This is a genomic window from Streptomyces luteolus (assembly GCF_029968015.1).
In the GTDB taxonomy this organism is placed as follows: Bacteria; Actinomycetota; Actinomycetes; order Streptomycetales; family Streptomycetaceae; genus Streptomyces; species Streptomyces luteolus.
This window is the reverse complement of record NZ_JASCIS010000055.1, coordinates 1-49,381: the sequence shown is the minus strand read 5'-3', so window position 1 is coordinate 49,381 and position 49,381 is coordinate 1. Positions and strand designations below refer to the sequence as shown.

Below are 49,381 nucleotides of genomic sequence, written 5' to 3'. Positions count from 1 at the left end.
GCGGGGCCGCCCGGCCTCCGGCCTTGAACCGCCGCGCCGCGCTCAGCCGAGTCTCGCGAGGAACTCCAGCGTGCGCCGCGTGAGCAGCCGCGCGGCGTCCTCGTCGTACTCCGGCAGGCTGCTGTCCGCGAACAGGTGACCGCCGCCCGCGTACAGGAAAAACTCGGCGTCCGGCGCCGACGCGGCCAGGGCGCGGGCCGCCTCGATGTCACCCTCGCCCACGAACACCGGGTCGGCGTCCATGCCGTGGATCTGCACCGGCACCGCCGGAGGCCACATCCCGAACTCGCCCTCGGGGACGCAGGAGTGGAACAAAAGCGCGCCCCTGGCGCCCGCCCGGGTCTGGGCGAGTCGCTGCGCGGGCAGCACACCCAGGGAGAACCCGGCGAGGACCAAGCCGACGGGCAGACCCTCCGCGGCCGCCGCGCCCCGCTCCAGGATCGTGCCGAAACCCACCTCCTGGGCATGCGCGATGCCCTCTTCGAGCGTGCCGAACACCCGCCCCTCGTACAGGTCGGGCACATGTGTCGTGTGACCGGCCCGCCGCAGCTCGTCGGCGAAGCCCTGGACGCCCTTCGTCAGGCCTTGCGCGTGGTGGAACAGCAGCACCTCGGACATGCCGAACTCCCTTCGAGACGAGCCGGATCGGCCCCCGTGTCGACCAGTATGGCCACCCCCACTGACAACGGCCCGCGCCCGCACCGGCCCGCTCCCCGACCCCGGCGCCACGTTCCGCGGCGACCGGCTGGAGTCGGTCCTCTCCCGCAAGAAATTCCGGCCGCGCTGTCACATCTCCTCCCGTCGCCGGGTCAGGGAAGTGACAACGCACCGGGTGGCCCGGTCCCGCGCCGTACATCCGCGGGGCCGAGGCGGCGCCGGTGTCCGGCTGATGAGGAGATCGAAAGATGTCTGTCGCATTCGTGGTCGTCACCGTGATCGCCGCCCTGATGGCGGGCTTCTCCGGCTTCGCCCTGCTCACCCGCGCCGACTGGGTGGTCCAGGCCCTGGTCGCGTACGGCGTGCCCCGCACCTGGTGGAACCTCCTCGGCACCGCCAAGGCCGCGGGTGCCGCGGGGCTGCTCGCCGGCCTGTTCGTGCCGGTCGTGGGGGTGGTCGCCGGGGTCTGCCTGGTCCTGTACTTCACCGGCGCCGTCGTGACCGTGCTCAGGGCCCGCTCGTACTCCCATGTGCCGTTCCCGCTGGTCTACGCGGCGCCGGTGGTCGCGGCCCTGGCGCTCGGCGCCGCCGGGTGAGGCTGCCGGGGGCCGCGACCAGGCGGCCGGGTGTGGCGACGGCACACAGGCGGGTGTCTCCGTATGGGGCATGTCAGAGCCTCATCTGATGTTGAGGGCATGGCACTTGACGCGAGGAGGTGCCGGGCGGGCACTGAAGCGCCCATCCTCTCGCGCCTCACCGCGACCGGACCCGACGCGGGTCGACGGGTGTGAGCACCCCGAGCCGGTCCTCGATCGCCTGGGCCGCGTCCAGGCACAGGTCCTCGCGGAAGGCGCGGCCCACCACCTGGACGCCCGCGGGCACCCCGTCGACGAGCCCGGTCGGGACCGCCACACCCGGCACGCCGACGAAGCTGGTCGCCGTGCACAGGCGCATCCCCCGGGCGACCCGGTCCCGGCCCTCCGCGTCCCGCGACTCCAGGCCCGGCTCGACGGGCGGTTCGGTGAAGACGGGGCCGAGCAGCAGCGGGTACGTGTCCAGGAACTCGGCCCAACTGCGCCGGATGTTCATCCACGTACCCATCAGCTTCATGAACTCCGGCACGCTCGCGGGTGCCGCCCGGTCCATCGCCAGCTGGATGTACCGGTCGCCGCCGTCGCCGAGCAGCGTGCGCACCACCGGCCAGGCGGCGGAGAACTCGGTGAGCGTGATCCGCCCGTACGCCTCGAGGGCCTCGTCGAGCCGCGGCACGTCCTCGACCTCCCGGACGTCGTACCCCGCGTCGCGCAGCGCGCCCGCCGCGTGCTCCACGGCCGCACGGATCGCCGGGTGCACCCCCTGCCCGCCGGGGTCGGCGACGACCGCGACCTTCACGGGTCCGGGGAGCGGCGGGCCGTACGCGGGGACCGGCACCGCCCTGGGGTCGCGCGGGTCGGTCCCGGCGAGCACCTCGTACGCGGCGCGCAGATCCCGCACGCTGCAGGCCAGGGGGCCGTCGACGACGAGGTTCTGCGAGGCCGGGCCGGGGTCGTCGGGGCCGACCATGCGGTGGTCGGCGGGGAAGCGCCCCGTGGTCGGCTTCAGTCCTGCGACCCCGCAGAACTGGGCCGGGATGCGGATCGAGCCGCCGGAGTCGTTGCCGAGGCCGAGCGCCGCCATGCCGGTCGCGACGGCCACGCCGTCCCCGCCGCTGGTGCCGCCCGGCGTGACCTCGGGGTCCCACGGGCTGAGGGTCTCGCCGAAGAGTTCGCTGCGCGGGTGCATGCCCGCGAGGATCAGCGTCGGCATGTTGCTGTGCCCGATCGGAATGGCCCCGGCCGCGCGCAGGCGGGCCACCGGGGGAGCGTCCGCCGGTGCGACCAGGTCGCGGAAGCGCGGCGACCCGTACGTCGTGGGGACGCCCTCGATCGCCGTCGTCTCCTTGACCGTGAACGGCACACCGGCCAGCGGCCCGAGCTCCACGCCCGCCGCGCGGCTCCGGTCGACCTCCGCGGCCGCAGCGCGCGCCTGCTGCCCGAGGAGCTGGGTCACGGCGTTCACCCGCGGGTCCGCCGCGGCGATGCGCTCCAGGTGGCTGTCGACGAGTTCGACCGCGGAGATGCGCCCGTCCCGTACGGCCGCGGCTTGTTCGGTGGCGGTCAGGCGCCACGGAGACGGTGGTGCGGAGGTCGGGTTCTCGGAGGTGTTCACGGCGGGCCTTCCGGCAGGGCAGGTCTTTTTCCGATGCGCTTGCATCGGAACCGTACCCGATGAACCGATGCGATTGCATCGAATAAACTCGCCGCAGCGGGACAGCGCCCGGCACCAGAGACAAGTCGAAACAGGCACCAACAAGCCGAAACAGGCACCAAAGAGAGAGGCGCCCATGCCCAAGCAGGTGGACCACGAAGGCCGCCGCCGCCAGATCGCCGAGGCCGTCTGCCTGCTCGCCGACGAACGCGGCCTGGAAGGCGTCACGTTGCGGGATGTCGCCGAGCGCGCACAGGTCTCCATGGGGGCCGTGCAGCGCTGCTTCCGCACGAAGGACGAGATGCTCAACTTCACGCTCGGGCACGTCGGCGAGCGCGTCACCGAACGCGTGCGGGCCCGGCTGCTCAGCAGCCCCGCCCAGTCGGCGGGCAGCGCGCTCGGGTACGCGGCCACCGAGGTCGCCCTGCTGCGCGCGGAGCACCGCACCGAGGCGCGCGTATGGCTCGCGTTCGTCGCGCAGGCCGCCGTCAGCGAGACGCTCGCGGCGACGCTGCGCGCCAACTACGCCGCCCTGCAAGGCCTGTTCGCCGACCTCATCGCGGAGGCGTCCGGCCGTCGGTCGGTCGACGGCGTTCAGCCCCCGGACGCCCAGCGTGCCGCCCGCGCCCTGCTCGCCCTGACGGACGGCCTCACCGCGCACGTCCTCATTGGCCACCTCACGCCGAGCGAGGCCCATGGTGTCCTGCACGCCCACCTCGACGCGCTCTGGAAGCAGCCGGGCGGGGCGGAGGACCGTGCGTAGCGCTCCACGCCCCACCCGCTGCGTACGCCTGCGTCGGCTTCGACTTCGCGGCGGGGGAGGAGTGCGCCCGCGGGTCAGCCCAGGGCCCGTACCGCCGCCAGCGCCCGGTCCGCGTGGGCGCTCATGCGGAACTCGCTGCGGACCACCTCGACGACGCGGCGCCCGGCGCCGATGACGAACGTCGCCCGCTTCGTCGGCAGCACGGCCAAGCCGCGGGCCACCCCGAAGCGGCCCCGTACGACACCCTCCGGGTCCGAGAGCAGCGGGAAGCCGAGCGAGTGCTTCTCGGCGAACTCCTGCTGCCGCGCCACCTCGTCCGAGCTGATGCCGACCGGCCGTGCGCCCGCCGCCGCGAACTCGGCGGCCAGGTCACGGAAGTGGCAGGCCTCGGCGGTACAGCCCGGGGTGAGGGCGGCCGGGTAGAAGAACAGGACCACCGGGCCCTCGGAGAGCAGGCCCGAGAGCGACGTGGGCTGCCCCTGCTCGTCGGGCAGCGAGAAGTCCTCGACCACGGAGCCGACTTCGACCCGCCGGCCACGTCGCTGTCCACTCATACGGCACCCTCCGAGGACCGGGCCACGCTGCGGGCCCACAGGATCAGCGGCGCCTGCAGCGGCACGCGCGCGTACGCGGCGTTCCGCAGCGGCGCCGGGCGGTTGCGCCAGTCCACCGCCATCTGCACGTTGGCGGGCAGCACCCCGACGAAGAACCCGGCCGCGGCCTTCGCGGCGACCGCGCGCGTACGCGGCACCGCGACGCCGGCGGCCAGGGCCAGCTCCACCGCACCGCTCGCGTACGTCCAGGCCCGCGGCGAACCGGGAAGGACCCTCGGCACGAGCGCGTCGAACACCTTCGGCGCGACGAAGTGCGCGGCCCCCGCACCGGCGAGCAGACCGGCCAGGAACAAGGGAGAGCGGGACGTCCGGGACATCCGGGACGTCCGGGACGCTCGGGGTGTCCCGGGGGCGGAAGTTCGGGGCGTACGCACAGAGGCCTCCGAGGCAGGGGGGAACGGCACCGGCGGAGTCGCGCCGCCGCGCCGCGACGTTACCGGAGAGTATCGGTGCGGTCGAGGGCGCGGCTCCCGGGGCCTGCGCTCCACACCCGCGCCCCCGCGCCCCCGCGCAGATCCCGCGCAGCAGGTCCCCGCCCGAGCTGTGGCCGACGGCGAGGAGGGCGTCGAGGCGGGGAGCGAGGTCGGCGCGGGTGGCCGCGCCGTGCGGGAGGTCGGCGGTGTGGGCGACGCAGTGGCCGGCGGCCGCGTGCCGGAGGAGCGAGGCGGAGACCAGCGAGGTGTACGCATCGGCGCACATGGCCAGAGCCGTCAACCGGGCCGTCCAGAGCGGCGGTTGAGGGGCCGTGCGGCTCGCGAGGAGCAGGCCGCAGAGGAAGTCGTCACCGGACGGGGTGAGTCCGGGCCCGAGGCCGAGTGGTCCGGTCGCCGCCTCGCGTACGACGTGCGCCGGAGCGTGGGACAGCGCCCGTACGGTGCGCCTGGCCGCCGGTCGGACCTCCGGCGGGAGCGGGCGGGGCGGTTCCGGGCGGGCGAGGAGATCCCCGCGAAAGCCCCCGCCGCCGCCCCCGCTCCCCGGCGGCAGTGCCCTCGGTCCGGTCCACGCCTGACTGTCGCGCCGCCCGGCCTTCCCGGTCGCCCTGGACGGCGGTACGGAACGGGTGCCCGGGCAGTCCCGCCGCGACGTCACAGCGCGGCCCAGCCCCCGTCCACCGGAAGCACCGCGCCGTTGATGAACGAGGCCTCCTCGGAGGCGAGGAAGACGATCGCGGCTGCCTGCTGCTCGGGTGTGGAGACCCCGTTGACGAGTCCGAGCACCGGGGCGATGGCGGCCGCGCCGGGGGAGTCCGGGGCCACGTCGACCTGAATGCCCGTCATGGTCGGCCCCGGGCCGACGGCGTTGGCGCGGATGCCCTGGTCGCGGTACATCGCCGCGACGCTCTTCACCAGGCCGACCACCGCATGCTTGCTCGCGGTGTACGCGGCGCCGGCCGCGCCTCCGCGCAGCGCCGCCTCCGACGCGGTGAACACGATCGAGCCCCGCCCCGCCGCCACCATGTGCGGCAGCACGGCCCGCGTCAGCAGGAACGGCGCGGTCAGGTTGATCCGTACGACCCGCTCCCACTCGGTGTCGTCGGTCTCGCCCAGCCGGGACATCCGGTCCATGACGCCCGCGTTGTTCGCGAGCACGTCGATCGCGCCCAACTCCTCGACGGCGTTGGCCGCGACGCGGTCCACGACCGCCTGCTCGCTGAGGTCACCGACGACCACGCAGGCGCTGCCGCCGGCCGTCCGTATCTCCTCGACGACCGCACCGGCATCTCCTCGACGACCGCACCGGCCTGCTCCTCCCGCAGATCAGCGACGAGCACCTTGGCGCCCCGGCGCGCGAAGTCGAGCGCGGCGGCCCGGCCGATGCCGGACGCGCCTCCGGTGACGACGACGCCGCGGCCTGCGAAATTCCGGTTGCTCACGCTGCTCCTTGGGGCTTCACGGGCGCGGCCAGGGGCGGCCGCCGATCCGCTCGATGTCGGTGTTGAAGCGCTTCAGATGCGCGGCGAACGCGGCCACGTCCTCCTCCGCCCAGTCGGCCATGATCGCCTCCAGGCTCTCGACGATGCCTTCGCGCTCCGCGTCGAGCCGCTGCTCTCCCTCGGCCGTGATGCGGAACTTGCGCGCCATGCCGCCCTCGGGGTCAGGGATGCGCTCGACCAGACCTGACCGCATGGCCGCAGCCGTCTGCCGGTTGAGGGTGGACGCGTCGAGCCCGAAGGCGTCGCAGAGCTGCCCGATGGACATCGGCCCCTGCATCCGGATCCGGCTCAACAGGATGTACGCGCTGCGGTCGAGGGTGCTGCCCTTGCTGCGGCCCTTCGACCTGTGCAGGTGCAGATAGCGGCCGAGCAGCATCTGCTCGTACTCCACCTGGCGGGTGGCGTCGGCGTTGTCCATGAGGCGGTCTCCTTGCTGCGGTCCGGGAGGCGTGACGGTGGCTCCCGAGCGCATGTCTACCACGGTCGTGCATCATGCATATGACATGGATCGGACATGTAATATGCATGATGCACACGCCCGGAAGTACGTCCCGGAGGGCCGGGCCCGCGCGGTCTCACACGCTGTACCCGCCGTCCACGGCCAGGGTCTGCCCGGTGATGAACCCCGCCCGGTCAGAGGCCAGGAACGCCACCGCCTCGGCGATGTCCTGCGCGCGGCCGAAGCGGCGCAACGGGATGTTGCGCCGCGTCACCGCGAGGGCCTCCTCGTCCAGCTCGCCGCTGTCGATGAGGCGGGCCGCGATGCCGTCGGTGAGCATCCCCGGGCCGACGCAGTTGACCCGCACGCCGTAACGCCCCTCCTCCGCCGCGAGCGCCCGCGCGACCGCCTCCACCGCGCCCTTGGTCCCGGTGGAGAGCCCGTCGCGTACGGGGAACCGGCTGGTGGCCGCCGTCGTGACCGCGACGAGACTGCCGCCGCTCGCGCGCAGGGCGGGCAGCGCGGGGTGGACCAGCTGGTAGAACGCCGCGGCGTCCGCGTGCAGTTGCTCCCGGTAGCGGGCCGGTGGGACCTGGCTGAGGTGCACCATCGGCACGTGCGGACCGGCCGCGTACACCACCGTGTGCAGACCGTCGTGCCCGCCGGCCGCCTCGTCGACCGCCCTCGCGGCCGCTGCCTCGTCCGCCAAGTCCGCCCGAAGCGCGCGCACGTGGAGCCCTTCGGCGGCGAGTTCGGAGACCAGCCGGTGCGCGGTGACCTCGCTGCTGCGGTACGTGAACACCACCTCGCTGCCGCGCCGCGCCAACGTACGCACGATCGCCGCCCCGATCCCGCCGGTGCCGCCCGCGACCAGGGCGGCGCCCTTGCGGCCGGAGAAATCCTCGACGCTCATCGGACACTCATCGGCGGTGCCGCCTTCCCTTCGGGGTCCACCAGAATGCGGGAAGGTGGTCTGGACCACAAGAGTGAGTTCCCGTCAGAAACCGCTGCTAGCAGGCGAGTTGCCCCAGTGTGCCGCCGGGGCCGTCCTCAGGCCTCCGCCGTCTGAAACTCCCGGATGATCTCGACCGGCGCCGGAGCGTCCACCGCCCGAGCCGCCTCGGGCACCAGGTCCGCCAGGCACACACCGGGCGCAGACACGGCACATGGGTCAGGGCGAGCGCGCATACGACGAGGTCCACAAGTCGTCGGGCAGCGGCAGCGCGTGCAGGTCGCCCTCTGTGAACTCCGCGAACTCCGCGTCGGGCACACGCGCGCGGGTTGCCGCGAGCATCTCGGGCGAACCGTCCACGCCCACGACCCGGTGCCCGCGCCCCGCCAACAGCTCCGATACGCGACCGGTGCCGCAGGCCGCGTCCAGGGCGACCGGCCGTCAGCTCGTCCAGGGCAGCGGCGAAGACGGGCGCGTCGATCGCGAACGCCGAGTTGGGGCCGTCGTACGTCCGTGACCAGATCCGGTAGCCGTCCACCGAGCCGACGCGGGCCACGTCCACGCTCGCACCGGCGAGTCCCTCGATGCCGAGATGTCGAGGAGACAGACCAGGGGGTGTTCGTACGTGGAGTCGGCCGGTGCGGGAACAGGGGCTGAGGTCTCATCCGCCACGCCGGGCAAGGTTGTGACCGTCCCGCCGTGCGATCCACCGCATTATCCCGGCACCGGACCGGACCGGCCACCGCTCGCCCCCCCTCGACCAGGCCCGTTCCGTACGGCGTTGCGTCTGTGGCCGGGGCGAGCGAGGGTCGAGGAGGAGCAACGAGCCGAGCCGGAACGCGAGCAGGAGGAACCTCATGCCCATCGCCACCGTCAACCCCGCCACGGGCGAGACGCATCGGACGTTCGAGGCGCTCACCCCCGAGGAGGTGGAGCGACGGCTCGCGGCGGCCGAGTCCGCGTACCGCGAGCACCGCCTCACCTCCTTCGCCGACCGGAAGGCGCTCCTGGAGCGCGCGGCGGACCTCCTGGAGGCGGACGCGGAGGACGTGGCCCGCACCATGACCCTGGAGATGGGCAAACCCCTCAAGGCGGCCCGCGCGGAGGCCGCGAAGTGCGTGAAGGCGATGTGCTGGTACGCGGCCAACGCCGAGTCGCTGCTCGCGGACGAGAAGCCCGAGACGCGGGACGTCGAGGACTCGGGCGCCGTCCGCGCCGTCGTCCGCTACCGGCCCATCGGCCCCGTCCTCGCCGTGATGCCGTGGAACTTCCCGCTGTGGCAGGTCGTACGGTTCGCCGCACCGGCCCTGATGGCGGGCAACGTCGGACTGCTCAAGCACGCGTCCAACGTCCCGCAGACCGCCCTCTACCTGGAGGAACTCTTCCGGCGAGCCGGATATCCCGAGGGCTGCTTCCAGACGCTCCTGGTCGGCTCCGGTGCCGTCGAGGACATCCTGCGCGACCCACGCGTGGCCGCCGCCACCCTGACCGGCAGCGAACCCGCGGGCCGTGCCGTCGCCTCGGTCGCCGGTGACGAGGTCAAGAAGACCGTCCTCGAACTGGGCGGCAGCGACCCGTACGTGGTGCTCCCCAGCGCGGATGTCGACAAGGCGGCGAAGACGGCGGTCACCGCGCGCGTGCAGAACAACGGCCAGTCCTGCATCGCCGCGAAGCGGTTCATCGTGCACGCCGATGTGCACGACGCCTTCCGGGACCGATTCGTCGCCGGAATGCGGGAGTTGACCGTCGGCGACCCGATGTCCGAGGACACCGACGTCGGCCCGCTCTCCTCCGAACAGGGCCGCAAGGACCTGGAGGAGCTCGTCGACGACGCGGTCGCCAAGGGCGCCACCGTGCTGTGCGGCGGCGGCCGCCCCGACCAGCCGGACCGCGGCTGGTTCTACACCCCCACCGTCCTCACCGGCATCACCGAGGAGATGCGCATCCACCGCGAGGAGGCCTTCGGCCCGGTCGCCACCCTCTACCGCGTGGAGAGCCTCGACGAGGCCGTCGCCCTCGCCAACGACACCCCGTTCGGCCTGAGCTCCAACGTCTGGACCCGCGACGAGGACGACATCGCCCGCTGCGTACGGGACATCCAGGCGGGCGGCGTCTTCCTCAACGGCATGACGGCCTCCCACCCCGGCCTCCCCTTCGGCGGCGCCAAACGCTCCGGATACGGCAGGGAGTTGGCGGGGGAGGGCATCCGCGAGTTCTGCAACGCGACGACGGTCTGGTACGGGGGGTAGGGCGCGGCCGAGTTGTTCCCCTACCTGCCGGAGGGGCTCAATTTTGAGCCCTCCGGCGATTGAGGAGCGGGGTCCGGGGCGGTACGCCCCCGAGCAGCGCGCGGCGCACATCCTCGGGCGGCGGGGCGTCGAGCACCTCGGCGGGCGGCGGGCCGGTCAGCGGGGCGTCGCCTCGCGCTCGTAGTCCTCGCGCAGCCATTCGCCGTACTGGAACGCGCAGACCGGCGGATACCGCCACGGCCGTACATCCCCCTGCACCACGACCGTCAGCTCGACCGGCCGGGCACGACCGCCCTCGGCCCCGTCCCCGGAGACCGGGAGCAGGGCCTCGACCAGGGCCCGCCGCACCCGCACCGGGGGCTGTTCGCGCACGACCACGAGCACGTCGACGTCACTGTGCGGCCGCAACCCGCCGAGGAGGGCGGAGCCGTGCGGATAGGCGCCGATGACGGTGCGCGGGCCGAGCAGCTCGGCGGCGAGGCGGACGACGGTGTCGGTCCGGTCCACGTGCGTCTCCTCAGGCTCCTCAGGCTCCTCAGGTCGTACGCACGTCTTCACGGGGAGCGCGGTCCGCGTCGGAGCGGGGCAGCAGCAGTGGCGTGGCCAGGAGGAGGAGTCCGGCCAGGGCGAGGGCGGTGCGGGTGCCGGTGAGCGCGGCGATCAGGCCCCAGAGTGCGGTGAGCGCGGCCGTCGTGACCTTGACGGAGATCGACCAGGCGGACAGGGTGCGCGCCACGCGGTCGTCGGGCGTGTGCTCCAGGCGGTGGGCGGCCTGGACCGGGGTGAACACGGCCGCGCAGGTGATCAGGCCCAGCTCGACGGCCAGGACGAGGACGAGCCCGCCGGTGCCGGGGCCCACAAAGGCCAGACCGATGGACCAGCAGGCGCGCAGCGTCCCCGCCGTACGCAGGACGCGGTGCCGGCCGCAGCGCGCGACCAGCGGCCGGGCGAGGCGCGAGCCGATGAGACCGCCGACGCAGGGCAGCGCGAAGGCGAGCGCGTACTGCCAGGGGGCGAAGCCGAGCGGGCCGAGCATGAGCACGGCGAGCGGCGGGTGCATGGCCATGATCAGACCGTTGACCAGGGCGGTGTTGAGGAAGAGCGGGCGCAGCGCCGGATTGCCGAGGATTGTCCGCCAGCCGTCGAGCAGGTCGCCGCGCCGCAGCCGTGCCGGGGCGCCGGAGCCCGCCGGGTGCGGCTCGTCGCCGCCGATGGCCCGGACCCCGACCGCCGAGAGGAGATGGCTGAGGGCGTTGGCGGCCACGGTCACCACGGGCCCGGCCATCCCGACGAGGGCGCCGCCGAGCGGTGGCGCGAGCACGGTCGCCGTCCAGGTGGTCGACTCGAACCGGCTGGTGGCCACCAGAAGCTGGTCCCGCTCCACCAGGGACTTCAGACAGGCACCCGCCGCCGCTGTGAAGGTGATGTCCGCAGCCGCGACCACCACCGACACGAGCAGCAACTGCCCGAAACCGAGCCCGCCGAGGGCATACGCGGCGGGGATGCTCAAGAGCGCCGCACACCGTACGAGATCCATGGCGATCATCACGGCACGCTTGCGCCGCAGATCCACCCACGGCCCGAGCGGCAACGCCACCACGGCCCCGACGAGCAGACCGGCGGAGGCGAGCAGCGACACCTGCGTCGGCCCCGCGCCGAGCACCGTCACGGCGATCAGCGGGAACGCGTCGAAGGCCAGCCAGGTCCCGAACGTACTGGCCGCGTACGCCGCCCACAGCCACCCGAAGCCCCGCCCCAGCCTGCCCCGCACGCACCGCACCCTTCAACACCGCTGACCTGGAAGCCAGGGATCGTACGGCATCACAGTGCGCCGGACGGGCCGGACGATCAGCCCGTCCGGCGGCACCTCCCAGCGATAGCTGGGGGAGCTTGAGGACGAGCCCGCAGGGCGATCGAGGGCGCGCCGGACGAGGCTGAACCACCACAGTGCGGGACGTGCTACGGAAGAACCAGCTCGCCGTCGCGGGCCACGACCCGGCCGCCGTGCACGACCAGGTCGCGCTGCGGCATGTCCACCACGATCTGCGGCGCGCCCTCGCCCTTGACGAGGACGAAGTCCGCGGGCGCACCGGGCTTCAGGTCGGCGCGGTCAAGCCTCATGACGTCCGAGCCGCCGTGCGCGGCCACGTCGTACACATGGTTCAGCTCGTCGTCCAGGCGGACATCGGTGACCCAGCCGAGGATGTGCGCGCGGTGCAGCATGTCGGCGTTGCCGAACGGGCTCCACGCGTCCCGCACCCCGTCCGAGCCGAGGCCGACGCGCACGCCGTGCTCCTGCAGCTTGCCGACGGGCAGTACGAGCGATTCGTTCGGGGCGACCGTCGTCAGGGAGATGTCCAGGTCGTTCAAGTCCTCGGCCATCGCGGAGAGTTCGGCGTCGGACAGGCCCGGCAGACAGAACACGTGGCTGACTGTCACCTTGCCGCGCAGGGACAGCGCCCGGGTCCGCTCGATGATCGCCCGCATCACCTCAAGACCCTTCTCGTCCCGGTCGTGCAGGTGGATGTCGACGCCCACGCCGTGCCGGTCCGCGAGACCGAAGACCAGGTCGAGCTGCTCGTCCATCGCGTGGTCGAAACTGATCGGGTCGATGCCGCCGACGAAGTCGATCTGCCCGCCGCGCGCCGCCTCCTCAAGCAGCTCCGCCGTACCGGGCGTACGCACCACACCGTGCTGCGGGAACGCCACGATCTGCACGTCGAGCGCGTGCTTCAGCTTCCTGCGCGCGTCGGCCACACCCTCCACACCGGCCAGGTCGTACGCGGGCGCCACGTCCACATGGGCGCGCATGGCGCGGGTGCCACGAGTCACGGCGTGCGCCATCAGGCCGTACGCACGCTCGCCCACCGGGCGCTTCTGGCTCTTGAACAGCTCGACGTCCTGCTCGCAGTACTCGGCGATGCTGCTCGCCGGCTCGCGCGAGACCCAGTCGCCGCCCCACGACGTCTTGTCCGGGTGGATGTGCGCGTCCACCAGGGACGGCAGGGCGACCCGACCGCCCCCGTCGACGACACGCGCGCCGCGCGGGGCCGGTCCTTCGACGATCCGGCCGTCGACGACGGTCAGGTCCACCGGCTTGCCCGCACCGAACGGGCGCACGTCGCGGAACACGACGGCCCGGCTCGGGCGGTCGTCGTGCCGCTCCCGGGGAGCGGCGGACGTGGAAGCGCCGGACGACAGCGCGGTGGCGGTACCGGCCATGGCGGCGGCGCCGACGATCATGCCGCGACGGGACAGGGGCGTCATGGGGTTCTCCTTCGGGATCGTGCGGGGACGGGGACGAGACGCAGGGCCGTACGGGCACAGCCCTGCGGGAGGAAAGCCGTACGGGCGTACAGCCCTGCGGGAGGAAGGGTCAGAGCGCGACGCCCGAACGGACCACGCGCTTCGGTGACTTGAGGACCGCCACGTCGGCCAGCGGGTCGCCGTCCACGAGCACCACGTCACCGGCGTGGCCACGCGCGAGGCGCCCGGCCTTGCCCTCCAGGCCGAGGAGCTTCGCGGCACCGGTGGAGGCGGTGCGGATCGCGTCGAGCGCGGGCAGCCCGGCCTCTCGCATCAGCTCCACCTCGCGGCCGATCGGGTCGACCTCGCCACCGGAGGAGTCGGTGCCCGCGGCGAGCGGCACACCCAGCTCGTGCGCGGCCAGCGCCCTCTTCTGGGCGGCCGCCAGGAACGTGCGGCCACGCTCGGCGAGGACCGGGTCGGGGGAGTCGACCATGCCGGCCATCGCGGTCAGCGTCGGCGTGAAGTACGTGCCCCGGCGCTTCATCTCGTGCAGGGTGCGCTCGCCGATGAACGCGCCGTGCTCGATGGACCGCACGCCTGCCATGACCGCGTCGTGGCAGCCCTTCTCGCTGTAGCTGTGGCACAGCACGCCCTTGCCGCCGCGCCGCGCGGCCGCGACCACGGCCGACAGCTGCTCGCGGTCGTACACCTGGGCCATCGGGTCCTGCTCCGGCAGCCCGGCGCGCTCGTTGACACGGGTCTTGATCACCTCGGCGCCGCGGGCCAGGTTGACCTCCACGACGCGGCGCAGCGCCTCGGGGGAGCGGACGCCGTCCTTCAGCCTGGCCAGCGCGGTGAGGTCGGGGTCGGCGAGGATCGTGTCGCCCAGGTCGGGCGTGACGAAGACACCGGCGGCCCGCAACCGCGGCGCCAGCTGCGGCACCTGCCGCGCCAACTCCCGTACGGCGACGTCCTGGTAGAAGTTGGTCGAACCGCTGCGCGCGCTGGTGGCGCCCTTGAGGACGGCCTCGCGCGCCTCCTTCGCGGTGTTCAGGTGGATGTGCGCCTCCACGAGCCCGGGCAGGATCCAGCGGCCGTGCGCGTGGAGCGTCTCGATCCCGTCGGGGACGTGCGTACGGCTCCGCGCACCGGCGGCCCGCACCACACCGTCGACGATGACGACCACCGCGTCCTCGGTGACCTCTCCGGTGGCCGGGTCGAGCAGCGTGCCGCCCTCGACGACCAGGTCACCCGTCGTGGCGCGACCGGTTCCCGGAGCGCGCCCCGGGCGGTCGGCGGCGGCAGCCGCGGCGGCGGGCCCGGCGGCGGCCAGCGCGGCCGTGGTGCCGGCGAGCGCGGCGGCACCCGCGAGGATGCCGCGCCGGGTCAGCCGGGACGGAGGGGGCGGGGTGTTCTCGACGCACATGGGTGGCTCCTGGACGGGTGAGCGGGCGGTCGTACGGACGTACCGGCGTACGACGGGAGCGGAGGGACCGCGTCCGCCATTTTGTATACCGAGCCCGGCTGCTCCGCAAGGACTCGTCCAGTGATTTGGCGTTGCTGTGCGTGGATTGTCAGAAAGATCCGAAAGAGTCAGGGGTCCTGGTATACCGAAGAGCTCAGGACTCGTCCTCGAACAGTGACCGCAGCGCCACGGCGCGGCTGTCCCGTACGTGCAGGAGCGTGCTCGCCGCCGCCGTCTCCTCGTCGCCCGCCGCGATGTGGCGGAAGATCAGATGGTGCTGGGCCCGCATGTGGTCCGGTTCGGCGCGCATCCCGAAGAGCAACTGCAGCTGCCAGCTCAGCTGTTCCATCATCCGCTCGAGCAGCGGATTGCCGGCCAGGGCGACGATCCCCTCGTGGAACGCGGTGTGCGCGGCCACCTCGCGCGCCCCGTCGTCGGACCGCGAGGCGGTGTCCGCGTGTTCGAGGGTGCTGCGCAGCCGCGCGAGACCGGCCGCCTCGTCGGGCGCGTGCTCGGCGACCCGCCGCGCCGCGAGCCGCGAGGCCTGTACGGCGAGGGGCTCCCACACCTCGTACAGGTGCTGGACGTCGCCGCGCTCCAGGCGCCGCACCCGCACTCCGCTGTGCGGCAGCAGTTCGAGCAGGCCCTCGGCGACGAGCGCGCGCAGCGCCTCGCGGACGGGTACGCGGGACATCTGCAGCTCTTCGGCGATCTCCCGCTCGACGAGCCGTGAACCCAGCGCGTACCGCCGGTCGACGATGCGGTCCCGGACCGCCTCGCGCGCCTGGGCGCTCAACGACATCCGCTCCGTACCACCCGCACTGCTCGTCACCGCATCGTCCCTACGTTCACCTGTCGGCACCGCAGGGGAGGATACGGCGCGGCCGACCGCACCCGGCCCTGCGTCACCCGGCGTCGGCGGCCGGAGCCGGAGCCGGGGCAGGCGAGGGGGCAGGCGCCGGGCGCAGTGCGGCCTCGGTGACGTCGGCGGCCAGCTCGACTACGTCCGGCCCGTACGCCTCGGGATTGACGACCTTCAGCATCAGGCAGAACGGATCGGTGCCGTACTTGCGGATCAGGCTCCCGTGGTTGCGGGCCAGATAGCGCACCGCCGCGTGGTTGGTGTTGGAGTGCTGCCCGGAGGCGAGGAAGACGGGGCGGGCGTCCGGGGCGGACCGGCCGCCGGTGAGCCGGGCCAGCAGGACGTACTCGCTGGCGCCGCGCTCCCAGCGGTAGGGCCGGCCGCCCACCCGTATCACCCCGCGGTCGGGGCCGCGGTCCGCCTCCGTGTCGACCTCGACGCCGGGGAGCAGAGTGCCCAGATGCGCGGCCATCCGCTGGTTGGAGACGGGGCCGCCGATGCAGAACTCCGTGTGCTCGCCGAAGCCCTGCCGCATCGCGTCGTGCGCGACGATCTGCGCCTTCGCCCCGCAGTCCTTGATCAGCGCGTACAGCTCGAGCAGCGCGAACACGTCCCGCCGCGCCACCGTCCAACCCCCGCTGCCCGCCGACTCGTTGACGACGAGGAGGCACTCGGAGTTCTCGGGCAGCCCGAAGAAGCGCTGCTTGCGCCGCAGTCTGCGGCGCCACAGGTACGTACGGGCGAACCAACCGAGGGCCGTGGCGACTCCGGTGGCGATCACTCCGAGGACGATGTTGCGCACGTCGTCGTTCATGCTTCGCGATCGTACGGGCCGCCACTGACAGCCCGTACCGCACAAGGGAGTTGCGGTCCCGGCACGGAGCGCGCCCGGCTCGCCCAGGTCTTTCGGCGAGGGCCGAAGGGTGTGGCGGGCGAGGCGCCCAGGTCCGTAACTTCCGGACATGACCGAAAACGCAACGGCAGACACAGCGAACGAGACCCGTACGGGCAACCCAGCGAACGAGAGGCGTACGAGCAACACAGCGAACGAGAGCCGTACGAGCAACACAGCGAACGAGAGCCGTACGAGCAACACAGCGAACGAGAGCCGGACGTGCGGGAACGGCCGCGGCGCGAGGCGCGGGCCGCGCAAGGGCGTCGCCGTCCTCTGCGCCGGTCTGGCCTTGGCGGCCGTCACGGGCAGCGGCGCGGCCGCGGCCACGGATTCGGGGCTGCAGGGGCGGATCGACCGGTACCTGTCGACCATGGACGTCCCGGCACGGCAGGTCGGCCACGACACGATCCGTACCGCGGACGGCTCGGCGACTGTGACGTTCGCGGCCCCCGGCGCGGCGCGGGACAGCAGTTGTAAGAGCGGTCGGCTGTGCCTGTGGGCGGGCGACAACTACGACCACGCGAAGCTCACGTTCTACACGTGCGCGTTCCGGAAGCTGAGCAAGTACGGCTTCCACAACCGGCTCACGTCCTTCAAGAACAACCAGACGGGCGGCACCAGGGCGAAGTTCTACGAGTGGCGGGGCCACTGGGCCCTTGTCTTCGGCAGTACCGCCCCGCACAACGTCCCGGACCTCCAGGGCACGGCCTACAACAACACCGTGGACGCGGTCCGCGTCTGCTGACCGCGCCGCGACGGGCCAGGCCGACGGCACCAGCCCGTGCGGCGACGCGCCTCAGCGGCCGAGCGCCGACTCGGCCGCCCGCAGCGCCCGTTCCGCGTACGACCGCCCGAACAGCACCGTATGCACCAGGAGCGGGAACAGCTGATGCAGCCCGATCCGCTCCCGCCATCCGTCGGCGAGCGGGGCCTCCTCCTCGTATCCGTCGAGGACACGGTCGAGGTGCGGGCAGCCGAAGAGGTGGAGCATCGCCAGGTCGGTCTCGCGATGGCCGCCGTGCGCGGCGGGGTCGATCAGCCAGGCCTCGCCGTCCGCGTCCCACAGGACGTTGCCGCTCCACAGGTCGCCGTGCAGCCGGGCCACCGGCTCGGCCGGGCCCGCGAGTTCGGGCAGTCGCGCACACACCTGTTCCACCAGGCGCGCCTCGTCGGCGCGCACCGTGCCGGAGTCGACGGCACTCCGCAGATACGGCAGCACGCGCTGCTCCGCGTACCAGCCGGGCCACTGGGCGGCCGTGACGTTCCGCATCGGCGCCAGTCCGATGGCCGCGTCCACGGGCCCGCCCGGCGGCGGCGCGCCGAACGCGTCCGCGCCCGCGGCGTGCAGCGCGGCCAAGGCGCGCCCGAACCGGAGCGCGCCCGCCTTGCTCGCCCGCCCCGACGGCACCCGGTCGAGCACCAGCCAGATCGCGTCGTGCCCGTGCACCTCCGGTACCCGCACGCTCCCGGGCTCGGCCAGCCACCGCAACCCCGCCGCCTCGGCCGCCGCCGCCCCCGGGTCCGAGGCCCGCTTCACGATCACCGACTGCCCGCCGTCCAGGGCGACTTCGGTCAGCGCCGACGACAACGGCCGCTCACCCGCCACGGAGCATCCGGTGAGCCGCGCGGCGACGGAGCCCGGCGACTCCCCGCCGGGACGGTGACTGCTGCGGTACGTGGGCATGCGGTAGTTGTACGCCAACGCCGCCCCGCCGTGCGCGAACCAGCACGCGCCTGCGGTGAGCGTTCCGTCCGGAACCCGTCGAGCCCCAACACACCCCTGCCCGCAGGCTCTTTCGGGCTCACCCGAAACACCTGGCGCACCGGCCGCCCCCGCCGGGACACTCGGGCCCGGCAAGAACAGTGCGACCTCAAGCAGCGTGCAGCAACATGATTCGGGGGACTCATGGCGAACGCGGCACACGCCCGAAGGGCGTCCCACCGCTCCGCTCCGGGCGCAAGGGGCAAGCCCGCCGGACGGGCGGCGAGAGGTGCGCACGACCGGTCGGGGGCCGGTGGCCGCCCCCGGCACGGCTGGGGGGCCGTGCCGGGCGGCGGCAGGCCGGAGGGGGGTGCGCGAGCCGTCGCATCCGGGCTCCGGGTGGGCGGGGGAGTGCGGTCCGTCGTATCCGGGGTCCGGGTGGGCGGGGGAGTGCGGTCCGTCGTATCCGGGGTCCGGGCGGATGGGGGAGTACGAGCCGTCGCATCCGGGGTCCGGGTGGACGGAGGTGCGCGAGTCGCCGTATCCGGGGTCCGGGCGGATGGGGGAGCACGAGCCGTCGCATCCGGGGTCCGGGCGGACGGGGGAGCACGAGCCGTCGCATCCGGGGTCCGGGCGGACGGGGGAGTGCGGTCCGCCGTATCCGGGGTCCGGGTGGCAGTGGCCTGAGCACCTCGTACGCCGGGTCAGTCGCGCAGCGCGGTGTCCAGGACGGTCCGTGCCGCCTGCCGGGCGTTCCGTGCGGCGTCCGTGTCGCCGGTGAAGGTGGCCACCGCCATCGCACCGTCGACCAGCACGGCCAACTGCGCGCCCACCGCGTCCGCGTTCCGCACGCCGGTGCCGGCCACGAGAGCGGTCACGAGCTCGCGCAGGCTCCGCTTGTGCGCCCGCACCGCGCTCACCACCACGGGGGCGGCGGCGCCCGACTCGCCGAACGCGCCCGCGAACACGCAGCCGTGGAAGCCGGGCTGGCGGAACCAGTCGTCCAGGAAGTCGAAGACGGCCAGCGCCCGCTCGACCGGGTCGTCGCACGTCTCAGCGCGCTCGGTGATGGCGCAGAGCGCGATCCGGTCGCGCCGCTCCAGACTCGCGGCGAGCAGCACATCCTTGGACGGGAACATGCCGTAGAGCTTCTTCAGCGGCACCCCTGCCTCGGACCGGATCCGCTGCATCGTCACCGCGTGCACGCCGTGCGTGAAGAAGAGGTCGTCGGCCACCGCCACGACATGGTCGCGCGGTCCACCATCCACCAGGCCGTCCATGAGCTGCCGAGCCCTTCCGGAACGCGGGTTGCACGCCCCGAAGCGGCGTGAGAACCATCATTCTCACCTGTCCGGAACTGCCCTGTCCATGGGGTGCGGGGAGGTCCGCGCCGGGCTGAGGGGAGACCGGCGCAGGGCGTGCGGGGCGTTTTCCGACGCGGCCCGAATGCGCCGGTACCGCCCCTCGCGCCCCGTTCAACACCTTGAGAACCGCGGTTCTCGTCACTACAGTCGCGAAAAGAGAACGGCCATTCTCCCGGTCGGCAGGACCGGGGCGGGGGAGGGCCGCTTGCGTACCTTCGGGGGACTTCGGGGGAAGTCGTGCTGCGAATGCACTTCAGCGCCGGTGACCTGGCGCGCACCAGGATCGCGGACGGGCCCGACCCATTGTGGGAGACCGTCCTGAGCATGCAACAGCTCCACGAGCCGCGGCCGGAACCGCTGCTCGACGCCTGGCGGCGCAGAGCCTGCCGCCGCGGCCGGTCCGCCCAGCGGATCCTGGCCCCGCTGATGCCGAAGCGGGGCTACTTCCCGGACTTCCTCACGCCCGCGGCGGCGGCCGGAGGCCTGGAGGCGGGCATCGACGCCGTACTGAGCACTCCGCGCCGTCAATTGCGCGCCGAGGTCGGGATGCTGGCGGACGCCAACGGCCTTCCGTCCTGGGCCCGTTCACTGGCCGACGGCGAGACCGACACGCTGCGGCGGCTCGGCGGCGCGCTGCGCCAGTACCACGCCTCCGTGCTCGGCCCCGCCTGGCCGGACATCACGGCCCGCGTGGAGCGCGACCGGCTGCACCGGTCGGGGACGCACAGCCGCGGCGACACGCACGCGATGCTGCGCACGTTCGCCCCGTTGCTGAGCTGGCAGCCGCCGGTGCTCTGCGCCGACTACCCGGTGGACCGCGACGTGTACCTGGAGGGCCGCGGACTCCTCCTCGTACCCTCGTACTTCTGCCGCCGCACCCCGGTCGCGCTGCTCAACGAGACGCTGCTGCCCGTACTCGTCTACCCGGCCAGGGTGCCGCGGCCGCGGCAGCAGCTCACGCCCTGCCGCCGGTTGGCCCCGCTGCTCGGCCACACCCGGGCGGCCGTCCTGCAGACCCTCCAGGAGCCGTGCACCACGAGTGAGTTGGCGCAGCACGCCGGAGTCTCGCTCTCGTCGGCCAGCGAACACGCCGCCGTGCTGCGCCGCGCGGGCCTGATCATCAGCACCAGAGAGCGCCACCGCGTACGCCACACGCTCACGCCCCTCGGCATGGACCTGCTCACCGGGCGAGCCTGAGCGAGCCTGAGCGGGCCTCGGCCAGGCGGAACGTCACGGACTCGGAGCAGAGGGACCGGCCCGGACCTCACTCGGCCGCATGCGCGGGCCCCACCGGACGCCCGCCGGGATGCCGGTGCCGCCAGAACCAGAACACCCCGCTCGACACCAGCGCCCACCCGGCGAGCACCAGGAACGGGAACACATGCTGATGCCCGCCGAAGTACACCGCCGTGTGCTGCGCGTTCACCGACGCGCCCGGCGGCAGCCATTGGCCGATGGCCCCGAGCGGCGAGGGAAGCAGCGGCCAGGACACCGCGCCGCCCGAGGACGGATTGCCGAGGAGCACCATCAGCCCCCAGGTGGGCAGCATCGCCCAGCGCCCGAAGAGGGTGTTGAACATGGTGAACACCATCCCCGAGGTGAACATCGTCAGCGCGAGGATCAGCCACGACGCCACGAACGGCAGGTCGACCGCCCCCAGCCACCAGTCCACCACCGCCGCGATCGCGAACCCGCCGAGCAGCGCGTACGCCACCGTGAAGCCGACGCGCTCCAGCGGATTGAGGCTCCGCGCGTGCACGGACAGCTGGATCGCTCCGACGAAGCCGATGATCACCGCCGCGAGGGAGATGTAGAAGATCGCCAGCCCCCGCGGATCGCCCGGCTGCATCGGGGTGACGTCCCGCACCGTGACCGGAATCCGGAGCTTCTGCCCCACCGACTCGCCCGCCTCCGCGAGCAGTTGGGCCACCGAGGCGCCCGACGCCCCGGACACCGAGAGCGTCACCCGCTCCCGCCCGTGCACGTCCAGGATCGCGAACGCCCGCTGCTCGTCCACCGACTCCTTCGCCTCGGCATACGTGTCGTACGACGTCAGGGCGAGCGTCGCGTCCAGGGCCTGCTCCATGCCGTCCACGAACGCCCGCCCGCGCGCCGAGTCGTGCGCACCCACGACGGCGGCGGGTACGTGCCGGGGCGTCGGGTCGGCCATCGAGTACGTGTAGCTGCCCGCGAACAGTCCGGCGGCCGCCGCGAGGATGAGGACGAGGACGGTCGCGGGCAGGAACGGCGACTCCTTGAACGCCCGCCACCGCTCCCGGCCCGAGGGCACCCGCCCATGCGCTCCGTGCGGGGGCGGGGTGCGCTGCGCGCCGCTGGGTCCGTCGCTCGGCTCGTCCATGCCCTCACGTTAAGCAGCGGTACGCGGGCGCCCCTACCGGTGAGGGCCCGTCCGGGGTTCCCCGGGCGACAGCCGCGTACGGAACAGGTCGAGCACGCCGTCGAGGGCCGCCCGCGTCGCCTGCCCCGGCTCGTCGATCAGGTGCTCCGTGAGCACGGAGTGCGGGTCCCGCAGGCCGTCCGGGTTGGCGTCGGCGTCGTCCAGCTCGACGGCCACGAACGCGTCGCCCAGCTCGCGGCGGAGGAACGCGAAACGCTCGCCCGGCACGAGCCGGTCGCTGCGGAACCGCAGGCCGTGCACCGTGAGTCCGCCGCGCGCACAGCGGTCCTTGACCTTGGCGAGGTCCGCGGGGGAGATGTCGATGCCCGCGCGGTGCCGCCGGGTCACGGGCATCGGGAGCGAGGGCTGCGAGAGGACGGGTGCGAGCATCCGCTCGTCGGCGGCCATCGCGAGCGCGAAGCCGCCGGTGAAGCACATCCCGACGGCGCCCACGCCGGGCCCGCCGCACCGCTCGTGCTCGTACGCGGCGAGACCCCGCAGCCAGTCCACCACCGGGGAGCTGCGGCCCGTCGCGAAGGCGGTGAACTCCCGGCTCACGCAGACGCGCAGGATGCTCGACGCCATGTACGCCCGGGACTTCAGCCTGCCGTGCCCGCTCGGGTGCGGATCGCGTCCCGGCCGTCCGAACAGTACGGGCAGCACCGCCGTGCAGCCGATCGCGGCCACGCGCTCCGCGAACGCGAGCACCTTCGGCGTGATGCCGGGGATCTCCGCGATGACGATGACGGCGGGCCCGCTGCCGCGCCGCACCACCTCATGGGTGACACCGCGGTACGTGAACGGGTCGCGTGCGAACCCGGACAGGTCGTGGTCGGCCATCGTGGCGTCCCCCATCTCCCTTGCGGGCAGCGGTGGTTGAGCCCCCGAGCGGTTGCGTACGGGCAGGCAGGGCCGAGCATGCCACCTCGGCGATCACCGCACCCCGGCCACCCGGACTCTGCGACGGACGCCACACAGCAGGCACAGCAGGCACAGCAGGCACAGCAGGCACAGCAGGCACAGCAGGCACAGCAGGCACGGAAGGCACGGAAGGGACCGGAACCCGCGCAGCGACACAGGTGAACCTGGGCCCGGTCCGCTCGGCCATGCGGAGCAGTTGCCCGGCGGGCGCCGACCGGCCCGCTTAGAACCGATGCAGAGTCACAATTCCCATTCCCTCCCCGAGGGAGAAAGGGCGGTGCGCGTCGTGCCGTCGCGACTGTCTTTCGCCACAGGGCTGGCCTGCTCCGCGGCCCTGGCCGGGCAACTACTGGCCTCATCGCCGGCCCTGGCCCAGGAGGGCCCGTCCGGAACCGCCCCGGAGAAGCCCTGCACCTCCGGGTCCGGCGCCTACCAGTGGCAGCTGGAGAAGAAGTTCGGGCTGCCGCAGGACGGCGTCCAGAGCACCCGGGACTGCATCGTCATCCGCAGGGCCCAGCAGCTCCTCGGCATCAAGCCCGCCGACGGCAAGGCGGACCTCAGGACGTACCGACTGGTCCTGGTCTACGAGGTCAGGAAGAACCCCAACGCCCAGGGGAAGTGCCCGGTCCGCAAGTACCGCGTGACGTGCGTGGACCTGAACCGGCAGATCATGTGGGTGCAGACGGGCCGGAAGCTCGTCTTCGCGCCCGTCCCGATCCGCAGCGGCAAGGACGGGTACGAGACCCGGCGCGGCTGGCACAAGATCTATCTGAAGCGCGCCCGGCACTTCTCGACGATCTACAACAACGCCCCCATGCCGCACTCGCAGTTCTTCAACGGCGGCCAGGCCTTCCACGGCACCTACTCCGACCTGTTCAAGTCCGGCTCGCACGGCTGCGTCAACATGTACGCGGCCGACGCGAAGCGGCTGTTCAAGCTGCTGAAGGTCGGGGACCGGGTGTACGTCTGGGGCACCAAGCCGGGCACGGGCAAGCGCCACGGCGTCTACTCGGACGACGTCCTGATCGCCCAGGGCTTCGGCTCGTTCGGCATCGCCGAGGACCCGACGGCCGAACAGGCGCCGACGCCGCGGGAACTGGCAGCGGCGCTCGACGAGTGAGCGGGCGGTCGGCCGGTGAGCACCACGGCTGACCGGACGACGGAAAGGGGCGGGCGGGGCGGCCCATCAGCCGCCCCCCCCGCCCCGTTCAGGGAGCGGACGTCAGTCCTGCTTGCCCTTGCCCTCCTCCTCCGGGATCACGAAGCGCACGTAGCGGTGGTTGCCGTCGACGACGATGTCGCCCCTGCAGCGGGGCTTGGGCATCTTGTAGCCGTCCGGGACGTCGGTCGCGCAGACCGCGTACTTGCCCGCCGACAGGTTCGGGAAGGTGCAGTAGCCCATGGAGTTGCCCGTGCACGAGGGGGCGAGTGCGCGCTCCGGGTACTTCTTGAGCTCGAAGGCGACGCCGCCGACGCGGTCACCGTACGTGTCGACCGCGTAGGGGGTGATCGCGCCCTTCTTCTCCGCCTTGCCCGGCTTGCAGGTGGCCGAGGCGAGGACGATGTCGCCCTTGAGCGGAGACGCCGGTGCCACCTTGACGTGCACGGCATTGACGGTGAGGGAGCCGTCGGGCTTCCTGATCTGCTCGTTCAGGGTCACCGAGCCCAGACCCGCGGGCAGCGTCAGCCTGGTGTTGGGCGCCGGGTTGGCGGGGAACCTCACGTTGCCCGCGCCGATCGGCGTCTTGGCGGCGCCGTTGACGATGAGGGTCCTGCCCACCGGGAGCGAGCCGGGCTTGGCGGAACAGGTCGCGCCGATCGCGTCGGCGCTGACCGCGGCGAGCCGGAGGTTGAGCCGCACCGCGGCCGTCTTCGCGCTCGACCGGGTGGTGCCGTACGTGGCGTTGCCGGTCGCGGTGGTCTCGACGGCCCTGACCGTGCCGACGGTGGGCACCGTCAGCTGGGCGAGGGTGTCGGACGAGGGACCCGCGGTGAACCGGGACTTGATCACCTCGGGGAGCTTGATCGGACCGAGCGAGGCCTTGGCGCCGTAGGCCGAGCTCATACCCGGGGCGGCGTGCGCCGTGCCGGCGGTGGTCGCGACCAGGGATGCGGCGAAAACGGTGCCGAGCGCGGCCCGACCCACCACACCCATTGTGACTGAGGCCATGACTTTCCCTTCGTGAGGACCAGGAGCGCGCGGGTGTCCGCCGGGGCTGTGGGGCGCCGGAGTGGAGACGCGCGTCCCCTGGACGTCGGACACGGCGTCCGACGTCGGCCACTGATACCCGCCCGAAGGGAGCGATCTATCCGATACGCAGTCAAATAGTGTGTTTATTCACCTGAGTGGTGAATCGCCTTCGGCGTGGCGCGGTGCTACCGCTCCACCGCTCCACCGCTCCACCGCCCCCCGCGCCGCGACCGGCGGTGTACGCGCGCGGCCGGTCGCCCGAGGCAAGCGGCACCCGCTCAACTCCCCTGCGGGACAAGGGACATCGGGCCGCAGCTCTCAGAGCCCGGCCGCCCGGTGGGTCGCGCGGCCGTCGAGGACCGTCAGGAGCACCGGCAGATCCGGCAGTTCCGTGGCGTCGGTGGTCAGCGGGCTCTCCGCGAACACCGTCAGATCGGCGCGGTGCCCGACCGCGAGGCGCCCGGCCCGGTCCTCCTCGCCCGCCGCGTACGCGGCGTTGACCGTCATGGCCCGCAGCGACTCAAGTGCGGTGAGGGCCTGCTCCGGTCCGTGCGGAGGCTGCGTCAGATCACGGCTCGGGCGGCGGTGGCGGGCCCCCGCCATGACCTGGAGCGGAGGGTAGGGGGCGATCGGCCAGTCCGAGCCGAGCACGACCGTGGCCCCCGAGTCCCACAGGTCGCGGCAGCGCCAGGCGCGCGCGGCCCGCTCCTCGCCGAGCCGCCGCGACCAGTTGTCGCTGTGGTCGGCCCGCGTGAAGTCGCAGCAGTGGGTGGGCTGCATGGACGCCACGACGCCGAGCTCCGCGAAGCGCCGCAGCGTGTCGTCCGGCACGGTCTCGATGTGCTCCACCCGATGCCGTACGCCCGAGTCCCGGCCGCCGCCCGCGAGGGCCACCGCTTCGAGGGCGTGCCGCACCGCCGCGTCGCCGATGGCATGGGTCGCCGTGGGCACACCGGCCCGGTGCAGCTCGGCGATGACATGGGTGTAGGCCGCGGGATCGGGCCAGAAGGCGTGCGTGGACTCGCCGTGGCAGTCGGGGCGCTCCAGCCACGCCGTGCCGTTGTCGATCGTGCCGTCCATGAACAGCTTCACGCCGTCCACCCGCCACAGCGCACCGCCGACGCCCTGCTGCCCGACGAGCGCACGGACCCCGTCGGCGTCCACGCCCGGCTGGCACCACGGGGCGACGCGCAGCCGCAGCGGCAGTTCACCCGACGTGTCGAGCTCGCGGTAGAAGGCCAGGCTGTCGCCGCCCGCGTCCATGGCGTGCCCGCCGGTCAGCCCCGAAGCGGCCATCTCCCGCAGTACGGCGGCGAGTCGGGCCCGGCGCGCCGCGCGGGTCGGCTGCGGCGTGGCGCGTTCGACCAGCTCGCAGGCCGCGTCCTCCAGGAGCAGCCCGGTGGGCCTGCCCGCCGCGTCGCAGACGACCTCGGCGGCCTGGTCGAACCGCCGCGGCCCGTCCACGCCGGAGAGCTCCAGGGCGCGCGGGCTCGCCAGCATCGAGTGCGCGTCGAAGAGCTGGAGCAGCGCGGGCACGCCGTCGAGGACGGGCCCGAGCGCGGCCGACTCGACGGGCAGGTCCCCGAACACGTTCGGGTCGAGCCCCCACCCGCGCAGCCACTCCCCGCGCCGCAGCTCGCGTACGGCGGCCGCCAGGGCCTCCCGTACGTCGTCGAGGCTCGCGCAGCCCGAGAGGTCGAGGCCCTGCGTCATCTCCGCGCCGGAGACGGGGTGCAGATGCCCGTCGACCAGGCCGGGGGTGACGACGGCGCCGCCCAGGTCGATCACCTCGGTCGAGGCGTCGGCGAGGGCGCGGATCTCCCGGTCGTCGCCGAGCGCGGCGATCCGCCCGTCGGACACGGCGAGCGCGGTCTGCGGCAGGGGTTCGCCGGACAGCGGGTCGAGTAGGCGGGCAGAGAGGAGGGCCAGGGGAGTGCGCACGAAGGCTCCAGGAGGGGGTATGGGGGGAGGGCTGCGGGGGGTCAGGAGTGCGGCTCGTCCCGGGCTAGGTCGTGTCCGTGAAGTCCCGTCGTCCGCCCGGAGGGCGGGCCCTGCGGGGTCATGGGGGTCCCCCCTGTTCTGGGGGCACCTCCCGGCCGAAGGCTGGGGGAGGGACTTTACGGACATGCCCTAGTCCCGAGCGAGGTCCGCCTCGGTCAGCTCGTCGGCGAGGCGGCTCAACGTCCCGCTCTCCAGGCCGAGTTCGCGCTCTGCCGTGGTCACGGCCAGCAGGGCGACGGCCTGGGGGCGGTCTACAGTCCGGGAGTTGGCCTGGGCGCCGAGTCCGTCGAGCACGACCAGGATGTGAATGGCCGTCAGGACCGGGCTGTCGGTACGGAATCCGTCGTCCCGCACGCCGTCCTCGATCACCGCGGTGAACCGCTCGCGCCAGGCCGCCTCCTGCACCCCGACCCGCTCGCGCAGCGCCGGCCGGTAGCGGCTGAGATGCCGTGCGTTGATCCAGAGCCGGGAGACGTCGTCGTACGCGGCGCCGGTCGCGAGCGCGAAGAAACGGGCCAGGTAGTGGGCGGGGGAGCCCTCGGTCCGCTCGTTCGGCAGGAGTGCGTCGAGCTCGCGCCCCGCGGCCTGGCCGAAGGCCTCGGCCACCAGTTCCTCGGCCGACGGGAAGTAGTGGCTGATGAGCCCGGGGCGTACGTCGAGATCCTCGGCGATCCGGCGGAGCGTGATGCACTCCAGGCCCTCGGTCAGTGCCACCCGGGCGGCCGCGGCGACGATTTCCGCACGTCGGGCGGCTGGAGTTTTTCTGACTCGCTTGCGCTGAACGCTTGACGGCATACGAGGGATGCTATTGAGTGCTCGACCAATAAGCAAGCAGGTGGATAGTACGAGCACCCGGAGGGGCCATGGCGTCCACACTTCCCGAACCGCGTCCCGCCGCGCGAGAGTCGGCCCACCCGGCCGGATCGGAGCGCGCGGGCCATGTCGAGGCGCACGGCATCGACCACATTCCCGAGAGCGAACGCCACGGCCGGCCGCGCCAGTTGTTCGCCGTCTGGGCCGCGGCCGGCGTGACGTATCTGAGCCTCGTGGTCGGCGGCGCTCTCGTCCTGATGGGCCTGAACCTCCGGCAGGCCCTCGCGGTGATCGTCGTGGGCAACCTCTGCTGGCTGCTCACCGGGTTCCTCGCCATCTCCGGGCCCGCCTCCGGCACCCCGAGCGAGGTCATCACCCGCGCCCTCTACGGCGTCCGCGGCAACCGCGTGAACAACGCCGTGACCGGCTGGATGATCTCCGTCTGCTACTTCGCCCTCAACCTGGCCGCCGCCGCGACCGCGGGCTTCGCCCTCGTCGAACGCGTCGGGATCAGAGCCACGACCGGCGTGCAGATCGCCGTCGTGATCGTCATCGCCGTCCTCACCCTCACCATCAGCGTCTACGGCCACGCCCTGATCCTGAGGCTCTACCTGCCGATCACGCTCGTCCTGACCGCGGTGTTCATCGCCGTCGGCATCGCCGTCGTCCGCCACACCGACTTCTCGTACGCTCCCGCCGCACCGCTCACCGGCACCCGGCTGTGGGCCGTGCTGCTCGCGGGCGTCACACTCATCGCCTCCGGGCCGCTCTCGTACACCACCAGCGCCGACTTCGCCCGCTACCTGCCGCGCGCCAGCTCCGCCAGGGCCGTCCTCGGCTGGACGGCACTCGGTGCCTTCCTGCCCGGAGTGCTCGTCTCCGGGCTCGGCGCCATGGCGGCCACCACGCTCGACATGAGCGACCCGCAGACCGCCCTCGAATCGATCCTGCCGAGCTGGTTCTCGCCCCTCTTCCTCGTCGCGCTCGTCCTCGGCACCATCGCCATCAACGCCCTCACCGCGTACAGCGCCGGTCTCGCCCTCCAGGCCGTCGGCGTCCGCATCCGCCGCTCGTACAGCGTCCTCGTCGACGGCGCGGCCGCCGTGGCCCTCACGCTGTACGCGCTCCTCGTCTCCAACTTCCTCGACACCGTCAGCAACATCCTCCAGCTGACCGTCGTCCTGCTCGGCCCGAGCATGTCGATCTACGCGGCCGACATCGTGCTGCGCCGCAACCGGTACGACGGCTCCGCGCTCACCGACGAGTCCCGCCGGAGCCCCTTCTGGTACCGCGGCGGCGTCAACTGGGCCGGTGCCTGCGCCCTGACCGGCGGCGTCACCGCCTCCGCCCTGAGCGTCAACACCCTGTACACCGGCCCGATCGCCCAGGCCCTCGACGGCATCGACGTCGCCCTGCCCGTCGGCCTCGTCGTCTCTCCGGTCCTGTATGTCCTCCTCATGCGCACCCCGCTCGGCGGCCCGCACCACATCGAGAGGACCTGACCCCGAGCACCCCGCCGCGCCCCTTACCCGCCGGTCTCCGTACGCGAATGGCGACCGCCCCACCCGATGGGGATGATGGAGAGATCTTCGGCCGCGCCGGAGGGCAGACAGGAGACGCGACATCGGGGGAGACTCGGGAGGCCGACAGGCGGCGGTCGACAGGAGAAGGGAGCGGACCGATGCGTGCTGCGGACGCTCTGCCTCCCGGACCCGACCCGGAGGACTCCGGCCCACTCCTGGAACCGGGCGGCCTCCTCGACGTGCTCGGCGTCGCCGCCGTCGTCCTCGACGCCGACGGCCGCATCGCCCTGTGGAGCCCCCAGGCCGAGACCCTCTTCGGGTACACCGCCGCCGAGGCCCTGGGCCGTCCCGCCGCCCGGATCCTCGTCGACGAGGAACACCTCGACCTGGTCCTCTCCCTCTTCACCGAGGTCATGGCCAGCGGCGAACCCTGGGCCGGGGTCTTCCCCGTACGCCACAAGGACACCGGCACCCGCCTCGCCGAGTTCCGCAACATGCGCCTGGAGGACAAGCGGGGCAACGTCTACGCCCTCGGGCTCGCCTCCGAGCGCGCCACCCTGCAGCGCATGGAGCGGGACCTGGCACTCTCCCTGCGCCTGTTCAGCCAGTCCCCGATCGGCCTCGCCGTGATGAACACCGATCTCCGGTACGTCATGGTCAACCCGGCCCTGGAACGCATCAACGGCATCCCCGCCGCCGAGCACCTCGGGCACACCGTCTCCGAGGCGCTGCCGTTCCTCAACGGCGAGGCCGTCGAGTCCGCGATGCACGAGGTGCTCGCCACCGGCACCCCGTCCCTCGACACCTTCACCGTGGGCCGCACCCCCGCCGACCCGGAGACCGAGCACGCCTGGTCGGTGTCCCTGCACCGCCTGGAGGACCCCGGCCAGAAGCGGGTCATCGGCCTCGCCGTGTCCGTCGTCGACATCACCGAACAGCACCGCGCCGCCACCGCCGCCGCCCGCGCCCAGCGCCGCCTCGCGATGATCGCCGACGCCACCGAACGCATCGGCACCACCCTCGACCTCGACCGCACCGCCCGGGAACTCGCCGACTGCCTGGTGCCCGAGTTCGCCGACATCGCCGCCGTCGACCTCCTCGACAGCGTCCTGAAGTTCGGCAGCCCCGCCCGGCCGCCCGCCTCCGGAGGCGGCCTCGTCCGCGCGGTCGCCGTCGCCAGCGCGGCCCACCCCACCTTCGCCGAGCGCGCCTCCGAACCCGCCGGGCGGACCTCCCGGTACGAGTCGAACCGCCTCGTCGCCCAGTGCGTACGCTCCGGACGCCCCACCCTCATCGCCCACGTCAGGCAGCAGGACCTCGCCCGGATCGGCCGCGACCGCGACGTGTCGGCGCTGCTCGAAGAGGCCGGGGTGCACTCGTACATGGCGATCCCGCTGCGGGCGCGCGGCACCGTGCTCGGTGCCCTCACCCTCGCCAGGACCCGCAACCCGCTGCCCTTCGACCACGACGACCTGCTGCTCGCCGGGGAGCTCGCCGCCCGCGCCGCCGTCGCCATCGACAACGCCCGCGGCTACCAGCAGCAGAGCCACGCCGCGCTCTCCCTGCAACGCCACCTGCTGCCGCACCGGCCGGTCAAACCCCCGGGCCTCGACATCGCGTACCGCTACCAGCCCGCCACCACCGCGGGCGAGGTCGGCGGCGACTGGTTCGACGTCATCCGCCTCGCCGGTGAGCGCTCCGCCCTCGTCGTCGGCGACGTCATGGGCAGCGGCATCAACGCCGCCGCCTCCATGGGCCAACTCCGCACCGCCACCCGCACGTTGGCCGGTCTCGGCCTCGCACCCGCGGACGTCCTCACGCACCTGGACCGGATCGCGGGCGAACTCGACGAGACCCTCGCCACCTGCGTGTACGCCGAGTACGACCCGCACACCGGCCGGTGCCGCATCGCCACCGCCGGCCACCTTCCGCCCGTCCTGTGCCGCCCGGACGAACGCCCGCAGCTGCTCTCCCTGCCGACCGGCGCACCCCTCGGCGTGGGCGGAGTGCCGTTCGAGGCGGCCGAGTTCGCCCTCACCGACGGCGACGAGCTGCTGCTCTACACCGACGGCCTGGTGGAGGTCCGCGAGGAGGACATCGGCACCCGCCTCGCCACCCTCCTGGACCTGCTCGACCAGCCGCGCCGCTCCCTGGAGGAGACCTGCGACCTCCTCCTCACCCAGCTCCGCCGCCACGGCGACCCGGACGACGTGGCCGTCCTCATCGCCCGTACGCACCCCCTTCCCCCGGCCGACGGCAGCTGACCGCTGGGGCCTGTCCGGGTCAGCGCGGGCGCGCGCCCCCGCGCGCGAGCCGGCCGTCGCCGCCGGGCTCCGCGTACCGGGTCGGCGAGCCCGGCCGCTTCCGCGGTACGAGCCGACGGTCCGGCAGGGGCGGGGCCGAGGCCGGAACGCGCTGGATCTCGGCGAGCAGCCGCTCCACGACGACCGTCCCCAGCGGGTTGCCGAGCACCTCGGCGTCGTTCAGCGCACGCCGCGCCCGCCGCCAGGCGCGCGAGGGCCGCTCCGCCAGATGGTCCACGAAGGCCAGCGCGTACCCCGTCACGCAGCGCGCCCACCGGTCGTCGCGGGTGCGCCGCAGCGCCACCGCGCGGCGTACGGAACGGCGGGCCGCGGCGGGCGAGGTGTGTGCCTGGTTGCAGGCGAGGACCGCCCAACTGTGCGCCACCGAGGGCCCGTAGAACACCTCCTCCGGAATCAGCTGCACCGCCTCCCGCAGGCAGGCGACCGCAAGCTCCCGGTCGCCCGCGAACGCCGCGAGCACCCCGGACGCGTCAGCGACATGACCAAGGGTCGTGTCGTCGCCGACCAGCACCGCCATCTCACCGGCCTCGCGCAGTGCCTCGGCCGCGTCGTCCTCCCCGGACCGCACCGCGATCCACCCGGCCAGCCACAACGCCCGCGCCCGCAGCAGCGACACCTCCGGACAGAGAGGAAGCAGCCGCTGCAGACAGGAGCGGCCCTGCCCGGTGCGCCCGCACACGCCCCACCAGAACCAGAGCGCCACCACGGCGTGCAGCGCGGTCTCGGCCTGCGCCGCCGTCCGCGGCGACCGGACGAGCGCGGCCCGCAGATTCGCCTCCTCGGCGCGTACGAGCGCGATCGCCTGCTGCTGCAGCCCCGCCTGCCACAGCCGCTGCGCGGACTCGGCCGCGTCCCGGCACCACAGCAGGTGCCGTTCCACCGCCTCGGGTGCCTCGCCCGCGTCCCGCAGCCGCTCGAAGCCGAACTCCCGCGCCGCGACCGCCATCCGGTACCGCCCGGGCCGTACGCCACCGGGGTCGCGCACCGGCTCCAGGACCGAGGCGAGCGTGAGCCGGGCCAGGCCGGCCGGGATGTCCCGCGCGCGCAACTGCCCGCCGGCGGCCACGCGCACCGCGGTGTCCTCGTCGAAGTCGCCGCCGAGCACGCTCAGCCGCGCCCAGGTGATGCGGTCGGCCCGTTCGCACAGGGTGTAGCTCGCGCCGAGCGCGGTGTGCAGCGAGCGGTGCCGCCAGGTCCCGGCGGCGTCCCCGGCGAGCCGGCACTGCGCGGACTCGACCAGGGCGGCCACCTCCGCCGATGGCCGTCGGCCCACCTGCTCGGCCGCGAGGCGCAGGGCCAGCGGCACCCCCTGCACCCGCGCGCAGATGTCGAGCACGGTCCGGCCCGCGGCGCCCGCACCGATCCGCTGCGACGCCCCCGGAGGCAGCCGGGACAGGAACATCCGGACCGCCGGACTCGGCCTGCCGTCGCCGGACGGTACGAGGGAGAGCGGGCCGAGTCGCAGCACCTCCTCCTCGCCCAGGCCGAGCGGCTGCCGGCCGGACGTGAGGACGCGCAGCCCGGGCAGCGTCTGCAACAGCCGCTGGACGAGGGCGAGGCAGCCGCCGCGCACCGGGTCGACGTCGTCGAGGACGAGCAGCCGCGGCCCGCCGTCCAGGGCTCGGGCTACCTCGTCGAATCCGGCGGTGACGGGCAGGCCGAGTGCCGTGGCCACTCCGGTGAGGGCGTCCGGGCCGCCGGCCGGGCCCTCGGTCCACCAGCGGGCCCGGACCACCTCCACCTCGCGCCGCCCCGCCGCCGCACGGGCGAGGCGGCTCTTGCCGACCCCGGCCGCGCCGGTCACGGTCACCAGGCGGTGCCGGTCCAGGAGCCCGTCGAGGCGCGCCAACTCCTCGTCCCTGCCGACCAGTTCGCCCGGCGCGCCGGTTCCCGGCCGGCGCTGCCGCTGGCCTCGGCCGTGCCGAACGGACGAGCCGCGAAGGCGGTCAAACACTGTCCTGCTCCTGATCACTTCCGTGCACCGGCGCGAGACGTACTGCGTCTCCCGGGCCGAATCCGGCCGCAGGAACGCTCCTGCAGTGAGCCGACCACAGAGGGAACGGGTTCGGGCCGCGCGGGGTAGCGACCCCGCACCCTCCCTCACTCAGGGCGGCGACGAAGGGAACGCGCGTACGGACAACGCTCCTCGCCCGTCCGGCCGTTGCTCGGAGGTACGGACACCCCTTGCGGCGGCCGGGTCCCGGGCCGCCGCGCGCCGAGAATTGACCGCTCCGGAGCAATCGGCCTCCGGAAATTGAATGCGTGTGGGTGATTTCTTGCGCGTGTAAAGAGTATTGGCGTTCATATGGCTTTTGCTTCGGTGACGCTGTGACTTCGCGCCCGTTCTCCGTCGCGTGTGCTCGCGACACGATGTGTGAGAGGTCGACCCCTTCGTGCGGAGCAGTAACCGTCAGTACCTCGTGTCGGTGGATCACCTGCGTGCCTTCGCAGCCGTGCTCGTGCTCCTCTACCACGGCACGTACATGATGCTCACCGAGATCGACAGGGACCGCGAGGGCTGGCTCTACGCGGACAATCCCTTCGGCGCGCTCGTCGCGGAAGGGCACACCGGCGTCGCCCTTTTCATGGTGCTCTCCGGATTCATCTTCACGATCGGCACCCTGGACAAGGACATCCATTACGGCCGCTTTCTCGGCAATCGCGTCCTGCGGATCTTCCCGCTCTATGTGGTCCTGATCATCATGGGAACCGGCGCGTACCGGGCCGACGCGGATCTGCTGTCCGTCCTGCAGTCGCTCATCGGCCTCGGCAATCTGCCGGGCTCGCTGCACCTCGGCAATGTCTCGCACATGTGGTGGGCGATCGCCGTCGAGCTGCAGTTCTACCTGCTGTTTCCGCTGCTCAGCAGGATCCTCACGCGCCGCGGCCCGACCGCCCTCGTCCAGCTGATGGCCGCGATCGCGGTGATCCGCGCCCTCGTCTGGCTCTCCGGCGGCGGCAAGATCGCCGCGAACAACCTGCTCTACTACAGCCTCGCCGGCCGTATCGACCAGTTCCTGCTCGGAATGCTCGCCGCCTGGCTCTTCGTCCATCACCGCGACCGGTTCCGGGGGCCGGCGAAAGTGCTGATCGCCTCCACACTCGCGATCGTCACGATCTGGGCCTTCAACCGCAGCCACGCCTATCAGGAGGGCCGCACCGTACGGCTCATCTGGATCGATGTCGAGGGATTCGTCTGGGCGCTGCTCGTTCTCACGTACGTCGCCACGGTGACCTCGACCTGCCTGGCTTCCCGGGCCGTAGCGAAAGTCGGCGAGATGAGTTTCTCGCTCTATCTCCTGCACTTTCTCGTCATCACGGTATTTCTCGCCCGTAACCGCTGGATCGAGCCGACCGGAAATCCCGTGTGGGACGCGTTCTTCACCACGGTTCTCGGTGTGCTGCCGGTCAGCCTGGCCATCTCCGCGGTGACCTTCCACGGCATCGAACGGCCTTTCCTCCGCTGGCGCCGCCCCTATCTCGACCCCGACCAGCCGAAGATCGCCGCCCAGGCCGACGGCACCAGGCCGGTCCCCGACCACCCGGCCCCGGCCGAGCCCGCGCTCCGGCCCCGGAAGGCCCAGGCCGTTCGGACCGCGGATCGGTAGGCTCAAGGGCATGGTGCAGAGCAGGGCGGCGGATGTGGACACGTACCTCACCGAGGTGCCCGAGGAGCGGCGCGAGGCGCTGACCCGGCTGCGGCGGCTGTGCCGCACCGAACTCGCGGGCTTCACGGAGGTGATGGCGTACGGCATGCCCGCCTACGAACGGGACGGCCGCGGCGAGATCGCGTTCGCGAGCCAGAAGCAGTACATCTCGTTCTATCTGATGCGCGACGACGTCCGGCAGGAGTTCGCCGACCGGCTGGCCGCCCAGGACATGGGCAAGGGCTGCCTCCGCTTCCGCGGGGCCGCGCGGATCGACTTCGATCTCGTACGCGACCTGCTGCGCGCCGTCGCCGCCCGGCCGGGCCCGGTCTGCTGACGTCGTGGTCGTCCTCGCGCTGATCCGGTAGCGCGCCGCCGCCGACGGCGGCAACGGGGGCCGGGGTGTCATCCGTATGGGTCATCATTTCGCGGCGCTCGGCGTGGGAGCTTGCCCATCATGTGGAAGGGGACCGCACCGGACGAAGGGCTCCCATGAACATACTCGCCGTCAATTTCACGCAGGGTCTCGACGATGCGTGGTCCAAGATCGCGCAGTTCGTACCGAAACTCATCGGTTTCCTGGTCATCCTGGCCATCGGCTGGTTCGTGTCCAGGCTGATCGTCCGGGTGCTCGACAGGGTGCTGCGCAAGGTGGGCTCGGAGCGGCTCGCGGAGCGGTCGGGTGCGGCGCGCATGCTCGAAGGGTCGAAGTTCGACCTCACGGGCCTCGTCTGCAAGATCATCTACTACGCGCTGATCCTGATCACGCTCCAGCTGGCCCTCGGTGTCTTCGGTCCGAACCCGATCAGCACGATGATCAACGGCATCGTCGCCTGGCTGCCGCGCGCGATCGTCGCCGTCGCCCTGGTCGTGATCGCCATGGCCATCGCCAACGCGGTCCGCTCGATCGTCACCAGCGCCCTGTCCCGCGCCTCGTACGGGGAGATGGTCGGCAAGATCGTCTGGGCGGCCATCGTGGTGATCGGCGTGATCGCGGCCCTGGGCCAGGCGGGCATCGCCACCGCGGTGACCCAGCCGATCCTGATCGCCGGCCTCGCGGCCGTGGCCGGCATCCTCATCGTCGGCGTCGGCGGAGGCATGATCCAGCCGATGCGGCAGCGCTGGGAGCGGTGGCTGGACAGCGCCGAACGCGAGACGAACCGCGTCCGCCCCGGCGTCTCGGACTACCAGGCGGGCCGCGAGGACGCGATGACCAACCAGCCCGTGCAGGAGCGCGAGCAGCGGCGCCCCATGGGCCCCGAGATGTGAGGCTCCGCCCGCACGGCAACGCGATCGACCCCGTCCGCCCGAGTCCCGGCACTGTTCCGGGCCTCGGGCGGACGGGGTCGACGGCTGTCTCGGGGCGGGTCCGTCCCGTCAGTCCCTGACTTCGGGGAGCAGGTCGTAGGCGTGGACGAGCCAGCTGATGGCGGTCAGCCGGCACACCGCGTAGTCGTGCCCGACGGGCTCACGCCAGTCGATCTCGGTCAGCGCGTCCAGGAACCCGAGTGCGTAGTCCCCGAGCCGCTCGGCGTCCGGGGCCGGGGGTTCGAGCTCCGGGCCGTCGGCGCCGAGGCGCGTACGTACGTCAGCGACATGCTGATCGACCAGGGCGACGAACGCGGGCTCGAATGCGAACTCCGCGAACCGCGTCCGGTACGCACTGCTGATCTCGGCCAACGAAAACACCCGTCAACGGTAGGCCGCGCCCGGTCCACGAAATACCCGAAACGGGCATGAGCTGCGTCACGCCGGACGAACCGACCGGCCGCGCGGCCCGCTACCCCCGCACCGCCACCGCGTCCACCTCGAACAACATCCCCGGCAGGGCGAGGGACGCGACGCCGCTCAGGGTCTGGGCGGGCAGCCGGTCGCCGAAGCGGGACTGCAGGGCCTTGCCGAGCACCTGCAGCTTGTCCAGGTCGTGGTCGACGATGAACGTACCGAGCCGCACCACGTTCTCGTACCCGAGGCCGACCCCCCGCAGGGCCGAGAGGAGGTGGTCGAAGGCCAGCTCCACCTGCTCGGCGAAGGGGCCGGGGACGACGGCGCCGGTGGCGTCGGACGCGTACTGGCCGCCGATGAAGACCTGCTCGCCGGGTGCGGAGACCGCGTGGCTGTAGCCGAACGGGGTGGGGTCGTGAAGCGCGGGCGGGTTGGTGATGGTGCGGTGATCCTTGGTCATGGTTGCTCCCAACGCCCGTACGCGCGTGCGTATTCCGCCGCGGGAGGTCTGGTCGGGTGTCAACTCCAAGTCATTGAAAGCGGAGTTGGTCATTCCGTTGCAGGCCTCGGCTACTTCGGTGGGGAGAAGGCCGCGGGGGACGGGGAGACCTCGGCCGTCGGTCGTTCCGTGGGCGCGGGCTCCGACTCCTGGAGGACGACTCCGGGGCGGTCGCCCCGCGGGGCCGGGGCGTTGGACAGCAGCGACACCGTCGCCAGAACCGCGACGAACACGGCCGCGGCGCCCACCGTACGCGCCGTGCGCCCGAGTCGGCCACGGCCGTCGAGGTCGCGCCACGCCGCCCGCTCCCGCTCCGGGCGCGGATGCCACAGCTCGCCGACGGCGTCCCCGCCCGCGGCCGGGGGTGCGACCGCCGTCACGGGCGCGGCCGCGCGCTCCCGCGCGGAGGGCTCCTTGGGTGCGGTCCGGCGTATCGCGGCCTCGCTGTCGTGCAGGAACCTCTGCCACACGTCGTCCGGCGGGCCCGGCTCCCCATCCCGGCGCACGTCAACCGCGCCCGGGGGATGAGTCGAGGCGTACGAACGGGATCCGGCGGCCCGCTTCGCGGTACGACTCCACGCTGCCGTCCACGTCGAAGCCCATGAACGCGCACAACCGGCGGGCGGTGCGCGGGTGCCGTGGCGCGTACCGGGCCATGACCTCGCCGCCCTCGTCCTCGCTGAGGAATCGCGCGGTGACCCGGTGGCGGCGGTTGCCGACCTGGATGGTGGTCGTCGGCGTCCTGCGGAGGTTCTGGTACCACGCGGACTTGGGGCCGAAGCCGGAGGCGAGGGTCCAGCTGCCGTGCTCACGGTCGTGGGCGACGACCTCCAGGACCACGCGCCGGTCCAGTCCGGTGCTGCGGCCGACGTGATGGAGCAGCAGCAACCGCCCGCCGAACAGCGGGCCGAGGCCCACGCGGTACAGAGCGATGGGCAGTCTGGCGAGCAGTCGCCGCCAGCCGCGCGGGAGTTGGGGCCGCCCGCGGCTTGCCCCCTGGTCGGATGCCATCGACGCCCCTTCCCCCGACAGGTCGTTCGCCGGACTCGATCGGGTAACGAGCACCCGGTGTCCGCAATGGATCCACGCAATCTTTGCATAGTCTAAACGCGGAGAGGGCCGCCCGCCATGGGTGGCCGTACAGTTCGTGCGGAAAACGCACTTGCGCATCTGCGACGACCTGGCTGGGGGTGCCGTGACCGCTGCGGATTACCGGGAAGGCCGTACGGAGGGTCGCCGTGAGGCCCGTGCCGTGCTGACCTGGCTGCCGACCGGGGTGATGACGGTCGTGACCGTCGCCGACGTGATCGGGGGGCCCGGCGTGGGCCTGCTGCCGCTCGTCTCGCTCGGCCCGGCCTTCTCCGGCCTGATCGGCACCTGGCGGCGCACCGCCGTGACCGGTGCGGTCGCGCTGCTGCTCTGCCTCGGACTCGGCGTCTACAACGGCCTGTTCGACACCCGGCGCGGCTACACGGCCCTCGTCTCGGTCGCCGGAGTCACCGTCGCGGGCGTCGCCGCGGCCGTGATGCGCGGGCGCCGCGAGGCCGAACTCGCCAGCGTCCGCTCGGTCGCCGAGGTCGCCCAGCGCGTCCTGCTGCGCCCGGTGCCACGCAGCGCCGGACCGCTCCGCGTCGCCGTCTCGTACACGTCCGCCGCCGCCGAGGCCCGGATCGGGGGCGATCTGTACGAGGTCGTGGCCTCGCCGTACGGCGTGCGCGTGATCGTCGGCGACGTACAGGGAAAGGGACTCGGCGCCGTGGAGACCGCCGCGCTCGTCCTCGGCTCGTTCCGCGAGGCCGCGCACGAGGAACCCGACCTGGCGGCGCTCGCCGCGCGCCTGGAGCGCAGCGTGGCACGGGATTTGAACGGCGAGAAGTTCGTCACGGCCGTCCTCGCCGAGATCCGCGCCGACGAGGAACGGCTCGTCCTGGTCGACTGCGGCCACCCGCCGCCCATGCTCGTACGGGGCGACGGAACCGTCGAGTTCCCCCCGCCGCCCGCGTACGCGCTGCCGCTCGGCCTGGGCGTGCACGGTGGCGAACCGCCGATTCCGTACGAGGTCCGCTTTGCCCCCGGCGAGCAGCTGCTGCTCTACACGGACGGCGTGACCGAGGCACGGGACGCCGCCGGGACCTTCTACCCGCTGGAGGACCGGGCCGGACTGCTCAAGGACCCCGACGCCCAGACGGCCCTGGAGGCGCTGCGGGAGGACGTGGTCCGGCATGCGAGCGGCCCGCCGCACGACGACGCGGCGATGCTGCTGCTGCGCTATCAGCGGGGGTGAGGCGCGGCGCCCGCTGTGCACGGCGAGGTGTGTGGTGTCGGGGGTGCGGGGCCGCGCGGTACAAAGAGGTATGGCTGATCGAAACGGCGCGGACGAGGGTGCGGTCGACGTGGACGAGGTCACGCGGGCCGTGCTGACGGCGTCCCGCGTCCTGGTAGCCGTCTCCGCGCGCTCGCTCGCCGCCGTCGAGGACCGGGTGACGCTGCCGCAGTTCCGGATGCTGATGGTGCTCTCCAGCCGCGGCGCCACCAAACTCGTCCACCTGGCCGAGCTGCTCGGCGTCGCGCCCTCGACGGCGATGCGCATGGTCGACCGGCTGATCGCCGCGGGACTGGCCGACCGCCGCGTCAACCCCGACAACCGCCGCGAGACGCTGCTGCAGCTCACCGACGACGGCCGCCGCATCGTCACGGACGTCACCGCACGCCGCCGCCAGGAGATCGCCACCATCGTCGAACGCCTCACGCCCGAACGCCGCGCGGCCCTCGTCGCCGCGCTCACCGCGTTCAGCGAGGCGAGCGGCGAACCACCGGCCCCGGCGGCCGACGAGGCCGCGGGCCCGCACCCCTTGGGCTGGGCCCAGTGAACGACCTGCCCGCCCCGACCAGCACACGGAAAGGCACCGCCATGACCGAACTCGGCGCATCCATCCCGCGGTTCCACCTGGCCATGCCTGTCGACGACCTGACCACGGCCCGCCACTTCTACGGCGAGGTCCTCGGGCTCGACGAGGGCCGCAGCGCGGACACCTGGGTCGACTGGAACCTGCACGGCCACCAGTTCGTCACCCACCTCGCCCCCGCACGCCCCGAGGGTGTGCGCAATCCGGTCGACGGCCACGACGTCCCCGTACCGCACTTCGGTCTGATCCTGACGATCCCCGACTTCCAGAAGCTCGCCCAGCGGTTGCGCGACGCGGGCACGGAGTTCGTGATCGAGCCGTACGTCCGCTTCGAGGGCCAGGTGGGCGAGCAGTGGACGATGTTCCTGCTCGACCCCGCGGGCAACGCGCTGGAGTTCAAGGCGTTCGCGGACGACGGGCAGGTTTTCGCGGTGTGAGGCGGCGGGGCGGGTACGGCGTACGGGGTGTCGGCGCGGGTCCGGTCAGCCGAGGAGCGTGCCCGTGCCTGTTCGAGGACCGATCCGATCCGATCCGCTCCCAGGTGCCCATGTCCCGTTCCAGCGGTGGCAGTTCGCGTACCTCGCCGAGGTTCCAGCTCCGGGCCACCGCGACCGGGTCCGTATCCGTGACCGCCGCGTGCGCGAGGGCGGCGGCGCCTGCCCGCCACCACACCTCGGGGTCGGTCCGGCGGGCACCGTCCGTCCCGGTCACGGTGTGCGGCGGGCAGCGTGCCGTTCTCGTACCCCAGGGTTGACGGGAGAGTCTGCTTGCGCATTAGTAAGCATGGAAAACAAATTGCTGGCGCAGAAGGGGCGACCATGACGGACCGCTTCACCCCGACCCCCGACGACAAGTTCACCTTCGGCCTGTGGACCGTGGGCTGGCAGGGCGTCGACCCGTTCGGCACCGCCACCCGGCCCGCCCTCGACCCCGTGGAGTCCGTCGAACGGCTCGCGGAGCTCGGCGCGTACGGAGTGACCTTCCACGACGACGACCTCGTGCCGTTCGGGTCCTCCGACGCCGAGCGCGAAGCCATCGTCAAACGGTTCCGCTCCGCCCTGGAAGCGACCGGCATGAAGGTGCCGATGGCGACCACGAACCTGTTCACGCACCCCGTCTTCAAGGACGGCGGCTTCACCGCCAACGACCGCGACGTGCGCCGGTACGCGCTGCGCAAGACGATCCGCAACATCGACCTCGCCGTCGAACTCGGCGCCACCACCTACGTCGCCTGGGGCGGCCGCGAGGGCGCAGAGTCGGGCGGCGCGAAGGACGTGCGGCTCGCCCTCGACCGGATGAAGGAGGCCTTCGACCTGCTCGGCGAGTACGTCACCGACCAGGGTTACGACCTGCGCTTCGCCATCGAGCCGAAGCCGAACGAGCCGCGCGGCGACATCCTGCTCCCCACCATCGGCCACGCCCTCGCCTTCATCGAACGCCTGGAGCGCCCCGAACTGGTCGGCGTGAACCCGGAAGTGGGCCACGAGCAGATGGCCGGCCTCAACTTCCCGCACGGCATCGCGCAGGCCCTGTGGGCGGGCAAGCTCTTCCACCTCGACCTCAACGGCCAGTCCGGCATCAAGTACGACCAGGACTTCCGCTTCGGCGCGGGCGACCTGCGCCAGGCGTTCTGGCTCGTCGACCTCCTTGAGGACGCCGGGTACGCGGGGCCGCGCCACTTCGACTTCAAGCCGGTGCGCACCGACGGCTTCGACGGGGTGTGGGAGTCCGCGAAGAACTGCATGCGGAACTACCTGATCCTCAAGGAGCGCGCGGCCGCCTTCCGCGCCGACCCCGCCGTGCGACAGGCGCTGCGCGACTCCCGCCTCCACGAACTCGCCGAACCCACCGCGGCGGACGGCCTGTCCGGCCTGCTCGCGGACCGGGGTGCGTACGAGGCCTTCGACGTGCCCGCGGCCGCCGACCGGTCCATGGCCTTCGAACGCCTCGACCAGCTGGCGATGGAGCATCTGCTCGGGGTGGCCTGAGCCCGCCCTCGCGGCCTCAACTCCCCACTGGCGTACGGCGGTTCGACACGAGAGTCCGCCTGCCCGGGGCTGTACGGGAGGTCAGGACTCCGCCCGTTCCGCGTACGCCAGAGGGTCCGCGAGGACGTCCCGCACCACCAGGGCCGCAGAGCCGCGCGCCGCGTCGGCGGCCGAGGACGAGGCGCGCAGTCGGCCGCTGTCCTCGGTCCACAGGCCCGACACCACGCGCCGCTCAAGGCGCTCAGTGATCGGCGGAGCCAGCCACGGCATCAGGGGGCGGAAGGTGCCGCCGAGCACGACCGCCTCCGGGTCGAAGAGGTTCACCGCGCCGGACAGCACCAGGCCGAGGGTGCGCCCCGCGCCGGTGATCGCGGCGACCGCTGATCCGTCCCCGTCCCGCGCGCGGCGTTCGAGCTCCGTGACGCCCGGCAGGCCCGCGTCCTCGGCCAGGCCGGCCGCGCGCAGCAGCGCCGCCTGCCCGGCGTACTGCTCCAGGCAGCCGTGCGAGCCGCAGCGGCACAGTGGGCCGTCCTCGTCCACCACCACGTGCCCGATCTCGCCCGCGAACCCGTGGGCGCCGCGCAGCAGTTCACCGTCGACGACGAGGGCGCCGCCGATGCCGATCTCGCCCGAGAGGTACAGAAAGCCGCGCGGCCCGCGCCCTCGGTCGTCGCCGCGGCCGCCGAACCACAGCTCGGCCAGGGCCGCCGCGTCCGCCTCGTTGCCGGAGCCGACCGGCAGCGGCCGCGGTGCGTCCTCGGGGGACCGCCGCAGCCGCAGGCCGGACAGGGCCTGGGCGAAGATTCCCTCGGCGGCCACCCGGTTCCAGCCCAGGTTCGGGGCCTGCCGGACGGTTCCGCCGGACACGAGACCGGGCAGCGCCAGATGCGCCCCGGCCGGGCGCAACTCCCGCGCGCCCGCCGACTCCAGCGCCCGCGCGGTGATCCGGGCGGCCCGGTCGAGGACGTCGGCGGGCGGTGCGCCCCGGTTGTCGAGGTGCTCGGTCAGGCGCACGCGATCGGTACCGGAGAGGTCCACGACGCAGACCGTCACATAGTCGACGTTGATCTCCACGCCGACGCCGGCGAGGCCCGTACGAGCCACCTTCAGGACCGTGCCGGGGCGGCCTGCCTGGCCGCTGAACGACTTCCCGGACTCGCTGAGGAAGCCGCTCGCGAGCAACTGCTCGACCAGCGAGGACACGGCCGCGCGCGTCAGCCCCGAACGCCCGGCGACGGCCGCCCGTGTCGTCTCGCCCTCGTCGTGCACGGCCCGCAGCACCAGGCTCAGGTTGTGCCGCCGCACGGCGGCCTTGTCGGCCTTGGGCTCCAGGGGCGCGAGGTGGTTGCTCATCGTGCGGCCGAGCCTAGCGGGCGGGTCGGACAGCGGGGATCTTCCGGTGCCGGTGCCGGTGCTGGTGCTGGTGCTGGTGCTGGTGGCGGGCCAGGGCGCGGGCGCCCGGCGGCCGCAGCCGCCTCAGGCCGTCAGCCAGCGGTGCAGGGCCTCGTGGACGGTGTGCGGAAGGGCGCTGAGCTGGTCAATGGCCTCGCGGTCGCCGGGCAGCGGGGCGATCCCGGCCGCCGTCAGGGCCGCGTTGAGTTCGAGGCGGCGCAGATCGCGCGGGTCGAGCACCGACGCGACGGAGGGCACGGAGGGCAAGGTGGGCAAGGCGGGCACAGCGGGCACAGCGGGCACAGCGGGCACGGTGGGCGCGGCGGACGGCTCGGGGAAGGCGTCCAGGCGCTGGGCCGGGTTCGGCGGCGGGAGGAGGAAGTCGTCCTGCGGCCAGGTGCGGAACGTCGAGTCGGCTACGTGAGGGTCAGTCATCGCGTGCACAACGCTCTCCTTCGCTACGGGGCGCCGTCGTCGACGGCACCGCATGAGAGGCGCGGACGCCTGGAGGCGGTTGCAGGATCGGCCACGGATCACACGGTGGAAGGAATCGGGCGTTAATCGCACTCGGTGCCGCCGGGTCAACTCGTAGAGATCTCCGGGGCAGTGGACGGCGAGATCTCCGCCCCGCCGTCCACGAGGGCCGCCTCGACCGGGCATGCGCAGGACCCGCCCACCTCGCCCGCGTCGGCGAGGTGGGCGAGCGCTGTGCGCATCCTGGTGAGGTCGGCGATGCGCTCGTCCAGGTCGTGGAGTTTCGCGTCGACGACCGTGCGCAGCCGCGCGGACGGCACCGCACCGTCCCGAGCGAGCGCCAGGAAGGCCGCGACGTCGCCCATCCCGAAGCCCAACTCCTGGGCCCGCTGCACGAATCGGACCCGACGCACATCCGCCTCGGTGTACCGCCGGTACCCGGAGTGCGGGTCGCGCACGGGGGCCAGGAAGCCGCGGCGCTCGTAGTAGCGCAGGGTGCTCGGTGGTACGTCGGCGGCGCGGGCGGCTTCGGCGGAATTCACGGGCTGACCGTCTCCTGGGTGCGTGCGGCGGTTGCGTCCGTACGTGTACGGGGGCTCCGGTGCCGTGTCAACTGCCGTGCCTGCGCCAGTAGGAAGCCGACCTCGACGACGAGGAACGCTCCGAGCACGGGCGTCGCCCCGGCGACCAGGGCGGCCGTCATCAGCAGAGCGAACGCGGCCCGCCCCACGGTGTCCGCGATCCCGGTCACCGCGTCGTCACGCCGTACGAGCCGCACCACCGCCCACATCGTCACCAGTACGCCGAAGAACGTGACGAACAGCAGGTGTTCGGGCCCGAAAGGGGCGAGAGGGAGGCCCGGCAGGCCGAGTCCCGTGTGCGCGGCGCGGACGGCGTCGAGGGCGAGCGACGCGGTCCAGGGGGTGGTGAAGGGGAGGGCGACGGCCAGATCGTAGAAGGCGCCGATGCGGACGGCGTCGGGTGTGCGGCGGCCTGGGGCGCCGTGCTGTGTGGTCATGCCGGTCACGGTGCACCCTGCACCGCGGTGCAGGGTCAAGTCCCGCACCGCGGTGCAGGGTCAAGTCCGGGCCGCGCGGGGCACGTACACCCGGCCTCGTCGCACCCGCAAGCGTGGGAACGGGTGTTTACGTGTTCGGCATGGAACAGATATGTCGCGGCTACCGCAGAACCCGGGCAACGTGGCAGGGTGCGTGGGCCGATGCTTCGTCAACTGCTCTTCGGGGGACGAGTGTTGGTGTCACCGTTGCCGATCCGGGAGAGGACACCCCCACGACATGTCCGCTCATTCCGCACGCCGCCGCTGGCGCCGCCCGCTGCTCGTCGCAGCCGCCGCCGCCTCGATAGCCGTCCCCTCCGTGGCCTTCGCCACCGACAGCGCCACGGACAGCGCCACCGACAGCGCCACGGACAGCGGGCCCGCCGACTCCGGCGCCCGCACCCCCGTCCAGGCCCTGGACGACACGTACTACAAGGACGCGATCGGCAAGACCGGCCCCGAGTTGAAGGCCGCGCTGCACACGATCATCAGCGACCAGACCAAGCTCTCGTACGACCAGGTCTGGGACGCCCTGAAGAAGACGGACGAGGACCCGGGCAACACGTCCAACGTGATCCTGCTCTACACCGGCCGCTCCCAGTCCAAGGACACCAACGGCGGCAACCCGGACGAATGGAACCGCGAGCACGTCTGGGCCAAGTCCCACGGCGACTTCGGCACGTCCACCGGTCCGGGCACCGACGTCCACCACCTGCGCCCGACCGACGTGTCGGTCAACAGCACGCGCGGCAGCAAGGACTTCGACAACGGCGGCGAGGAACTCTCCGAGGCGCCGGGCAACTTCACCGACGACGACTCGTACGAGCCGCGCGACCAGGTCAAGGGCGACGTCGCCCGCATGATCCTCTACATGGCCGTGCGCTACGACGGCGAGGACGGCTTCGCCGACCTGGAGCCCAACGACCAGGTCGGCAACGGCTCCGCCCCCGCCATCGGCCGCCTCTCGGTCCTCAAGCAGTGGAACGACGAGGACCCGCCGGACGACTTCGAGAAGCGCCGCAACCAGGTCATCTTCGATGAGGTCCAGCACAACCGGAACCCGTTCATCGATCACCCCGAATGGGTCGCGGACATCTGGAAGTAACGATTCGCCGCCCGGAGGCTGCTAGGCGCACGCGTCGGGCCTGAGGGACGCCGTAGGACCGTAGGACGCCTTCGTGCCGCCAGGCCGGGGCTTCCTGCCGCCAAGCCGGGGCTTCCTGACGCCAGGCCGGGGACGGTTGCTCAGGCACCGGCCTGCCGGGGCGCGCGGCGCATCGGCCACAGCGCCGGGCCGCCGCCCGGGAGTCGGGCCTCGCCGAGTACCTCGAAGCCGTAGTGCTCGTAGAACGGCAGGTTGTCCGGCTTCGAGGACTCCAGGTAGACCGGCAGGCCCGCCGCGTCCGCCTGGGCGAGGCCGGAGCGGAGCAGGGCCGAGCCGTGGCCCTGGCCTCGGGCGGCCGGGTCGGCGCCGACGACCGCGAGGTACCAGTGCGGCTCCTTCGGCGAGTGCTCCGCCGCGGCCTCGACCGCGGCGCGGAACACCGGGGCGCGGTCGCCGAGGATGTCCTGCAGCTCCTGGACGGTCCCGGCGTCCGGCACGGCCTTCTCCCGGCCCTCCGGCGCCACCCAGAACGCGGCCGCGGCGTCCGTGCGTTCACACACGCCGTGCAGGCCGTACTGCCGGGTGAAGAGCGTGTGGAACTAGCGGCGCAGTCCTGCCTCGCGGGTGGTGTCCTCGGGGAAGAACCAGCGCATCATTGGGTCGTCGTCGAAGGCCAGGGCGAGGGTGCGGCTGATCGTTTCGGCGTCGCCGGACGTCGCCTTGGTCGTGGCGTTGATTTTCGGCATACCGCTCATTCTGCACACCTGTTGATCTTCGTCTGCGGCGGGGCCGCGCACGGCTGGAGAGCGCGGCGGTACGAGGGTGGGGACAACCCCCGTAGCGGGTCGGGCGCCCGCTGGAGGGCGCGGGGCGCGCCCGCCGGGGACTCTGGGAGGACGACGGGGCACAGGGCGCCGTCGGCGCGACAGACGGGGTGACGAGTGAAGACGGCACGTGTACGGATGGGGACCACCCTGGTGTGTGCGGTGGCACTGATGGCGGTGGGTCCGCACAGCACCGCAGCAGCGGCCTCGGAGCCCACGCCGACAACTCCCCGCCTCCGCACGGCACTTGAGAGCGCAGTCGCGGACGGGTTCCCCGGCGCCGTCGCGTACGCCAGGAACGGAGAGCGGGAGCTCCGTTCGGCCGCCGGGCTCGCGGACACGGCGAGCGGTGAGCGCGCGCACCCCGGACAGCGGTTCCGTATCGCCAGCAACACCAAGGCCTTCGTCTCGACCGTGCTGCTCCAGCTGGAGGGCGAGCGGCGGCTCTCGCTCGACGACAGCGTGGAGAAATGGCTGCCCGGAGTCGTCCGGGGACACGGCAACGACGGGCACGCCATCACCGTCCGGCACCTGCTCAACCACACCTCGGGGCTTTACGACCCGACCACCGAAGCAGCGTTCTTCGACCCCTACCTCAAGGACGGCGACCGGGACCACGTGTACCCGCCGCGTGCCGTCATCGCCCGGGCCGTACGCCACGAGCCCGCGTTCGCGCCGGGCACCGGGTGGGCGTACTCCAACACCAACTACCTCGTCGCGGGACTCGTCATCGAGGCCGTCACGCACCGCGGCGCGGGCGCCGAGATCCGCCGCCGGATCCTTGCCCCGCTCGGCCTGCGCGACACCTCCCTGCCGACCACCGACCCGGCCGTGCGCGGCCCCCACCTGCACGGATACGACCTCGACGGGGAGGACATGACCCGCTTCAGCCCGTCGTACGACTGGACCGCGGGCGCCATGGTCTCCACCCTCGACGACCTCGCACGCTTCCACCGGGCACTGTTCTCCGGCCGGCTGCTGCCACCCGCCCAGCAGCGCGAGCTCCTGACCACCGTGGACTTCCCGGACGCGCCCGCGTACGGGCTCGGAGTGCAGCGCCGGGAGGTGCCCTGCGACGGCGGGACGGTACACGCCTGGGGGAGCGACGGCGCCGGTCCCGGTTACACCAGCGTGGCCCTCACCACCGCCGACGGGGAACGCCAACTCGTCCTCGCGGTCAATGTCTTCGACATCGGGGCGCAGTTGCGGGGCGAGCCGCCGGTGCCGCGCAGCAAGGCCCTCGCTCGGGCGCAGCAGGCCGCGCTCTGCGACTGAACCCGGCCATCGGGCGGCGCCTCAGTCCAGTACCGCCGTCGCCTCCACCTCGACCAGGTGCTCCGGCACGTCGAGGGCCGCGACGCCCACCAGCGTGCCCGGAGGCACCGGCGTCCCGCCGAGCTTCGCAGCCGCGCGGGACACCCCGTCCAGGAACAGCGGCAGCTTCTCCGGGGCCCAGTCCACGACGTACACCGTCAGCTTCGCGACGTCCGCGAAGGAGCCGCCCGCCGCCGCGAGCGCGGTGGCGACGTTCAGATAGCAGCGCTCGACCTGCGCCGCGAGGTCGCCCTCGCTGACGGTGGTGCCGTCGGCGTCCCAGGAGACCTGCCCGGCGACGAACACCAGGCGCGATCCGGTCGCGACGGCCACCTGCCGGTACGCGCCGATCTCGGGCAGTCCGCGGGGGTCGACGAGAGTGATGGCCATGGTGCGTGCTCCTCGAAGGGCGTGGCGCGGGGCGCCCGTGGTCACTTGTGGTTACTCGGGAACCGTAGGAGAGTCGGCGACGACGTGGAAGAACGCACTTTTCCGTGACCGAGGAACCAGATGGTGACCAAGCAGTTCAACGGCCCTCCCGAGGACGCGGCCGATCTGAGACGGGCCGACTCGCTGGCACGGGAGATCTTCTCCGACGTCGCCAACAAGTGGGCGTTCCTGATCATCGAGACCCTCGGCGACCGCACCCGCCGCTTCAGCGAGGTGCGCGACGAGATCGAGGGCATCAGCCACAAGATGCTCACGCAGAACCTGCGCATGCTGGAGCGCAACGGCCTCGTCGAACGCCGCGTCCACCCCACCGTGCCGCCGCGCGTCGAGTACACCCTCACCGGACCGGGCCGGGGCCTGCGCGCCACCGTCGGCGCCATGTGCGACTGGACCCACCGGCACATCGGCGCCATCGAGGAGGCACGCCGCCGCTTCGAC

49 protein-coding genes and 3 pseudogenes are annotated in these 49,381 nt (G+C 72.8%); 18 read left to right on the top strand and 34 right to left on the bottom strand.

Annotated features, from left to right (window positions below; all coding sequences use genetic code 11):
* Window positions 1-42: 42 nt before the first annotated feature.
* Window positions 43-618, bottom strand: coding sequence for a dienelactone hydrolase family protein (locus QIT00_RS33995; protein WP_282539337.1), 576 nt, complete (start codon window positions 616-618; stop codon window positions 43-45).
* A gap of 287 nt (window positions 619-905) precedes the next feature.
* On the opposite strand from QIT00_RS33995, the gene QIT00_RS33990 reads away from it, so the two are divergent.
* Complete coding sequence (locus tag QIT00_RS33990) at window positions 906-1,253, top strand: DoxX family protein (RefSeq protein WP_282539336.1); 348 nt, start codon at window positions 906-908, stop codon at window positions 1,251-1,253.
* A gap of 157 nt (window positions 1,254-1,410) precedes the next feature.
* Here the strand turns inward: QIT00_RS33990 and QIT00_RS33985 are convergent, their stop codons facing one another.
* Complete coding sequence (locus QIT00_RS33985) at window positions 1,411-2,865, bottom strand: amidase (RefSeq protein ID WP_282539335.1); 1,455 nt, start codon at window positions 2,863-2,865, stop codon at window positions 1,411-1,413.
* 175 nt (window positions 2,866-3,040) lie between these two features.
* Here QIT00_RS33985 and QIT00_RS33980 point away from each other — a divergent pair, with 175 nt between their 5' ends.
* A complete protein-coding gene (locus QIT00_RS33980) occupies window positions 3,041-3,667 on the top strand; it encodes a TetR/AcrR family transcriptional regulator (RefSeq protein WP_282539334.1) in 627 nt (208 codons plus the stop codon).
* Between the two features lie 74 nt (window positions 3,668-3,741).
* Here the strand turns inward: QIT00_RS33980 and QIT00_RS33975 are convergent, their stop codons facing one another.
* The 8 genes and pseudogenes from QIT00_RS33975 to QIT00_RS33950 form a co-directional block, all read right to left on the bottom strand.
* Window positions 3,742-4,221 (bottom strand): peroxiredoxin, encoded by a 480-nt coding sequence (locus tag QIT00_RS33975; protein WP_282539333.1) that lies wholly within the window; start codon window positions 4,219-4,221, stop codon window positions 3,742-3,744.
* The gene (locus tag QIT00_RS33970; protein ID WP_282539332.1) at window positions 4,218-4,598 is read right to left on the bottom strand and encodes a DoxX family protein; all 381 of its coding nucleotides are present in this window, start codon (window positions 4,596-4,598) and stop codon (window positions 4,218-4,220) included. The genes QIT00_RS33975 and QIT00_RS33970 overlap by 4 nt, the downstream gene beginning before the upstream one ends.
* Window positions 4,599-4,797: 199 nt before the next feature.
* A pseudogene (locus QIT00_RS39085) lies at window positions 4,798-5,370 on the bottom strand (oxamate carbamoyltransferase subunit AllH family protein); the annotation flags it as partial.
* A complete protein-coding gene (locus tag QIT00_RS33965) occupies window positions 5,367-5,978 on the bottom strand; it encodes an SDR family NAD(P)-dependent oxidoreductase (RefSeq protein ID WP_408909906.1) in 612 nt (203 codons plus the stop codon). The gene QIT00_RS33965 and the pseudogene QIT00_RS39085, both read right to left, overlap by 4 nt.
* 98 nt (window positions 5,979-6,076) lie before the next feature.
* Window positions 6,077-6,154 (bottom strand): annotated as a pseudogene (locus QIT00_RS39080) (short-chain dehydrogenase); the annotation flags it as partial.
* A 16-nt stretch (window positions 6,155-6,170) separates the two neighbouring features.
* Entirely contained in the window at window positions 6,171-6,632 is a 462-nt protein-coding gene (locus QIT00_RS33960) for a MarR family winged helix-turn-helix transcriptional regulator (RefSeq protein WP_282539331.1), read from the bottom strand.
* 157 nt (window positions 6,633-6,789) lie between these two features.
* Window positions 6,790-7,566, bottom strand: a complete 777-nt coding sequence (locus QIT00_RS33955; RefSeq protein ID WP_282539330.1) for an SDR family NAD(P)-dependent oxidoreductase — start codon at window positions 7,564-7,566, stop codon at window positions 6,790-6,792.
* A 258-nt stretch (window positions 7,567-7,824) separates the two neighbouring features.
* Window positions 7,825-7,995: a class I SAM-dependent methyltransferase gene (locus tag QIT00_RS33950; RefSeq protein WP_282539329.1), complete on the bottom strand. Its 171-nt coding sequence runs from the start codon at window positions 7,993-7,995 to the stop codon at window positions 7,825-7,827.
* A gap of 467 nt (window positions 7,996-8,462) precedes the next feature.
* On the opposite strand from QIT00_RS33950, the gene QIT00_RS33945 reads away from it, so the two are divergent.
* Window positions 8,463-9,854, top strand: coding sequence for an NADP-dependent succinic semialdehyde dehydrogenase (locus tag QIT00_RS33945; protein WP_282539328.1), 1,392 nt, complete (start codon window positions 8,463-8,465; stop codon window positions 9,852-9,854).
* A gap of 156 nt (window positions 9,855-10,010) precedes the next feature.
* On the opposite strand, the gene QIT00_RS33940 is transcribed toward QIT00_RS33945, so the two are convergent.
* From QIT00_RS33940 to QIT00_RS33915, 6 genes are all read right to left on the bottom strand, one after another.
* Entirely contained in the window at window positions 10,011-10,361 is a 351-nt protein-coding gene (locus tag QIT00_RS33940; protein ID WP_408909905.1) for a nucleotidyltransferase domain-containing protein, read from the bottom strand.
* Window positions 10,362-10,389: 28 nt separating this feature from the next.
* Complete coding sequence (locus tag QIT00_RS33935; RefSeq protein WP_282539327.1) at window positions 10,390-11,625, bottom strand: MFS transporter; 1,236 nt, start codon at window positions 11,623-11,625, stop codon at window positions 10,390-10,392.
* Window positions 11,626-11,813: 188 nt separating this feature from the next.
* Window positions 11,814-13,121 carry an amidohydrolase family protein gene (locus tag QIT00_RS33930; protein WP_282539326.1) on the bottom strand — a complete coding sequence of 436 codons (1,308 nt, stop codon included), beginning with the start codon at window positions 13,119-13,121 and terminating at the stop codon, window positions 11,814-11,816.
* A 109-nt stretch (window positions 13,122-13,230) separates the two neighbouring features.
* On the bottom strand, window positions 13,231-14,529 hold the full coding sequence (locus tag QIT00_RS33925; protein ID WP_282539325.1) for an amidohydrolase family protein: 1,299 nt from the start codon (window positions 14,527-14,529) through the stop codon (window positions 13,231-13,233).
* A 193-nt stretch (window positions 14,530-14,722) separates the two neighbouring features.
* Entirely contained in the window at window positions 14,723-15,370 is a 648-nt protein-coding gene (locus tag QIT00_RS33920) for a GntR family transcriptional regulator (protein WP_282539342.1), read from the bottom strand.
* A gap of 103 nt (window positions 15,371-15,473) precedes the next feature.
* Entirely contained in the window at window positions 15,474-16,244 is a 771-nt protein-coding gene (locus QIT00_RS33915; protein WP_282539324.1) for a hypothetical protein, read from the bottom strand.
* A gap of 148 nt (window positions 16,245-16,392) precedes the next feature.
* Between QIT00_RS33915 and QIT00_RS33910 the strand changes: the two genes are divergently transcribed.
* The gene (locus QIT00_RS33910; RefSeq protein ID WP_282539323.1) at window positions 16,393-17,070 is read left to right on the top strand and encodes a peptidase inhibitor family I36 protein; all 678 of its coding nucleotides are present in this window, start codon (window positions 16,393-16,395) and stop codon (window positions 17,068-17,070) included.
* A 51-nt stretch (window positions 17,071-17,121) separates the two neighbouring features.
* Here QIT00_RS33910 and QIT00_RS33905 read toward each other — a convergent pair whose 3' ends face one another.
* Together QIT00_RS33905 and QIT00_RS33900 are read right to left on the bottom strand one after the other, a co-directional pair.
* The gene (locus QIT00_RS33905; RefSeq protein ID WP_282539322.1) at window positions 17,122-18,009 is read right to left on the bottom strand and encodes a fructosamine kinase family protein; all 888 of its coding nucleotides are present in this window, start codon (window positions 18,007-18,009) and stop codon (window positions 17,122-17,124) included.
* A 722-nt stretch (window positions 18,010-18,731) separates the two neighbouring features.
* Window positions 18,732-19,307, bottom strand: a complete 576-nt coding sequence (locus tag QIT00_RS33900; protein ID WP_282539321.1) for a TetR/AcrR family transcriptional regulator — start codon at window positions 19,305-19,307, stop codon at window positions 18,732-18,734.
* Window positions 19,308-19,637: 330 nt separating this feature from the next.
* Between QIT00_RS33900 and QIT00_RS33895 the strand changes: the two genes are divergently transcribed.
* The gene (locus QIT00_RS33895; RefSeq protein WP_282539341.1) at window positions 19,638-20,588 is read left to right on the top strand and encodes an ArsR/SmtB family transcription factor; all 951 of its coding nucleotides are present in this window, start codon (window positions 19,638-19,640) and stop codon (window positions 20,586-20,588) included.
* 67 nt (window positions 20,589-20,655) lie between these two features.
* Here QIT00_RS33895 and QIT00_RS33890 read toward each other — a convergent pair whose 3' ends face one another.
* On the bottom strand, window positions 20,656-21,750 hold the full coding sequence (locus QIT00_RS33890) for an ABC-2 transporter permease (protein ID WP_282539320.1): 1,095 nt from the start codon (window positions 21,748-21,750) through the stop codon (window positions 20,656-20,658).
* 33 nt (window positions 21,751-21,783) lie between these two features.
* Window positions 21,784-22,629 (bottom strand): dienelactone hydrolase family protein, encoded by an 846-nt coding sequence (locus tag QIT00_RS33885; protein ID WP_282539340.1) that lies wholly within the window; start codon window positions 22,627-22,629, stop codon window positions 21,784-21,786.
* Window positions 22,630-22,996: 367 nt separating this feature from the next.
* On the opposite strand from QIT00_RS33885, the gene QIT00_RS33880 reads away from it, so the two are divergent.
* On the top strand, window positions 22,997-23,830 hold the full coding sequence (locus QIT00_RS33880) for a L,D-transpeptidase family protein (protein ID WP_282539319.1): 834 nt from the start codon (window positions 22,997-22,999) through the stop codon (window positions 23,828-23,830).
* 102 nt (window positions 23,831-23,932) lie between these two features.
* Here QIT00_RS33880 and QIT00_RS33875 read toward each other — a convergent pair whose 3' ends face one another.
* From QIT00_RS33875 to QIT00_RS33865, 3 genes are all read right to left on the bottom strand, one after another.
* Entirely contained in the window at window positions 23,933-24,880 is a 948-nt protein-coding gene (locus QIT00_RS33875) for a choice-of-anchor P family protein (RefSeq protein ID WP_282539318.1), read from the bottom strand.
* A 339-nt stretch (window positions 24,881-25,219) separates the two neighbouring features.
* Window positions 25,220-26,842, bottom strand: a complete 1,623-nt coding sequence (locus QIT00_RS33870) for an amidohydrolase (protein ID WP_282539317.1) — start codon at window positions 26,840-26,842, stop codon at window positions 25,220-25,222.
* Window positions 26,843-27,031: 189 nt separating this feature from the next.
* Entirely contained in the window at window positions 27,032-27,697 is a 666-nt protein-coding gene (locus QIT00_RS33865; protein WP_282539316.1) for a TetR/AcrR family transcriptional regulator, read from the bottom strand.
* Window positions 27,698-27,765: 68 nt separating this feature from the next.
* Between QIT00_RS33865 and QIT00_RS33860 the strand changes: the two genes are divergently transcribed.
* Together QIT00_RS33860 and QIT00_RS33855 are read left to right on the top strand one after the other, a co-directional pair.
* Window positions 27,766-29,217: a purine-cytosine permease family protein gene (locus QIT00_RS33860; RefSeq protein WP_282539315.1), complete on the top strand. Its 1,452-nt coding sequence runs from the start codon at window positions 27,766-27,768 to the stop codon at window positions 29,215-29,217.
* 179 nt (window positions 29,218-29,396) lie between these two features.
* On the top strand, window positions 29,397-31,502 hold the full coding sequence (locus QIT00_RS33855) for a SpoIIE family protein phosphatase (protein ID WP_282539314.1): 2,106 nt from the start codon (window positions 29,397-29,399) through the stop codon (window positions 31,500-31,502).
* Between the two features lie 19 nt (window positions 31,503-31,521).
* On the opposite strand, the gene QIT00_RS33850 is transcribed toward QIT00_RS33855, so the two are convergent.
* Complete coding sequence (locus QIT00_RS33850; RefSeq protein ID WP_282539313.1) at window positions 31,522-33,516, bottom strand: ATP-binding protein; 1,995 nt, start codon at window positions 33,514-33,516, stop codon at window positions 31,522-31,524.
* Between the two features lie 472 nt (window positions 33,517-33,988).
* Here QIT00_RS33850 and QIT00_RS33845 point away from each other — a divergent pair, with 472 nt between their 5' ends.
* From QIT00_RS33845 to QIT00_RS33835, 3 genes are all read left to right on the top strand, one after another.
* Window positions 33,989-35,170 (top strand): acyltransferase family protein, encoded by a 1,182-nt coding sequence (locus QIT00_RS33845; RefSeq protein ID WP_282539312.1) that lies wholly within the window; start codon window positions 33,989-33,991, stop codon window positions 35,168-35,170.
* 10 nt (window positions 35,171-35,180) lie between these two features.
* On the top strand, window positions 35,181-35,546 hold the full coding sequence (locus tag QIT00_RS33840; protein ID WP_282539311.1) for an iron chaperone: 366 nt from the start codon (window positions 35,181-35,183) through the stop codon (window positions 35,544-35,546).
* Window positions 35,547-35,701: 155 nt separating this feature from the next.
* Window positions 35,702-36,478, top strand: a complete 777-nt coding sequence (locus QIT00_RS33835; RefSeq protein ID WP_282539310.1) for a mechanosensitive ion channel family protein — start codon at window positions 35,702-35,704, stop codon at window positions 36,476-36,478.
* Between the two features lie 108 nt (window positions 36,479-36,586).
* Here QIT00_RS33835 and QIT00_RS33830 read toward each other — a convergent pair whose 3' ends face one another.
* The 4 genes from QIT00_RS33830 to QIT00_RS33815 all read right to left on the bottom strand — a co-directional run bounded on the left by QIT00_RS33830 (window position 36,587) and on the right by QIT00_RS33815 (window position 38,444).
* Window positions 36,587-36,898, bottom strand: a complete 312-nt coding sequence (locus tag QIT00_RS33830; RefSeq protein ID WP_282539309.1) for a DUF6401 family natural product biosynthesis protein — start codon at window positions 36,896-36,898, stop codon at window positions 36,587-36,589.
* Window positions 36,899-36,989: 91 nt separating this feature from the next.
* Window positions 36,990-37,394, bottom strand: a complete 405-nt coding sequence (locus tag QIT00_RS33825; RefSeq protein WP_282539308.1) for a RidA family protein — start codon at window positions 37,392-37,394, stop codon at window positions 36,990-36,992.
* Window positions 37,395-37,504: 110 nt separating this feature from the next.
* Complete coding sequence (locus tag QIT00_RS33820) at window positions 37,505-37,939, bottom strand: hypothetical protein (RefSeq protein WP_282539307.1); 435 nt, start codon at window positions 37,937-37,939, stop codon at window positions 37,505-37,507.
* Between the two features lies 1 nt (window position 37,940).
* Window positions 37,941-38,444, bottom strand: coding sequence for a nitroreductase family deazaflavin-dependent oxidoreductase (locus QIT00_RS33815; protein ID WP_282539306.1), 504 nt, complete (start codon window positions 38,442-38,444; stop codon window positions 37,941-37,943).
* A gap of 268 nt (window positions 38,445-38,712) precedes the next feature.
* Between QIT00_RS33815 and QIT00_RS33810 the strand changes: the two genes are divergently transcribed.
* The 4 genes from QIT00_RS33810 (at window position 38,713) to xylA (ending at window position 42,327) form a co-directional block, all read left to right on the top strand.
* Window positions 38,713-39,717 (top strand): PP2C family protein-serine/threonine phosphatase, encoded by a 1,005-nt coding sequence (locus tag QIT00_RS33810; RefSeq protein ID WP_282539339.1) that lies wholly within the window; start codon window positions 38,713-38,715, stop codon window positions 39,715-39,717.
* Between the two features lie 70 nt (window positions 39,718-39,787).
* A complete protein-coding gene (locus QIT00_RS33805; protein ID WP_282539305.1) occupies window positions 39,788-40,303 on the top strand; it encodes a MarR family winged helix-turn-helix transcriptional regulator in 516 nt (171 codons plus the stop codon).
* 41 nt (window positions 40,304-40,344) lie between these two features.
* Window positions 40,345-40,776, top strand: a complete 432-nt coding sequence (locus tag QIT00_RS33800; protein WP_282539304.1) for a VOC family protein — start codon at window positions 40,345-40,347, stop codon at window positions 40,774-40,776.
* Window positions 40,777-41,157: 381 nt separating this feature from the next.
* Window positions 41,158-42,327 carry a xylose isomerase gene (gene xylA / locus QIT00_RS33795; RefSeq protein WP_282539303.1) on the top strand — a complete coding sequence of 390 codons (1,170 nt, stop codon included), beginning with the start codon at window positions 41,158-41,160 and terminating at the stop codon, window positions 42,325-42,327.
* An 81-nt stretch (window positions 42,328-42,408) separates the two neighbouring features.
* Here xylA and QIT00_RS33790 read toward each other — a convergent pair whose 3' ends face one another.
* The 4 genes from QIT00_RS33790 to QIT00_RS33775 all read right to left on the bottom strand — a co-directional run bounded on the left by QIT00_RS33790 (window position 42,409) and on the right by QIT00_RS33775 (window position 45,211).
* Entirely contained in the window at window positions 42,409-43,680 is a 1,272-nt protein-coding gene (locus QIT00_RS33790; RefSeq protein WP_282539302.1) for an ROK family protein, read from the bottom strand.
* A gap of 123 nt (window positions 43,681-43,803) precedes the next feature.
* Window positions 43,804-44,154 carry a hypothetical protein gene (locus QIT00_RS33785; protein WP_282539338.1) on the bottom strand — a complete coding sequence of 117 codons (351 nt, stop codon included), beginning with the start codon at window positions 44,152-44,154 and terminating at the stop codon, window positions 43,804-43,806.
* Window positions 44,155-44,300: 146 nt separating this feature from the next.
* Window positions 44,301-44,735, bottom strand: a complete 435-nt coding sequence (locus tag QIT00_RS33780; protein ID WP_282539301.1) for a MerR family transcriptional regulator — start codon at window positions 44,733-44,735, stop codon at window positions 44,301-44,303.
* Complete coding sequence (locus tag QIT00_RS33775; RefSeq protein WP_282539300.1) at window positions 44,732-45,211, bottom strand: hypothetical protein; 480 nt, start codon at window positions 45,209-45,211, stop codon at window positions 44,732-44,734. The genes QIT00_RS33780 and QIT00_RS33775 overlap by 4 nt, the downstream gene beginning before the upstream one ends.
* 277 nt (window positions 45,212-45,488) lie before the next feature.
* Here QIT00_RS33775 and QIT00_RS33770 point away from each other — a divergent pair, with 277 nt between their 5' ends.
* The gene (locus QIT00_RS33770) at window positions 45,489-46,355 is read left to right on the top strand and encodes an endonuclease I family protein (protein WP_282539299.1); all 867 of its coding nucleotides are present in this window, start codon (window positions 45,489-45,491) and stop codon (window positions 46,353-46,355) included.
* A gap of 140 nt (window positions 46,356-46,495) precedes the next feature.
* Here QIT00_RS33770 and QIT00_RS33765 read toward each other — a convergent pair.
* Window positions 46,496-47,101, bottom strand: a pseudogene (locus QIT00_RS33765) (GNAT family N-acetyltransferase).
* Window positions 47,102-47,296: 195 nt separating this feature from the next.
* Here QIT00_RS33765 and QIT00_RS33760 point away from each other — a divergent pair.
* Window positions 47,297-48,454, top strand: coding sequence for a serine hydrolase domain-containing protein (locus QIT00_RS33760; protein WP_282539298.1), 1,158 nt, complete (start codon window positions 47,297-47,299; stop codon window positions 48,452-48,454).
* Between the two features lie 21 nt (window positions 48,455-48,475).
* Here the strand turns inward: QIT00_RS33760 and QIT00_RS33755 are convergent, their stop codons facing one another.
* Entirely contained in the window at window positions 48,476-48,883 is a 408-nt protein-coding gene (locus tag QIT00_RS33755) for a RidA family protein (RefSeq protein ID WP_282539297.1), read from the bottom strand.
* Window positions 48,884-49,003: 120 nt separating this feature from the next.
* Between QIT00_RS33755 and QIT00_RS33750 the strand changes: the two genes are divergently transcribed.
* On the top strand, window positions 49,004-49,381 hold a 378-nt coding region (locus QIT00_RS33750; RefSeq protein ID WP_282539296.1), incomplete at its 3' end, for a winged helix-turn-helix transcriptional regulator.

Excerpts from the sequence above, each read along its gene's own strand:
- QIT00_RS33995 (WP_282539337.1), bottom strand. The coding sequence starts at position 618 with ATGTCCGAGGTGCTGCTGTTCCACCACGCGCAAGGCCTGACGAAGGGC.
- QIT00_RS33990 (WP_282539336.1), top strand. The coding sequence starts at position 906 with ATGTCTGTCGCATTCGTGGTCGTCACCGTGATCGCCGCCCTGATGGCG.
- QIT00_RS33980 (WP_282539334.1), top strand. The coding sequence starts at position 3,041 with ATGCCCAAGCAGGTGGACCACGAAGGCCGCCGCCGCCAGATCGCCGAG.
- QIT00_RS33975 (WP_282539333.1), bottom strand. The coding sequence starts at position 4,221 with ATGAGTGGACAGCGACGTGGCCGGCGGGTCGAAGTCGGCTCCGTGGTC.
- QIT00_RS33970 (WP_282539332.1), bottom strand. The coding sequence starts at position 4,598 with ATGTCCCGGACGTCCCGCTCTCCCTTGTTCCTGGCCGGTCTGCTCGCC.
- QIT00_RS33960 (WP_282539331.1), bottom strand. The coding sequence starts at position 6,632 with ATGGACAACGCCGACGCCACCCGCCAGGTGGAGTACGAGCAGATGCTG.
- QIT00_RS33955 (WP_282539330.1), bottom strand. The coding sequence starts at position 7,566 with ATGAGCGTCGAGGATTTCTCCGGCCGCAAGGGCGCCGCCCTGGTCGCG.
- QIT00_RS33945 (WP_282539328.1), top strand. The coding sequence starts at position 8,463 with ATGCCCATCGCCACCGTCAACCCCGCCACGGGCGAGACGCATCGGACG.
- QIT00_RS33930 (WP_282539326.1), bottom strand. The coding sequence starts at position 13,121 with ATGACGCCCCTGTCCCGTCGCGGCATGATCGTCGGCGCCGCCGCCATG.
- QIT00_RS33925 (WP_282539325.1), bottom strand. The coding sequence starts at position 14,529 with ATGTGCGTCGAGAACACCCCGCCCCCTCCGTCCCGGCTGACCCGGCGC.
- QIT00_RS33920 (WP_282539342.1), bottom strand. The coding sequence starts at position 15,370 with ATGTCGTTGAGCGCCCAGGCGCGCGAGGCGGTCCGGGACCGCATCGTC.
- QIT00_RS33915 (WP_282539324.1), bottom strand. The coding sequence starts at position 16,244 with ATGAACGACGACGTGCGCAACATCGTCCTCGGAGTGATCGCCACCGGA.
- QIT00_RS33910 (WP_282539323.1), top strand. The coding sequence starts at position 16,393 with ATGACCGAAAACGCAACGGCAGACACAGCGAACGAGACCCGTACGGGC.
- QIT00_RS33905 (WP_282539322.1), bottom strand. The coding sequence starts at position 18,009 with ATGCCCACGTACCGCAGCAGTCACCGTCCCGGCGGGGAGTCGCCGGGC.
- QIT00_RS33900 (WP_282539321.1), bottom strand. The coding sequence starts at position 19,307 with ATGGACGGCCTGGTGGATGGTGGACCGCGCGACCATGTCGTGGCGGTG.
- QIT00_RS33895 (WP_282539341.1), top strand. The coding sequence starts at position 19,638 with ATGCACTTCAGCGCCGGTGACCTGGCGCGCACCAGGATCGCGGACGGG.
- QIT00_RS33890 (WP_282539320.1), bottom strand. The coding sequence starts at position 21,750 with ATGGACGAGCCGAGCGACGGACCCAGCGGCGCGCAGCGCACCCCGCCC.
- QIT00_RS33885 (WP_282539340.1), bottom strand. The coding sequence starts at position 22,629 with ATGGCCGACCACGACCTGTCCGGGTTCGCACGCGACCCGTTCACGTAC.
- QIT00_RS33875 (WP_282539318.1), bottom strand. The coding sequence starts at position 24,880 with ATGGCCTCAGTCACAATGGGTGTGGTGGGTCGGGCCGCGCTCGGCACC.
- QIT00_RS33865 (WP_282539316.1), bottom strand. The coding sequence starts at position 27,697 with ATGCCGTCAAGCGTTCAGCGCAAGCGAGTCAGAAAAACTCCAGCCGCC.
- QIT00_RS33860 (WP_282539315.1), top strand. The coding sequence starts at position 27,766 with ATGGCGTCCACACTTCCCGAACCGCGTCCCGCCGCGCGAGAGTCGGCC.
- QIT00_RS33855 (WP_282539314.1), top strand. The coding sequence starts at position 29,397 with ATGCGTGCTGCGGACGCTCTGCCTCCCGGACCCGACCCGGAGGACTCC.
- QIT00_RS33840 (WP_282539311.1), top strand. The coding sequence starts at position 35,181 with ATGGTGCAGAGCAGGGCGGCGGATGTGGACACGTACCTCACCGAGGTG.
- QIT00_RS33835 (WP_282539310.1), top strand. The coding sequence starts at position 35,702 with ATGAACATACTCGCCGTCAATTTCACGCAGGGTCTCGACGATGCGTGG.
- QIT00_RS33825 (WP_282539308.1), bottom strand. The coding sequence starts at position 37,394 with ATGACCAAGGATCACCGCACCATCACCAACCCGCCCGCGCTTCACGAC.
- QIT00_RS33815 (WP_282539306.1), bottom strand. The coding sequence starts at position 38,444 with ATGGCATCCGACCAGGGGGCAAGCCGCGGGCGGCCCCAACTCCCGCGC.
- QIT00_RS33810 (WP_282539339.1), top strand. The coding sequence starts at position 38,713 with ATGACGGTCGTGACCGTCGCCGACGTGATCGGGGGGCCCGGCGTGGGC.
- QIT00_RS33805 (WP_282539305.1), top strand. The coding sequence starts at position 39,788 with ATGGCTGATCGAAACGGCGCGGACGAGGGTGCGGTCGACGTGGACGAG.
- QIT00_RS33800 (WP_282539304.1), top strand. The coding sequence starts at position 40,345 with ATGACCGAACTCGGCGCATCCATCCCGCGGTTCCACCTGGCCATGCCT.
- xylA (WP_282539303.1), top strand. The coding sequence starts at position 41,158 with ATGACGGACCGCTTCACCCCGACCCCCGACGACAAGTTCACCTTCGGC.
- QIT00_RS33790 (WP_282539302.1), bottom strand. The coding sequence starts at position 43,680 with ATGAGCAACCACCTCGCGCCCCTGGAGCCCAAGGCCGACAAGGCCGCC.
- QIT00_RS33785 (WP_282539338.1), bottom strand. The coding sequence starts at position 44,154 with ATGACTGACCCTCACGTAGCCGACTCGACGTTCCGCACCTGGCCGCAG.
- QIT00_RS33775 (WP_282539300.1), bottom strand. The coding sequence starts at position 45,211 with ATGACCACACAGCACGGCGCCCCAGGCCGCCGCACACCCGACGCCGTC.
- QIT00_RS33770 (WP_282539299.1), top strand. The coding sequence starts at position 45,489 with ATGTCCGCTCATTCCGCACGCCGCCGCTGGCGCCGCCCGCTGCTCGTC.
- QIT00_RS33755 (WP_282539297.1), bottom strand. The coding sequence starts at position 48,883 with ATGGCCATCACTCTCGTCGACCCCCGCGGACTGCCCGAGATCGGCGCG.